General features: G+C 48.0%; 37 protein-coding genes (1 of these 37 running past the window's edge). 27 read left to right on the forward strand and 10 right to left on the reverse strand.

What is annotated here, in order from left to right; all coding sequences use genetic code 11:
* The coding region (locus tag QZZ54_RS12470) for a type IV pili methyl-accepting chemotaxis transducer N-terminal domain-containing protein (RefSeq protein WP_290703017.1) at window positions 1-224 on the reverse strand (224 nt) is incomplete at its 3' end.
* A gap of 254 nt (window positions 225-478) precedes the next feature.
* Here QZZ54_RS12470 and QZZ54_RS12475 point away from each other — a divergent pair.
* From QZZ54_RS12475 to QZZ54_RS12485, 3 genes are all read left to right on the forward strand, one after another.
* Complete coding sequence (locus QZZ54_RS12475) at window positions 479-1,771, forward strand: nitrate/nitrite transporter (RefSeq protein ID WP_290703018.1); 1,293 nt, start codon at window positions 479-481, stop codon at window positions 1,769-1,771.
* A gap of 113 nt (window positions 1,772-1,884) precedes the next feature.
* A complete protein-coding gene (locus QZZ54_RS12480; RefSeq protein ID WP_290703019.1) occupies window positions 1,885-3,489 on the forward strand; it encodes an MFS transporter in 1,605 nt (534 codons plus the stop codon).
* A 519-nt stretch (window positions 3,490-4,008) separates the two neighbouring features.
* Complete coding sequence (locus tag QZZ54_RS12485; protein WP_290703020.1) at window positions 4,009-4,731, forward strand: GntR family transcriptional regulator; 723 nt, start codon at window positions 4,009-4,011, stop codon at window positions 4,729-4,731.
* A 21-nt stretch (window positions 4,732-4,752) separates the two neighbouring features.
* Here the strand turns inward: QZZ54_RS12485 and guaD are convergent, their stop codons facing one another.
* Genes guaD through xdhA form a run of 4 tightly spaced genes read right to left on the reverse strand, consistent with a single transcriptional unit; the run spans window position 4,753 to window position 10,812 of the window.
* Window positions 4,753-6,093 (reverse strand): guanine deaminase, encoded by a 1,341-nt coding sequence (gene guaD, locus QZZ54_RS12490; RefSeq protein WP_290703021.1) that lies wholly within the window; start codon window positions 6,091-6,093, stop codon window positions 4,753-4,755.
* 53 nt (window positions 6,094-6,146) lie between these two features.
* Window positions 6,147-6,977 carry a xanthine dehydrogenase accessory protein XdhC gene (gene xdhC, locus QZZ54_RS12495; RefSeq protein WP_290703022.1) on the reverse strand — a complete coding sequence of 277 codons (831 nt, stop codon included), beginning with the start codon at window positions 6,975-6,977 and terminating at the stop codon, window positions 6,147-6,149.
* A gap of 36 nt (window positions 6,978-7,013) precedes the next feature.
* Window positions 7,014-9,380, reverse strand: coding sequence for a xanthine dehydrogenase molybdopterin binding subunit (gene xdhB / locus QZZ54_RS12500; RefSeq protein ID WP_290703023.1), 2,367 nt, complete (start codon window positions 9,378-9,380; stop codon window positions 7,014-7,016).
* Window positions 9,373-10,812 carry a xanthine dehydrogenase small subunit gene (xdhA, locus tag QZZ54_RS12505; RefSeq protein WP_290703024.1) on the reverse strand — a complete coding sequence of 480 codons (1,440 nt, stop codon included), beginning with the start codon at window positions 10,810-10,812 and terminating at the stop codon, window positions 9,373-9,375. The genes xdhB and xdhA overlap by 8 nt, the downstream gene beginning before the upstream one ends.
* A gap of 632 nt (window positions 10,813-11,444) precedes the next feature.
* Here xdhA and QZZ54_RS12510 point away from each other — a divergent pair.
* The 7 genes from QZZ54_RS12510 (at window position 11,445) to QZZ54_RS12540 (ending at window position 23,950) form a co-directional block, all read left to right on the forward strand.
* Window positions 11,445-12,791 carry an 8-oxoguanine deaminase gene (locus QZZ54_RS12510; RefSeq protein ID WP_290703025.1) on the forward strand — a complete coding sequence of 449 codons (1,347 nt, stop codon included), beginning with the start codon at window positions 11,445-11,447 and terminating at the stop codon, window positions 12,789-12,791.
* Window positions 12,792-12,856: 65 nt separating this feature from the next.
* Window positions 12,857-13,432, forward strand: a complete 576-nt coding sequence (locus QZZ54_RS12515; protein ID WP_290703026.1) for a phosphoribosyltransferase family protein — start codon at window positions 12,857-12,859, stop codon at window positions 13,430-13,432.
* A gap of 44 nt (window positions 13,433-13,476) precedes the next feature.
* A complete protein-coding gene (locus QZZ54_RS12520; RefSeq protein ID WP_290703027.1) occupies window positions 13,477-14,052 on the forward strand; it encodes a phosphoribosyltransferase family protein in 576 nt (191 codons plus the stop codon).
* Between the two features lie 187 nt (window positions 14,053-14,239).
* Window positions 14,240-15,505 carry a DEAD/DEAH box helicase gene (locus tag QZZ54_RS12525; protein ID WP_290703028.1) on the forward strand — a complete coding sequence of 422 codons (1,266 nt, stop codon included), beginning with the start codon at window positions 14,240-14,242 and terminating at the stop codon, window positions 15,503-15,505.
* 169 nt (window positions 15,506-15,674) lie between these two features.
* A complete protein-coding gene (locus QZZ54_RS12530; RefSeq protein WP_290703029.1) occupies window positions 15,675-21,095 on the forward strand; it encodes an MG2 domain-containing protein in 5,421 nt (1,806 codons plus the stop codon).
* The gene (pbpC, locus tag QZZ54_RS12535) at window positions 21,079-23,415 is read left to right on the forward strand and encodes a penicillin-binding protein 1C (RefSeq protein ID WP_290703030.1); all 2,337 of its coding nucleotides are present in this window, start codon (window positions 21,079-21,081) and stop codon (window positions 23,413-23,415) included. Before QZZ54_RS12530 ends, pbpC begins: the two co-directional genes overlap by 17 nt.
* Window positions 23,416-23,713: 298 nt before the next feature.
* On the forward strand, window positions 23,714-23,950 hold the full coding sequence (locus tag QZZ54_RS12540) for a hypothetical protein (RefSeq protein ID WP_290703031.1): 237 nt from the start codon (window positions 23,714-23,716) through the stop codon (window positions 23,948-23,950).
* Between the two features lie 37 nt (window positions 23,951-23,987).
* Here QZZ54_RS12540 and QZZ54_RS12545 read toward each other — a convergent pair whose 3' ends face one another.
* Complete coding sequence (locus QZZ54_RS12545) at window positions 23,988-25,937, reverse strand: diguanylate cyclase (RefSeq protein WP_290703032.1); 1,950 nt, start codon at window positions 25,935-25,937, stop codon at window positions 23,988-23,990.
* Between the two features lie 347 nt (window positions 25,938-26,284).
* On the opposite strand from QZZ54_RS12545, the gene QZZ54_RS12550 reads away from it, so the two are divergent.
* From QZZ54_RS12550 to QZZ54_RS12565, 4 genes are all read left to right on the forward strand, one after another.
* Window positions 26,285-26,497, forward strand: coding sequence for a cold shock domain-containing protein (locus QZZ54_RS12550; protein WP_290703033.1), 213 nt, complete (start codon window positions 26,285-26,287; stop codon window positions 26,495-26,497).
* Between the two features lie 179 nt (window positions 26,498-26,676).
* Window positions 26,677-27,354 carry a M15 family metallopeptidase gene (locus QZZ54_RS12555; protein WP_290703034.1) on the forward strand — a complete coding sequence of 226 codons (678 nt, stop codon included), beginning with the start codon at window positions 26,677-26,679 and terminating at the stop codon, window positions 27,352-27,354.
* 460 nt (window positions 27,355-27,814) lie between these two features.
* Entirely contained in the window at window positions 27,815-29,095 is a 1,281-nt protein-coding gene (locus QZZ54_RS12560; RefSeq protein ID WP_290703035.1) for a hypothetical protein, read from the forward strand.
* A gap of 69 nt (window positions 29,096-29,164) precedes the next feature.
* Window positions 29,165-30,574 carry an aldehyde dehydrogenase family protein gene (locus tag QZZ54_RS12565; RefSeq protein ID WP_290703036.1) on the forward strand — a complete coding sequence of 470 codons (1,410 nt, stop codon included), beginning with the start codon at window positions 29,165-29,167 and terminating at the stop codon, window positions 30,572-30,574.
* 189 nt (window positions 30,575-30,763) lie between these two features.
* On the opposite strand, the gene QZZ54_RS12570 is transcribed toward QZZ54_RS12565, so the two are convergent.
* Both QZZ54_RS12570 and QZZ54_RS12575 read right to left on the reverse strand, forming a co-directional pair.
* On the reverse strand, window positions 30,764-37,150 hold the full coding sequence (locus tag QZZ54_RS12570) for an AAA family ATPase (protein ID WP_290703037.1): 6,387 nt from the start codon (window positions 37,148-37,150) through the stop codon (window positions 30,764-30,766).
* A gap of 3 nt (window positions 37,151-37,153) precedes the next feature.
* On the reverse strand, window positions 37,154-37,876 hold the full coding sequence (locus QZZ54_RS12575; RefSeq protein ID WP_290703038.1) for a response regulator: 723 nt from the start codon (window positions 37,874-37,876) through the stop codon (window positions 37,154-37,156).
* Between the two features lie 341 nt (window positions 37,877-38,217).
* On the opposite strand from QZZ54_RS12575, the gene peaA (QZZ54_RS12580) reads away from it, so the two are divergent.
* From peaA (QZZ54_RS12580) to QZZ54_RS12610, 7 genes are all read left to right on the forward strand, one after another.
* The gene (gene peaA, locus QZZ54_RS12580) at window positions 38,218-39,813 is read left to right on the forward strand and encodes a quinohemoprotein amine dehydrogenase subunit alpha (protein WP_290703039.1); all 1,596 of its coding nucleotides are present in this window, start codon (window positions 38,218-38,220) and stop codon (window positions 39,811-39,813) included.
* Between the two features lie 60 nt (window positions 39,814-39,873).
* The gene (gene peaB, locus QZZ54_RS12585; protein WP_290703040.1) at window positions 39,874-41,307 is read left to right on the forward strand and encodes a quinohemoprotein amine dehydrogenase maturation protein; all 1,434 of its coding nucleotides are present in this window, start codon (window positions 39,874-39,876) and stop codon (window positions 41,305-41,307) included.
* A complete protein-coding gene (qhpC, locus tag QZZ54_RS12590; protein ID WP_290703041.1) occupies window positions 41,308-41,634 on the forward strand; it encodes a quinohemoprotein amine dehydrogenase subunit gamma in 327 nt (108 codons plus the stop codon).
* An 11-nt stretch (window positions 41,635-41,645) separates the two neighbouring features.
* On the forward strand, window positions 41,646-42,782 hold the full coding sequence (gene peaD, locus QZZ54_RS12595; protein ID WP_290703042.1) for a quinohemoprotein amine dehydrogenase subunit beta: 1,137 nt from the start codon (window positions 41,646-41,648) through the stop codon (window positions 42,780-42,782).
* 101 nt (window positions 42,783-42,883) lie between these two features.
* Window positions 42,884-44,614 (forward strand): ABC transporter ATP-binding protein, encoded by a 1,731-nt coding sequence (locus QZZ54_RS12600; RefSeq protein WP_290703043.1) that lies wholly within the window; start codon window positions 42,884-42,886, stop codon window positions 44,612-44,614.
* A 1-nt stretch (window position 44,615) separates the two neighbouring features.
* Window positions 44,616-45,347, forward strand: coding sequence for a peptidase S8/S53 subtilisin kexin sedolisin (locus QZZ54_RS12605; RefSeq protein WP_290703044.1), 732 nt, complete (start codon window positions 44,616-44,618; stop codon window positions 45,345-45,347).
* A gap of 2 nt (window positions 45,348-45,349) precedes the next feature.
* Window positions 45,350-46,741 carry a tryptophan 7-halogenase gene (locus QZZ54_RS12610; protein ID WP_290703045.1) on the forward strand — a complete coding sequence of 464 codons (1,392 nt, stop codon included), beginning with the start codon at window positions 45,350-45,352 and terminating at the stop codon, window positions 46,739-46,741.
* 54 nt (window positions 46,742-46,795) lie between these two features.
* Here the strand turns inward: QZZ54_RS12610 and QZZ54_RS12615 are convergent, their stop codons facing one another.
* A complete protein-coding gene (locus QZZ54_RS12615; RefSeq protein WP_290703046.1) occupies window positions 46,796-48,295 on the reverse strand; it encodes an aldehyde dehydrogenase family protein in 1,500 nt (499 codons plus the stop codon).
* A 493-nt stretch (window positions 48,296-48,788) separates the two neighbouring features.
* Here QZZ54_RS12615 and peaA (QZZ54_RS12620) point away from each other — a divergent pair, with 493 nt between their 5' ends.
* The 6 genes from peaA (QZZ54_RS12620) to QZZ54_RS12645 all read left to right on the forward strand — a co-directional run bounded on the left by peaA (QZZ54_RS12620) (window position 48,789) and on the right by QZZ54_RS12645 (window position 57,253).
* The gene (gene peaA / locus QZZ54_RS12620; protein WP_290703047.1) at window positions 48,789-50,387 is read left to right on the forward strand and encodes a quinohemoprotein amine dehydrogenase subunit alpha; all 1,599 of its coding nucleotides are present in this window, start codon (window positions 48,789-48,791) and stop codon (window positions 50,385-50,387) included.
* Window positions 50,388-50,466: 79 nt separating this feature from the next.
* Window positions 50,467-51,900, forward strand: coding sequence for a quinohemoprotein amine dehydrogenase maturation protein (gene peaB / locus QZZ54_RS12625; RefSeq protein ID WP_290703048.1), 1,434 nt, complete (start codon window positions 50,467-50,469; stop codon window positions 51,898-51,900).
* A 1-nt stretch (window position 51,901) separates the two neighbouring features.
* Entirely contained in the window at window positions 51,902-52,228 is a 327-nt protein-coding gene (gene qhpC, locus QZZ54_RS12630) for a quinohemoprotein amine dehydrogenase subunit gamma (RefSeq protein ID WP_019620180.1), read from the forward strand.
* An 18-nt stretch (window positions 52,229-52,246) separates the two neighbouring features.
* Entirely contained in the window at window positions 52,247-53,389 is a 1,143-nt protein-coding gene (peaD, locus tag QZZ54_RS12635) for a quinohemoprotein amine dehydrogenase subunit beta (RefSeq protein WP_290703049.1), read from the forward strand.
* 130 nt (window positions 53,390-53,519) lie between these two features.
* Window positions 53,520-54,848 carry an alginate export family protein gene (locus QZZ54_RS12640; RefSeq protein WP_290703050.1) on the forward strand — a complete coding sequence of 443 codons (1,329 nt, stop codon included), beginning with the start codon at window positions 53,520-53,522 and terminating at the stop codon, window positions 54,846-54,848.
* A gap of 443 nt (window positions 54,849-55,291) precedes the next feature.
* On the forward strand, window positions 55,292-57,253 hold the full coding sequence (locus tag QZZ54_RS12645; protein WP_290703051.1) for a sigma-54-dependent Fis family transcriptional regulator: 1,962 nt from the start codon (window positions 55,292-55,294) through the stop codon (window positions 57,251-57,253).
* Between the two features lie 26 nt (window positions 57,254-57,279).
* On the opposite strand, the gene QZZ54_RS12650 is transcribed toward QZZ54_RS12645, so the two are convergent.
* Window positions 57,280-57,671: the 3' portion of an MOSC domain-containing protein gene (locus QZZ54_RS12650; RefSeq protein ID WP_290703052.1), read on the reverse strand. The gene runs 241 nt beyond the window's last position; 392 of the gene's 633 nt are visible here — the last part of the coding sequence; its start codon lies off the right edge, out of view; it ends in the stop codon at window positions 57,280-57,282.

The raw sequence follows: 57,671 nt of genomic DNA on the forward strand, positions 1-57,671 counted from the left end.
CTGGCTAAGGCTTTATCCGATGGGATACTCTCGTACTGTTGGGTTTCGGCAACGATTCGATAAGACATCATCCGCAGAGAGCCTGCCAAATTTATACCCGCGGCGTCCCCTTGAGTACTTTCTGCCACTATCACCGAGCTGATCATGCTGATGAGTGCCATCAGGCTGATCGCGAACATCGCCGTACCCAAACGGGTGATGATAGACTTTTTTAGAAAATTCATTTGGGCTCCTGTCCTCAGAAAACGTCTGTACTCACAAAGAACCTGTGTGTTATCTGGTGTTTCTTCAGGATCGAATCAAGGTATCAAAAATACAAGGTAAAACATAAAGTTACAACTATTGCTGGTGGTACCACTAAAGAGGTATTGAGAGAAAAATGCACTAATTTCAGTGAGTTGTGTATTGATTTGGGTCAATACCCGTATGCGGTAGAGGGTTTAGCTTAGCAGCAAGTCCATAAACCGGATATTGACCAATGCCTCCCCAGGATACACAAAAACAGATTTCTGCCTTGATCATGAGCACCCTGCTTTTTGCGGCCTGTTTTGCAACCTGGACGCTTATTTCGGTTATTGGTCTGCAGATTAAACAGGATTTACAGCTGAGCGAAACTCAGTTTGGCTTGCTGGTGGCAACGCCGATTTTAAGTGGTGCCTTAGCTTGCTTACCGATGGGAATTCTAGCGGAGCGCTTCGGCGGTCGGAGGCTAATGTTGGGGGTGGTGCTGCTAGTGAGCATACCTCTGTATGGTTTCGCTTATGCCCAATATTACTGGCAATACCTGGCCCTCGGCTTATGTATCGGTTTTGTTGGTAGCACTTTTGTTATTGGTATCCATTATGTTTCATCCTGGGCTTCACGGGATAATCAAGGGCTGGCAATGGGGGTCTTTGGTGCTGGCAATCTAGGCGCAGCCCTGACCAACCTGGTGGCACCGCTGATTATTATAGCTTATGGCTGGCGTATGGCGCCGATTGCCTATGCTTTTGTGCTGGTACTGCTAGCGCTATTTTTCTGGTTGTTGACTCAGGATGACCCGGTGCATCAGCGCCGTAGTCAAGAGCGAAAGGCACTGTCTCTGGGCGAAATACTGACTCCGCTGCGGGAGCTGCGGGTGTGGCGTTTTGGTATGTATTATTTCTTTATGTTTGGTGGCTATGTCGCCCTGACTCTTTGGCTTCCAGATTACTATGTACATCACTATGGGTTTGATCTGAAAACCGCTTCATTCATTACTCTTTTATTCACTGTGCCGGGGGCATTAGCCCGGATACTCGGCGGCTGGTGTGCTGATCACATGGGTGCACGGCAAGTGAACTGGAGTGTTTTCTGGGTCTGCTTGTTTTGCCTTTTCTTTCTTTCCTATCCCCCGACCACGATGACTATTCATGGCTATGACGGAGACTTCACCTTTGCACTGGAGATGCCTGTTTGGTTGTTTACTGGGTTGATCATGGTGGTGGGTGTCGCTATGGGGTTTGGCAGCTCCAGTGTGTATCGCGTCGTTTACGATTATTACCCGGACCGTATGGGAACGGTAGGAGGCGCGGTAGGAATGCTGGGTGCGATCGGAGGATTTGTTCTACCGATTATGTTTGGTCTGGTGACAGACCTGTTTGGGATTCGTAGCGCCTGTTTCATGTTGCTTTACGGGTTGTTAGCGCTGTGTATGACCGTCATGTATTACGGCATCAACCGGCAAGAGAACCAAAATCGTTTACAAGAAGCTATCCGAAATAACTTCTTACAAGAAAAGCTTGATTCCTGATTGTTTGGCGTAGCACTGACTCACAGAGTCAGGGCTACGCCAACGCAGGTAGGGTTTGAAATCGTAGGCAGCAGGAGACGAACTCCTGACTGCTTTATTCTGGAGAGTCAGTTATGTCTGATATAAAAAAATGGGATGTCGAGAACGATAAGTTCTGGGAAGAAGAAGGGAGGAGGGTCGCCAATCGTAACCTATGGATTTCTATCCCAAGTTTACTGTCGGGATTCGCTGTCTGGTTGTACTGGGGTATTATTACGGTACAGATGCTTAATCTGGGGTTTGATTTTGATAAAGCGGAACTATTTACGCTTGCCGGTATTGCAGGTCTGACCGGAGCAACGCTGCGTATACCTAGTAGCTTCTTCATCCGTATAGCGGGTGGTCGGAACACTATATTTTTTACTACTGCATTACTAATGCTGCCGGCAGCTGGTGCAGGTTTCGCGTTGCAGGATAAGGATACACCACTATATGTATTCCAAATTCTAGCGTTTTTGTCTGGTATTGGTGGCGGTAACTTCGCCTCTTCAATGTCTAATATCTCTTTCTTCTTCCCTAAAAAGAAGCAAGGTCTGGCGCTGGGTCTGAACGCAGGTCTGGGTAACGCTGGTGTTACCACTATGCAGATCCTGATTCCGTTGGTGATGACATTTGGTATCTTCGGTGGTGAGCCGATGATTCTGGAAAACACCTCCGGTACGCTGATTGGTAAGATTCCTGCTGGATCTGAAACCTATATCCACAATGCTGGCTTTGTATGGTTAGTGCTGCTGATTCCTCTGGCTATTGCTGGTTGGTTCGGTATGAACAACATCCGTACCGATGCTGTTTCTCCCGATATCGGTTCTCCGCTTGGCTCTATGAGTAAGATTGCTGGTCTGTTACTGATCGGTTTCTTCACCGCCGCTTGTGGCCTGTACATCATCCTGCCAGCACCTATCGGTATTGGCGCACCTGGATGGGCTAAGTGGCCTGTCATCGCGGGTATTCTATTCTCAACCATCATGCTGATGAAGATGATTCCGGGTGATATTAAACCGAATCTTCAGCGTCAGTTTAAGATCTTTGATAACAAGCACACCTGGGTGATGAGTGTTATCTATACCATGACCTTTGGTAGTTTTATCGGTTACTCTGCAGGTTTTGCCTTGGCAATCAAAGTAGTATTTGGTTACCAGCACCTGATGGTTGACGGAGCAATGACACACAATGTTGTTAATGCTAATGGTCCGTCTGCTCTGATGTATGCCTGGATGGGACCTTTCATTGGTGCCCTGATTCGTCCAATCGGCGGTTGGATGGCCGATAAGATGGGTGGTGCTAAGGTTACTCAGTACTGCGGTATTGTTATGATCGGTAGTGCACTGGGTGTGGCATACTTCCTGAAAGCGGCTTACCAGTCTGATACTCCGGAAGTGTTCTTCGTACCATTCCTGTTGTTGTTCTTACTGCTCTTCGCTGCAACTGGTATCGGTAACGGTTCGACTTTCCGTACTATCGCCATGATCTTCCCGAAAGAACTTGCTGGCCCTGCATTGGGTTGGACTTCTGCGGTAGCCGCTTACGGTGCGTTCCTTATCCCTAAGATTTTCGGTGAGCAGATTAAACTGGCTACTCCTGAAAATGCGCTATACGGTTTTGCAGCGTTCTACCTTATCTGTTTGATTCTGAACTGGTGGTACTACCTGGGACCAAAAGCTGAATTTAAGAACCCGTAACTGGGGGAATATAACGGGGCCTTCGGGCCCCGTTTTTTTGCCCATGAGAAACCTTTACTATGTCTATCTGAAATAAGAGATCTCAATTCTTTTAGTCCGTAACACCCTGGATGCTCTCTGTGTCCTCTGTGATATAACCTCTCTTCCTCCACAGTGTTATCGTCTGATAATTAGACTTAGTGTGCTTCAAATCTTGGAAGCGTGATTAGGGTTGTTACAGGCTAGTACTAACCTTCCAGAATAAATTGTATACAAATTATTCATCAGGTTTGAGTAGCTGCCTTTCAATATCTTTAACCCTGTTTGTCACGGAATCTCTATCTTTCCAATACTTGAACGGCTTCGCCAGCATGTGAAAGTGGTGATGAAAGAGTGTGGTTAAGACGATTAAGCCTCCATCCTGTGTACAGAATTTAAGCTTTTCTGTATCATTCTTATACCTTTCAGCCATCATTTAAGTCGTAAACTTTACGCTTGTTGAGTCTTTTTCTGGCTGCGTTCTGGAGACAAAAAAGCTTTATGAGTCAGTTATCTGAAATGAAGAAAGTTGATATTAAGAAAGGCGGTAAAAAAACGCAGGATGATATTGTTTACGCGCATATCTTCGATGCGATCCTGGAGCAGCGTCTCGCACCGGGCACCAAGCTGAACGAGGAGTCCCTCGGTGAGATCTTCGGTGTAAGCCGGACGATTATCCGCAGGGCGCTATCGCGTCTTAGTTATGAACAGGTAGTGGTGATACGCCCTAATCGAGGGGCGGTGGTAGCCAGCCCATCGATTGAGGATACCCGAGGTATTCTCTTTGCCCGCAGAGTCGTGGAGAAAGCCGTTACAGAGTTGGTTTGTGATCATGCAGACAACGCCCAAATTGAGCAGTTGAAGAAGTGTGTTCGTGCTGAACAGACTTGCTTTGACAGTGGCGACCGGGCTGCCGGTATTCGCCTTTCCGGAGAGTTTCATCTGCTGTTGGCGGAAATGGCGAACAATCCACCGCTGCTCAGTTTCCAGCGGAGTCTGGTCTCCCTCAGTTCTCTGGCCATTGCCCAGTATGAGAGTAATGCTAAGTCACACTGTTCCTACGATGAACATTTCGAACTGATTGATGCGATTGCCAAAGGTGATAAGAATCTGGCGGTTCAGTTAATGATGCATCATCTGGATCATATTCAGGACAAGCTGAATCTTGATGGTGATGCTGCAACCAGTGATCTGAAAGCTATTTTCGCCAATGTTTGTAAGTAGTTATCTTTTAGATAGCGCCTATTAAACGCTCTGAGGGGCGTTTTTTTGTGGTGTGTCTCGGCTGTGTACCGGCTGTCCCATCGCAAAGGTATGCTTAACTGCTCGATCATCTCCGAGTGTCATCATCACAAACAGCCGTTCTTCCAGCGAAGAGGCCTGAGCCATTCTGTATTTCAGCAGGGGTGTCGCGTGGTAATCCAGAACTACAAAATCTGCATCAGTGCCCGGCTCAAGATTGCCGATATGTTGGTCCAGGGCCAGGGCTTGGGCTCCGCCCAGAGTGGCCAGGTAGAACGATTTAAACGGATGCAGTTTTTTACCTTGTAACTGCATCACTTTATAAGCTTCGTTGAGAGTCTGTAACATAGAAAAACTGGTACCAGCCCCGACATCGGTGCCCATGCCTACCTTTATTTTATACTGTTCTGCCTGGGGCAGGTTGAACAGACCGCTACCAAGAAATAGATTAGAGGTGGGACAGAAAGCGATAGCGGAATCGGTATCGGCCAGACGCTGGCACTCGTCTTCGCACAAGTGAACTCCGTGGGCAAACACGGAACGCTTACCTAATAGTTTATGGTGATCATATACATCGAGGTAGCCTGTCTGTTCCGGGAATAGCTCTTTAACCCAGGCGATCTCATTTTTGTTTTCTGATAAGTGGGTATGCATATACAGATCGTCATACTCAGTTAATAGCTTTCCTGCGATGGCTAGCTGTTCCGGGGTGCTGGTTGGTGCAAAACGCGGGGTGACGGCGTAGTGCAGGCGGCCCTTACCGTGCCAGCGTTCGATCAACTCTTTACTGTCTCTGTAGCTGCTATCAGGAGTGTCGATCAGACTCGGGGGTGCATTGCGGTCCATCATCACCTTACCGGCGATCATTCGCAGATTTTTCTGTTCGGCACAGCTAAAAAAAGCATCGACCGATTCCGGATGAACAGTGCCAAACACTAATGCTGTGGTGGTGCCGTTTCGCAGTAGCTCGGTGAGAAATATTTCAGAGACCTCTCGGGCATGTTGTTTATCGACAAATTTCTCTTCGGCGGGGAAGGTGTAGTTTTCCAGCCAGTCCAGTAGTTGTTCGCCATAGGACGCGATCATTCCGATCTGGGGATAGTGAATATGGGTATCGATAAAGCCAGGAATGATCAGCGCATTTTCATACTGTTGAACCGGTACTTCTGCAGGGAGGGTGTGTAACAGTTCACTGGCGTTGCCGAGGGCTCTGATTTTACCCTCTTCGACGATCACCAGACCGTCTTCAAAATAGCGGTAACTGTTTTCAATTCCCAGCTCAGCTGGGTCGCCCAGGCTGTCGAGGATAGCTGCACGGTATGCAGTTACAGAAATTGCTGTCATTCAGGTATCTCGGTGTTATTTATTAGTGTCTTTCTACGAGGGCTGCCCGGCATCTATATGGCCAGCCGTTCAACAATTGAGGCGTCTACAGGTGTTGATTGTTGATCGCTGCCAAAAGCGTCGTTGTAGTGGGCGATAATCTCGCCAGCAATAGATACGGCGATTTCGGCCGGGAGTTTTCCTTGTATTTCACCAATCCCTATGGGACATATCATCCGTGCAATCTGAGATTCAGTGAAGCCCTTTGCCTGTAATCGATGGCTGAATTTATTGCGCTTTGTTTTTGAACCGATCAGGCCAAAGTATTCAAAATCATTACGCTTCAGGATCGCTTCGGCAAGTGCCTGGTCTAGTTGATGGTTATGGGTCATGACAATGAAGTAACTGTTAGCGGGCAGGCTGTCTATCTCATCAACCGGATACTCGCTAACGATTTTTTCGACACCCTCTGGGATATTCGCCGGAAACTCACCTTCACGACTATCGATCCAGCGAATCTGGCAGGGCAGGCTTGCCAGTACGGGTATCAGGGCGCGGGCAACATGGCCTGCACCGAACAACGCGATCTGTACAGTACCGGTATTCAACGGCTCAAATAGCAGGGTTGTGGCGCCGCCGCAACATTGTCCCAGACTCGCACCCAGAGAAAAACGTTCCAGTCGTGGCTTGCTCTGTTTCTGTTCAAGCATCTGCCGGGCAATCTTAATCGCCTTGTATTCAAGGTGGCCGCCACCGATGGTATCAAACTGATGATCCTGGCTGACAACCATTTTGGTACCGGCGTTGCGAGGGGTTGAGCCGCGTTCATTCACCTGGGTGATCATTACCCCGGGGGTCGCGTCGGCATCGAGCTGATTCAATGCTCTTATCCACTCATGGCTCATCGGTACGCTCCGTTATCGTTATTCAAGATTCTGCTATTACAGCTTAGCTTTATACTGCTGAGTTTCCTGTACGGCCCAGAGCACACGTTCCGGTGTGGCCGGAGCGTCAATGGCCGGGCTGATCCGGTAATCGGCCAGGCTGGCGATGGCATCTTTTATGGCACAGAATACCGATATTCCTAACATAAAAGGGGGCTCGCCCACCGCTTTAGAGTTGTAGACGGTGTCTTCTTTGTTTTTGCGGTTTTCAACCAAGCGAACGCGGAAATCGATCGGCATGTCGGTAATAGCCGGGATCTTATAGCCAGCAGGACCGGTGGTCATCAGGCGTCCCTGATCGTTCCATACCAGCTCTTCAGCGGTCAGCCATCCGGTGCCCTGCACAAATGCCCCTTCAACCTGACCAATATCGATTGCCGGGTTCAGTGATGCGCCGACATCATGGAGGATATCAACCCGCAAAATCTTATATTCACCCGTCAGGGTGTCGATCACTACTTCGCTACAGGCAGCACCATAGGCAAAATAGAAAAAAGGACGGCCGCGGGCCTTGTCTCTATCGTAGAAGATCTTAGGTGTGCGGTAGAATCCAGTGCTTGATAGTGAAATCTGATTGAAATAGGCCAGCTGTATAAGCTCAGCGAAAGGCATCAGCTGATCACGAATCGCCACATAGTTATTACGAAATTCGATATCTTGCACTGATACTTCGAAGTGATGCGAGGCAAACTCAACCAGTCGCTGCTTGATAGTGCGCGCTGCATTTTGAGCGGCCTTACCGTTCAGGTCAGCCCCGGATGAAGCGGCGGTGGGCGAGGTGTTTGGCACCTTTTCGGTGTTAGTTGCGGCGATCTGGATGGTGTCGAAATCTACCTGAAACTCTTCAGCTACAATCTGGGCGACCTTGGTATTCAGTCCCTGTCCCATTTCGGTGCCGCCATGGTTCAGATGGATGCTGCCGTCAGTGTAGATGTGGATCAGCGCGCCGGCCTGATTAAGAAAGCTCGCAGTAAAGGATATCCCGAATTTTACCGGCGTCAGCGCCAGGCCTTTTTTCAAGATCGGGTTGCTGGCATTGTACTCTCTGATCTGTAGACGACGTTTTTGATAGTCACTGCTATGTTCTAGCTCGGCGAGCATCTCAGGCAGCACGTTGTCTTCCACTTTCTGATAGTAGTGTGTGGTGTCTCTGCCTTTATCACCGTAAAGATTATGTTTACGTACTTCCAGGGGGTCTTTACCTAAGCGCCGGGCGATATCATCGAGAATGATCTCTGGCATGATAACGCCCTGGGGGCCGCCAAAACCACGAAACGCAGTATTGGATGCCTGATTTGTTTTACAGCGATATCCGGTGATAGTTGCATCACCAAGGTAGTAGCTGTTATCGCTGTGGAACATCGCTCTGTCAACGATAGAGTCCGATAGATCCGGTGAACTGCCACAGTTAGCCGCCAGTTTCATCTCATAGCCAGTGATACGTCCATCGTTGTCAAAACCGACTTCGTACTGATTGAAGAACGGATGCCGCTTTCCGGTCATCATCATATCTTCCATGCGTGGCAGGCGAATTTTGGTTGGACGGCCTGTTAGTTTTGCAACTACTGCTGCGATGCAGGCCGGGCCTGCTGCCTGAGTCTCTTTGCCGCCGAACCCCCCACCCATGCGACGCATATCAATCTGAACTTTATTGAAAGAGATACCCAGTACAGCAGCTACCAGCTTTTGTACTTCGGTTGGATGCTGAGTGGATGAGTAGACAAGCACGCCGCCATCTTCGGTGGGGACGACCGAAGCCACCTGGGTTTCCAGATAGAAGTGTTCCTGACCACCGATATGGACGCTGCCAGATATCTTGTGTTTGGCTGTTGATAGCGCCGCCCCTGAGTCACCCCGTTTATGGGTATGAGGTTCGCTAACAAAATGATTGTTTTTCAGGGCCTGTTCGACACAGAGAACCGGTTCTAGTTCTGCGTATTCTACGATGGCTGCCATCGCCGCTTTACGAGCGGTTTCATGATCGCCTGCTGCAACAGCGAGTATCGGCTGGCCGTAATACTCAACTAAGTCTTCAACCAGTAGCGGGTCGCCGGGTTTGAGGGGGCCGATATCGACAATACCGGGGATATCTTTGGCGGTTATCGCAATGGTGACGCCGGGGAATGCGTAGCAGGGTGATGTGTCAATGCGGATAATCCGGGCATGAGCCTTTTCAGACATGCGGGCGTAGACGTGCAGTTGATTGGGAAACTCCAGGCGGTCATCGATATAGATCGCTTCGCCACTGACATGCTTAGCTGCACTTTCATGTTTAACGCTGCGGCCAACGCCTGTTTTTAGATCCTGTTGCGCCAGTGCCACGCTCTCGGCGTGGTTTTTTCCATTGTTCACGGGATTAAACATAGGCGGTCACCCGTGTTTCTACTTCTGGGGATTCAATTTCGACAAAGTAACGGGTCAGTAAGTTGGCTGCTACCAACATACGATATTCCTGTGAGGCCCGAAAATCAGAGATGGGACTGAAATCCTGTTGGAGTGCTTTTTTTGCTTTTTCAATTGTCGCCATGTTCCATGCAGCACCGGTTAGTACTTGTTCACAGAGGCTAGCACGTTTAGGAATGGCTGCCATACCGCCGAAAGCGATGCGGGCGGATTCAATTTTCCCATTAGTAATTTTCAGGTTAAAGCACCCCAAAACGGCTGAAATATCATCGTCGATACGCTTGGATATTTTATAACTGCGGAACTTGCCGTTGGTTGTTGAACGCGGGATTATTATCTTTTCAATGAATTCGCCTGGCTGCTGATCGGTGACCTTATAATCAACAAAATAGTCCTGCAGATCGATCGTGCGGCTCTGTTCACCTTTGCGGAGTACTATCTTCGCATCCAGTGCGATAAGCGCTGGCGGTGAATCGCCAATAGGTGATGCGTTGCCAATGTTTCCCCCGAGGGTTCCCTGATTCCGAATTTGCCGTGAGGCGAAACGGTGCAGTAGGGCGCCAAAATCAGGGTAATCACTATTCAGCGACTGGTAGCAATCGGTGAGTGATGCACCAGCCCCTAGCTCTATCTGATCATCATTCACGTTGATCTGTTGAAGTTCGGCGATATCACCGATATAGATAAGGGTTTCTATTTCTCGATGAAACTGGGTGACTTCGAGTGCCAGATCAGTGCCGCCGGCAACCATGCGTGCATCAGGATATTGCTCAAGCAGACTGGATAGTTCTGTTACATCAGTTGGGTTGAACGATTTTTTACTGCCATCGTTCAGTTCTGCTTGTTGCTGTGGTTGTATCTTGCGCAGTCTGGCAACCGTTTCATTCAATTCTGCCTCAAATATATCGGGGGTGTGATCGCCATACATCTTTTTTGCCGCGTCGATAATGGGGCGGTAACCGGTACAGCGACACAGGTTTCCACCCAGTGCTTCATTGATCTCATCTTCGCTTGGGTTACCGGTATTCTTACCCAGCGCAAACATCGACATAACAAAACCCGGAGTACAAAAGCCGCATTGGCTGCCGTGGCTGTCGACCATTGCCTGTTGGGCAGGGTGGAGTTGGTCTCCCTGTTTCAGGTCTTCTACAGTGATCAATTGTTTGCCATTCAGGGCTGAAATAAAGGTCAGGCAGGCGTTGATGCTTTTATAACGGATATGATTACCCTGGAGTTCGCCTAAAACAACGGTACAGGCACCGCAATCGCCTGACGCACAGCCCTCCTTGGTACCGGTTTTACCAAGTTTGGAGCGCAGATAATTCAACACTGTCATGTTGGGGTCTAAGTGTTGCTCACCCCGTAGTTCTTTGTTGACTAAGAACCTGATCAAGGCGGCCTCCTTTTTGACTAGGGTTGAGGTGTCGTTTTATGGGTATTCAATGATTAAAGTGAAACCTGACTTTTAAGTCAACATCGGGCTAAGCTCAATATTCTTATAGTTGGTTTGTCAGATAGGTTTATTGTCTTTCGATTAGGCTTTTACTTAGATAGTTATCCTTATTATTTTCTAATGTTAAGTAATATAGTCTAGATAAGATGAGTTAAGGGATTTCAAAAATATTTTATTAAATTGTATACACTTATTTATATCTATTTTGCTTTGCTATTTTTCAGGGCGATATGCTTGGAATGTAAGATTGATGCACTAAATAAAGGAATTTCAGCTTTCCTGTCTGCTCAATGTTAGTCGCTTATGGTCAGGTAAATAAAATTGTAATAGAAAAAATGTCTAAATATTGTATTTAATTATTATGAATATTGTAGACAATTAGTGTTTTGTGAAATAATTGACCGATTGGTTAGGTTTTCAATAAAACTGTAAAATCCCATGTGAGATATAGCCTGATCAGGGTTTACCGCTTCCTGTCGTTACCAGTGTAAAAGATCAGTAGAAACGTCAGTAGAGAAGTACGGCACTGTTTAAGGCCGTGATAGATAATAATGTTTGGTGGATGAGAATAAGTGAATAGTACCCGACGTATCTGGATTAAGGCGCCATTGGCCACTCTCGATAGTGACTGCGCTGGTGGCGTAGTGATTGAAAATCAGCTGATTACTGAGGTGCTTGCCAGTGGTGCACAGCCTGCAGAACCTGTTGACGAGGTGTTTGATGCCAGCCAGCATGTGATGTTGCCTGGACTGGTAAACAGCCATCATCACTTTTATCAGACTCTTACCCGTGCTTTTCCACAGGCATTGAATAAGCCACTGTTTCCCTGGCTTAAGAGCCTCTACCCAGTATGGGCGAAATTGGGTGAGGAGATGATTGAAGTCTCTACTCAGGTAGCCTTGGCTGAGCTGTTACTCTCCGGATGCACAACCGCCAGTGATCATCACTACTTGTTTCCCCGGGGGCTGGAAAATGCGATCGATATTCAGATGGCTCAGGCTGAACTTCTGGGAGTTCGGGTGCATCTGACCCGGGGCTCCATGAGTCTGGGTGAAGAGGATGGGGGGTTGCCGCCTCAGTCTACCGTACAGGATGAAGATACTATTCTGGATGATAGTGAAAGGCTGATTCAGCGCTATCATGACCCTGATGCCGGTGCTATGTCCCGGATCGCGCTGGCACCCTGTTCGCCTTTCTCTGTGAGTGAAAGCCTGATGACCGCCAGTGCAACCCTGGCGGAAAAATATGATGTGCGGCTGCATACGCACCTTGCAGAGACCCATGACGAAACAGATTTTTGTATCCAGATGTTTGGCCTGCGGCCACTGGATTATCTTGAGAAAGTAGGCTGGTTGAGTGATCGGGTGTGGCTGGCCCATGGTATTCATTTCGATGAAGATGAAATTCGTCGTTTAGGTGAGGCGGGTACCGGGATTAGTCATTGCCCGACATCAAATATGTTACTGGCTTCTGGGCTATGTCCGACTCTGGATCTTGAGCGGGCGGGTAGCCCGGTGGGCTTGGGGGTCGATGGTTCAGCTTCTAACGATGGCTCCAACATGATTCAGGAGGTGCGTCAGGCGTTCCTGTTAGGGCGGCTGCGTTATGCGGCATCGGAAATTACCCATCAAAAAGTTCTGTCCTGGGCGACCGAAGGTTCAGCCCGTTGTTTGGGGCGTGATGACCTCGGCGCTCTAAAAGTGGGCATGCAGGCAGATATTGCGCTGTTCAAACTGGACGAACTGCGTTTTGCTGGTGCTGGAGACCCGTTAGCAGCGCTGGTGCTATGCGGTGCACATCAGGCGGATCGAGTGATGGTGGCGGGTCGCTGGAGAGTTATCGATGGCCGTATTGAAGGGTTTGATCTTAATGCATTGATCGAACGGCAGAAAAAACTGGCCCGGCGACTTGCTCTTTAAGTTGGAACGGCTAGTCTGAAAGCCTCTTTTGTAACCGCAACAGATTGACTGACAGAGTGAACTAAATGGTTAACAAAACCTATCTTGATGCCCAAACATTGCTGGAAGACTCCTTTCGATTGGGAGCACAGATAATCAATGATGGTTTCAAACCCACTTATATTATTGCTATCTGGCGGGGTGGTACACCTATCGGCGTCGCCGTACAGGAGTTTCTCGCATACTACGGTATACAGAGTGATCATATCGCTATACGAACCTCGTCATACGCCGATGAGATCGACCAGCGGGCGAAGAAGGTCAAGGTTCATGGGATGGATTATCTGATCAAAAATATTCAGGCCACCGACAGTCTGCTTATCGTTGATGATGTCTATGATACAGGGCTGACAATTCAGGCAGTGATCGCAGAACTCAGGTCGAAATGTCGCTTGAATACACCGGAAGATATTCGTATTGCTGTGCCTTATTTTAAGCCCACCCGAAATAAAACCGGGGTCGATCCTGAGTATTACCTTCATGAGACCGAAGCCTGGTTGAAATACCCGCATTCACTGGAAGGGCTGACTGCTGAAGAGCTTAAAGAGCATCGCCCGGAACTGTTCGATATTATCGGCCATCTGATTCCGAAAGCGGATTGATCGGTAAATTACCCTGACTATTCCCGTCTGAGAAGGTGAGTATTGTGGAAAAACATTTTATTACTGAACAGGAATTGATTTGCGATTCTTTTCGTCTGGGTGCGCAGATTTTTGAAAGTGGTTACCGTCCCGATTTTATTGTCGGGATCTGGCGTGGCGGTAGTACCGTTGGTATCTACGTGCAGGAGTGCCTGCAGTACCTGGGAATAAAGACCGATCATATCTCGATCAGGACATCCTATCGGGGGCTACCAGGTTATCAGGAGATGATTGATGGTGAAGCAAGTATCAAAGCCCATGGGCTGCGCTACCTGCTCGAAAACCTGAACCGTAACGATAAGTTATTGATTGTTGATGATGTATTTGGTTCAGGCAAAAGTATCGATGCCGTGATTCAACAGCTGTCCCAGCGCGCTAAGCGCAATATGCCGGAAGATGTAAAAGTGGCAGTTCCCTGGTTTAAGCCGGAAAATAATCTCACCGAGAGAGAACCGGACTTTTATACGCATACCACCGATAAGTGGCTGGTGCTGCCTTACGAAATGGTTGGCCTGAGTGAATCAGAGATCTTCGCTAATAAGCCTGGTTTACAAGGGATTATGGAGACAGTTAGCCGCTAATTTTCTTCAAATTGAGAATGAACTGTAATCATCCTCACTAAACAGCCAAAAATCCTTTATCATATGCGCCCGAGAATTTGGGGAAGCTGTGAAAATAAAGTCTCTAGTGACTTAGAATGCCTGCAGATAATAGATTGGGCTTATTCACACCTTCCTTGGCTATAGCAAGGCATACAGAGGATTTACCATGAAGTTTTCAGCATTAGATCTGGCTCCTGAGATTCAGCAGGCTCTGGATGCCTGTGGCTATAGCCAGATGACGCCGGTTCAGGAGCAGGCCATTGTTCCGGCCCGACGGGGTAGAAATATATTAGCGAATGCCCAGACCGGTACCGGTAAAACGGCGGCATTCAGCATACCTATTTTGCAGCAGATCTCTGATCGGCCTAAGCCAACTGAGTCCGGTTGTCCTCGGGCACTGATTCTGACACCTACTCGTGAATTGGCCGAGCAGCTGGCTGAAACCATTAAGCGTTATGCTCAGTTCATGCCATTAACCGTTACTGCGTTATATGGCGGCGTAAACATGGATGGTCAGCGTAAGAAGCTGAAAGCCGGAGTCGATATTGTTATCTCTACACCGGGACGTTTGCTTGAACATGTAGTGCAATGCAATGTCAGTCTCGCCAAAGTTGAGTTTGTGGTATTGGATGAAGCTGACCGGATGCTGGATATGGGCTTTATCGCCGATGTGAGTACTCTGCTACAACAGACTGCCGAAAAACATCAGACTTTGATGTTCTCCGCAACCGTTACCCCGACGGTTAACGTTTTTGCTAAGAAACTGATGGCTCGCCATGATGTTATCCGTGTAGCAAAACAGAATGCCACCGCTGATACTGTGGAACATGTAGTTTACCCGGTAGAAGAAAAGCGTAAGGCTGATCTGTTTGCGGAACTGATTAATAAACATCAGTGGTTTCAGGTGTTGGTGTTTACCAGTACTAAGGCGCAAGCAGATTCCCTAATGGTTGATCTAAAGATCGATAATATTTCAGCTGCGATCTGTCACGGTGACAAAACTCAGGGTGCACGTCGTCGTGCTATTGCTGACTTTAAAGCGGGAAAAATTCAGGTGCTGGTGGCTACTGAAGTCGCGGCTCGTGGATTGGATATTCAGGGTCTGGAGCTGGTGGTGAACTTCAATCTTCCCTACCTGGCAGAGGATTATGTACACCGTATTGGTCGTACCGGCCGCGCCGGAGCAAAAGGTAAAGCGATCTCTTTTGTTAGTCGTGAAGAGGAGCGGGCACTGGATGATATTGAGCGTCTGGTCGGTACGCGTATTGAACGTATCTATATGCCAGGCTTCGAGGTAGGCAGCCGGGATAACCTGCGTAAACAGCTGAGTAAAAAGAGCCATAAACCCCGGACTAATAAAACCGGTCGTACTAAGATTGTTCGTACTAAAGGCGGTACGGTGAAACCGGCAGCTAAGAACAAGAAGAAGTAAAAATAAACGGTGGCTATAACGTCGTAAAAACCCCGCTTCTAGATTTCTGGCGGGGTGTTCGATCCAACCTGAATGGTATATAACATTGCACTGAACTGTTTGTAGAGTTCCTTATCAAAGGCTAAAGATAAATAGCTTTTGGTGGCTCACTCTCTAAAGGGATTTGTATATGTTACGCGCCGCTTCTTCACTTCTGTCATCTTTACGTGCCTCCTTTTCAGGGGCTTTGTCTCTACGTGCATTGATTCTGTTGTTAGTCGTGCTTATTGTGGGTTGTAGTGATGACACTGCAACCTCTACGGAGACTTATAAAGATAAGCCTGTAACGACTGACGTCGTTGCTCTCCCCGAACCTGCTGCAGCTGTTTCCTCTGATTCATCTCCCGCTGTTACCGGCGTTGATCCTATAGAGCCCCCTAATTCCGTCAGTACAGAGTTTAATCTGAAATGGCTGGACTATCACAATCGTCTTCCGGTTGTTCGGGATAGCGCTGCTGGCACTGTTGAGATTCACGGGCAGGTAACGGCTGCAGGCGATCTCTCGTTGAGTGAGTTAGAACAACAGATACGTGTTTCTGACGGTACTGCAAAAGTTTCCATTTCGAAGCCTGAGGGCGAGCCGTTACAGCTTGTCATCAGCAATATTACCCGTGCAAATAGCTGTGGCCAGGAGGTCAGCGTTAGCTGGGGTGAAGGCAATGCTAAGACGCAGTCCTTCACGATTCCCAGTATTTCGGGTGAAGGTGGTACTCCATTAGAATTGATTTCCAGTGCAATTGTTGGTGATTCCGACGAGGTGCTGGAGCTTATTTTTAATCGGCCACTAAAAAAAGACCAAGCCCTTAAGCACTTAATCTCCAGTCAATATCGCTTTACCCGATATAAGATTGATGGCAGTAAATTACGCCTTGGGCTGAATAATTCAAATGCTGAAGGTCTGCGGCTTACAATTCATAAGGAGCTGCAAGATCAATGTGGAACAAGATTAGCAGCCAGTCTGGCTAAATCGTTTAGCATCGCACCGAAAAAGCCTGGAGTCAGGTTTACCGGTAGCGGAGTTATTTTACCGGATGCCATGCGCATTGAATTACCGTTTCAGGCTGTTAGTGCTAAAGCGGTCACCGTGACTGCGTTCGAAGTCTTTGACAATAATGTTCATCAATTCCTGCAGGAAAATAGACTGGAAGAGGCTAACTCTCTCGATAAAGTGGGACGTTTTATCTGGCAGAAATCAGTACCACTAGAGGAGGGCAGTCTGCGTAGCTGGCAGGATTATCGCCTGGATATAACCGAGTTAATGACTCAGAAAAGTGGTAGTTTGATTCGACTTTATATCTCTCTTGATCGTGGGGATTCCCTTATCCCCTGTACGGTAGCCGAGAACAAACAGCCAGTGCCGCCAAGTCGCTTGCCAGAAAATTCAGATGAGCTTAAATATTTCGATGGTTACAGCTCATGGAATAACTTTGAACCAGGCACCCAGAACGGAGGTAATCTCAGTGCTTGTGGTGATCAATATTACGAACGCTCAGCGGATACAAAAGCAGCTAAAAATCTACTGCGCTCCAACATCGGCATCATTGTTAAGCAGGTCCCCGATGCAAAAAATTCCCATGTAGTTATCACTGACCTGAAAACGTCAGAGCCTATTTCAGGCGCGGTGGTTGAAATATTTAATTTTCAGGGGCAGTCGGTCGGTAAAGCTGAAACAGACAGCGATGGGTTTGCCTCGGTTGAGTTGAGTGGCAAAGCGTTTTATCTGCAAGCTGCTGCGGCTGATCAGATTGGATATATTAAACTGAATGATGCCAGTGCGCTGACAACCAGTCAGTTTGATATTGGCGGGACACATCTTCAGAGCAATATTGATGGCTTTATCTTCGGTGAGCGAGATGTCTGGCGCCCCGGTGATGATATCTTTTTGACCTTCATTTTGAAGGATAAGCAGAATGAGTTGCCCCGGGAGCATCCGGTTGTGGCTGATCTGTTTAATCCCTCCGGGCAGTTGGTGGAATCGGTTTACAGTAATCAACCGGTTGGACAGCTATACAACTTTACATTGTCTACGCCTCAGAGTGCTCCAACGGGTAACTGGGAGGCAGTACTTCGTGTGGGTGGGCAAGACTTCCATCACCCATTAAGAATAGAAACCGTGGTGCCAAACCGTCTTAAGGTTGAATTAGATCTGGCCGAGGGGAAATCGCTACAAAACGGAGTGGAACAATCAGTTGGGCTTGTTTCGAAATGGTTGCATGGCGCTCCTGCCAGCAGTTTAAAAGCGGACGTGTCGGTTGCACTGGTGCCGGTGAAAACAAAGTTTGCAGGGAAGTTCCCCGAGTATGTTTTTGATGACCCGGCCCGCGATTATCGGTCAAATAAGATTAATCTTTTTGAAGGTGTTTTGAGTAAGGAAGGAGCAACCAGTTTCAATCTGTTGATTGAGAGCAAAACACCGCCACCGGGGATGCTTAAAGCGCTGTTTACGAACCGGGTGTTTGAAGAGAGCGGTCAATTTAGTAGCAATCGTTTCTCTCGCCCGTTTGATTACTACGATCGTTATCTTGGTTTACAGCTACCCAAAGGGGACGCCGCGAGGGGAATGCTGCTGACCGATGAAGATCATAAAACCCGTTTAGTCGTACTCGACAAAACCGGGCAGCCAGTCAGCAATACCAATATTGATGTGAGTGTATATAAGCTCGAATGGAAGTGGTGGTATGAGAAGAGCAATGAATCACTAGCTCATTATGCTGATGGTCGGCATAGCAAAGTTGTGGCGTCCGGTAGTGCGGTCACCGATGATAATGGTTTGGCCGAGTGGCCACTGCGGGTTAATTATCCTGAATGGGGTCGTTATCTAGTGCGTGCGTGTATAGCCGGTGAAGATTCGCACTGCACCGGTAAAATTGTCTATATCGACTGGCCGGGCTGGGCTGGGCGACAACAGGAATCGCAGGGTGATAACGTTGATCGATTGACGCTATTTAGTGATAAAGAAACCTATCAGGTGGGTGAAACGGCAACGATTACTTTGCCGGAATTGCATAATGGGCGAGCGTTGGTAACGGTGGAATCGGCGAATAATCTGCTGCAGCAGTTCTGGGTGAAAAGTGATGGGCCTAATCAGCAACTGCAACAACAGGTAGCGTTAGAAATCGGTAAGGAGATGGCGCCTAACGTCTATGTCAGTGTTACTTATCTACAACCCCATGCTGATCGTGATAATGACCGGCCCATGCGATTGATGGGCATTATTCCACTGCAGGTTGAAGATGCCCAGAACCATCTGCATCCGAAGATCACAACCGAGGATCAGGTTAGCTCTCGAGCTAGCTTTGATATTCAGGTAGCTGAATCCGATGGCCGTCCGATGGCTTATACACTAGCGCTGGTGGATGAAGGATTACTGGGGTTGACTAACTATAAAGCACCGGACCCATTCAACTATTTTTACCGTCGTCAGGCGTTACAAGTGAAAACCTGGGATATCTACAAAGATGTAGTGGGAGCCTACAGCGGCGAGCTGCATGGGCTTTTATCCGTCGGTGGTAGTGATGCGCAGAAAGATGATGATAAGAGTAAGAAAAATCGTCGATTCCCTCCCTTGGTGAAATTCCTGGGCAGCTTTAAGTTAGCCGCAGGGGAGCAGCGTACCCACGCTGTCACGCTACCGATGTATCTGGGAGCGGTACGAGTAATGGTGATCGCGGAAGACGGTAGCGCATACGGTAAAGCGGAGCACGAAATCGTGGTGCGTGATGATATCTCAATGTTCCCAACGTTGCCGCGGGTGTTGAGAACGCAGGAACAGGCACAGGTGCCGGTTGAGCTGTTTAACAATACTGCTGAGCTATCTACCGTGCAGGTTACGATGACGGCGGATGATAACCCTGTCCAGATTGCTGAACCGTCTCAGAGTGTTACGTTGGAACCCTATTCATCGGCGATGGTGACCTTTGCTATTCAAACCGGCGATCTAGTTGGCAAAACAGCTTTCACCTTTGAGACTAAATCGGTAACGGGCAATAGCAGCCAGACCTTGTATCTGGATATTAATGCGCCGAATATTCAGTCGACACGTACCTCGTCCTATCTTGTTAATGCTGAATCAGAGTTGGATATTAATCTGGAGCCCTTCGGTATTGCAGGCAGTAACGGTGCGTCAGTTGCTTTGAGTTTATTTAAACCGATCAATCTTCGCTCCCGGTTGGATTATCTAATTAAGTATCCCCATGGCTGTATTGAGCAAACCACCTCTTCTGTATTTCCTCAGCTATACCTGAATCAGTTGAGTCATCTGGAGACACAAGAGCAGTCTAAGGTTCAGCAAAATATTATCGCTGCGATTAACCGTTTACAGTCATTCCAGACGCTGGAAGGGGGCTTTTCGTATTGGCCCGGACAGAGCCAGAGTCATGACTGGGGCACGAGCTATGCCGGACACTTCCTCCTACTGGCGAAACAGGCGGGTTATGAAGTGCCGGAGCATCTGATGCACCAGTGGTTGGCATACCAGCACCAGGCATCTGAGTTTGCGGTCGACAGCACTAATAATGAGAAAATTAAAGCGCAGGCCTATCGGTTACTGACGTTGAGTCTGTATGGGAAACCGAACTGGTCTGCGATGTATCGTCTTAAAACGCTGCAGATTGAGGACAGTGCCAGTCTGGCTATGCTGTCCCTGGCCTATCTGTATGCCGGGCAGGATGATGTCGCCATGACACTGATTGGCGATGGTTTATCTGACAAGAGTACCTATGACGTCAATTCGCCTAGCTTTGGATCTGCACTTCGAGATAAAGCTCTCTTCCTAATACTCTATGCCAACATCGCAGAGCCGATGGAGGCTGCCACGTTAGCGGATGAGATCGCCGATCAGTTAGCGGATGATCGTTGGCACAGTACTCAGACAACTGCCTATGCGCTGGTCGCGCTAGCCAATTATCAGCAGATCTATAAACAGAGCAAGACAGACAACCATGATGACTCGGTTGAAGTCGTGTTGCAGCAGGCAGGAAACAAAGAGAAGCTGCAGGTTAGCCGGCAAGTGAAGGAATCTATGCTACAAAGCGGTTCTGACACGGCTAAACAGGCAACCATTCGTAACAACGGGGAATCCCCTGTTTGGCTAACCCTGACTCAAACGGGTATTGCGAAGCCTGGCTCTGAACAGACCTATGCCGAAGGGTTGCAACTTAACGTACGCTATCTTAATAACGAGGGTGACGAGGTGGATATCGCAAGGTTGCCACAAGGTAGTAATTTCACCGCACAGTTACAACTCAGTAATAAGACCCAAGGTGAGATCAGCAATGTTGCACTAAACTTCAGGGCGCCTAGCGGCTGGCAGATCGATAATGAACGAGAAGCCTGTACGGAAGCGGCTTGTCAGTTTGACTACATTGACATCCGCGATGCTCGGGCTAGCGCCTATATGGGATTGAAAGCGGGCGAGCAGAAAACGTTGTCCCTGCAGCTGAATGCTTCCTTTGTGGGGCGGTACTATCTTCCTGCTATCTCGGCCAGTGCTATGTACAACGATAACCTTAAAGCGCAGTTAAAAGGGTTGAGTGTTGAGGTTATTCAGTAAGCGTCGGGCAATCATTGGTGGTTTACTGGTTGTTTTAGCCGGTATTTCCCTTTGGTGGCCGCTGCCTGAGCCATTGTTCACTAAGCCCCTGTCCCGCTTATTGTTGGATGGGGAAGGACAGCTACTGAGTGCTCGAATAGCTCAGGATCAGCAGTGGCGGTTTCAGTCTGTTACGCTTTTATCAGATGCGTATAAAACCGCGCTGATCCAGTATGAAGATAAACGTTTTATGAACCATCCCGGCGTTGATCCAGTCGCGATTGGCCGGGCACTCTATCTTAATTTGAATGCGGGCCGGATCGTCAGTGGCGGCAGCACAATTACCATGCAGTTGGCACGGATGGCGTATGGTAATCAATCGCGGACACTGTGGCAGAAACTGAAAGAACTGCATTTGGCGCTGCGGTTGGAGGCGCAGATGTCTAAAGCTGAGATTCTGTCTCTCTATGCAGCTAATGCACCGATGGGCGGGAACACGGTAGGGATAGATGCAGCCACTTGGCGATATTTTGGTCGCCGTTTAACTGAACTTAGTTGGGCTGAATCGGCACTTTTAGCAGTTTTACCAAACAATCCAGCGGCGATGCATCTCTCTAAAAGTCGTGAAAAACTGCAACAAAAGCGTGATTTTTTACTCCATAAACTCTGGCAGAAAGGTTTTTTAAGCGAGCAGAACTATCGGTTATCTCTATTGGAAGATATTCCAGTACGGCCAAAAAAATGGCCTAGATATGGGCAGCATCTTCTGGATCAACTTAGCCAGAAATCCCCTGTTCAGGCAGTTTTTTATACCCAGATCGACCACCGCTTAACACAGAGAATTGAATTCATCGTCAAGCAACATAGCAAACGCTTGGGGGCTGTTGGAATTAATAACCTGGCGTTGGTTGTGGTGGATAATGCCAGTATGCAGGTGCAAGCCTATTTCGGTAATGTCTCCTTTAATAATCGGCAGGAAAATGCACCACACGTTGATATTGCTAGTCGACCGCGCTCCTCTGGTAGCACGCTGAAACCCTTTCTTTACGCGGCGATGCTCGATAATGGTGATATTACGCCACAGACGCTTATCCCAGATGTCCCGACAGCCTACGGGAGTTATCAGCCAACGAATTATGACGAAAGTTTCCGGGGGGCCGTTAGCGCCCGAACCGCGCTGACAGCATCCCTCAATATTCCTGCGGTACGTATGCTTGATGATTATAGTTATCAGTCGTTCTACGACAAACTAAAGGCGCTGGGTTTTCAGAACCTTTTTCGTCAGCCGGATGAATATGGTCTATCACTGATTTTAGGTGGGGCAGAAGTGAGTCTGACTGATCTGACAGCAGCCTATGCGAACTTAAGTAGACGGTCACAGAGTGCAGAAACGCTTAGTGTGATGCCGCTTCAGTATGGTGTGGAAGAGGGGAATGCTTCGGCCTCTGCAATAGAGGAGTATCCCTTTAGCCAGGGGGCGGCATGGCTCACACTGGATACGCTGTCTGATGTGACCCGTCCGGGTCTGCATAAGATCCATAGATTGTTTGCAAACTCTTCTAAAATTGCTTGGAAAACTGGCACTAGCTATGGGTTACGTGATGGTTGGGCTGTGGGCACCACTGAGGGTACGACAGTGGGTGTTTGGACTGGTAATGCTAATGGTGAAGGCCGGCAGCTACTCACCGGTACAGGGGCTGCTGCGCCGGTTCTGTTTGATATACTCAATGTCATTGCCGGTCTTAGTTGGCCTGAAGAGCCAGCGGCGGCTTTGAAGCAAATTGATATCTGTCAGGATAATGGTTATCTGCCTAAATTTGGCTGTGTGAGAGAGAGTGTGTTGATACCTCGGGCAGCGCAATTCGAGAAGATTAGCCCGCATCATTTTCAGGTGGCTATTGATCGAAAAACAGGGTTGCGTAGCAGTGTGGGTTGCAATCAGTTGGGTAGTATTATCAGCAAAACCTTTTTTCAGCTGCCTCCTTCCCAAGCTGCTTTCTATAAAATCTCCCACGCATCCTATAATCCCGTGCCTGACTTTGATAAATCATGTACACCTGACCGACGCCTGTTGAACGGGCGTTTTGAAATTACTTATCCTCGCGTTGGTCAGATTATCAGCGTGCCGAAATATATGAATGGCCAACAGGGCGAAGTGATTTTCCGCGCCACCGCAAAAAAGGATGGGGCCCAGCTGTTTTGGCATCTGGATCAACATTATCTAGGTACGACCCGGACGTTCCATGAATTAAGCGTGCCCATTCCTCAGGGGAGTCACCTGTTACGGGTAATTGACCAGCAAGGGGGGTGGCAAGAGGTCAGGTTTTCCGTGGTTCCTTAGTAAAGGGGCTTGCTAGTTACTAGAAAAACCATATTAAGGCTTATTAACATATTGTGGCTTTGTAGAAATACATGCAGGCACAAGAAGGTTGCGTTGAAAATGGGGCTCGCCAATCACTATTTGTGTTCTTTTCTTAACGTACCGTTAATATCTTAATAAAAGTTGAAGACTTTAGTCGTATGGTATACAACTAAGGTATAAAGATTTGCTGGCGCTCTGCTGGCTTTTCTTGTCTTTGCCAAGCTGTAATAAAAAAAATAAAAATAAAGTAACCGGAGTGTTACAGGAGCACGCGAGCATGATTTCTGTATTGAATGATCAGAATGACTTCTATGATTTTTTGAAAGGTTCTGGAGTCCCATTGAAGCATAGCTGGACGCCACGGCAGTGTAGTCAGGCAACTGTTGCCTGGCTGGTAGATCAAAATGATGTTGTCCGTACACAGTTTGCCGTCACGGTGACTGAGCTTCAGGATAATACAAAGGCAATGCAGCCAGAGATCAGAGAAGCATTATCGATTCTGGCGGAAGAGTAAGCGTCGTACCATAGCGTTTTAGGTTTTCTTTAAACTATTAGAGTTGTGCTTCATCGGTATCATCGAATTGAAAAAAGCAGATGCAGCTTTTGCCTTTCTTCTTGGCTTTATACATAGCGTGGTCAGCCCGACTTAATAAGCTTGAAGCATCCCGGCCATGGTCGGGATAGAGCGCTATTCCAATACTCGAGTCAATATTAAGTTCAGTCCCATCTTCTATGGTAAAACTCTGGTTAATGGATTCTTTAATTTTCTGTGCCAGTTCGAGAGCGGACTCCTTCCGAGTGATTTCGGCTAACAAGATAACAAACTCATCTCCCCCTAGTCTGCTGATAGTATCTTCTTCGCGTAGCAATTTACGAAGCCGTTGGGCTGTTTCAATTAACAGCAGGTCTCCTGCTTTATGGCCATACTGGTCGTTGATCTCTTTAAAATAATCAAGGTCGATAAACAGTACTGCAAGCATAGAGTTTCGACGGGCTGAATTTTGTAGGGACAGTTCGAATCGAGCATCAAGCAACAAGCGATTGGGGAGGCCGGTAAGTGGATCATGGTGTGCCATATGCTCAAGCATCTCTTCCTTAGCTTTCAAGGTTGATATGTCAGAGATGGCACCAACGAAGTTAATTATTTTCCCACTAGGGGCTTTTACAGAACTGATTGAGCTCCAAAGGGGGATTATTTCATCGTCCTTTCTTTTGTTCCAGATAACGCCTTTCCAGCAGCCTTCCTTGATGATCTGTCGCCACATCGATGCATAAAAGCTTTGGTCTTGCTGACCTGACTTTAGAAATCGGGGGTTTCTGCCTAATACTTCAGCTTGCTGATAACCTGTTATCTCTAGAAAGGCACTGTTGACCGAAACTATCTCCGCTTTTGCGTTGGTAACAATAATGCCCTCTTCGATATTTTCATAGACTGTTTTTTCGAGCTGTTTCTGCTCTTGTGCTTCCCGTTGCTGAGTAATGTCCGTTAATAAAATCACTGCGCCAATACATCGGTTTTGCTCTACTACAGGTGACAACCTAAGTTCAGCGAAGAACTCCCTTCCATGTTGATTACGTAAAGGGATTTCACACTGACGTTCTGCCTGTTTCTTTTGAAAATCTTTCAGAATATCCAGGGGAAGAGGGTAATCTAAATCACCTTTTGTGAGGTTTGATCGTTGGAGAATCTCAGTCAGCGATTTTTCCAGTAGCAACTTTTCATCAGCGTAGCCTAATAGCTTCAGACAAGTTGAGTTAGCAAAGGTACAGCGGCCAGAAAAATCAATTCCGAATACTCCTTCAGCTGTGGAATTAAGCAGCAAGCGCATCCGGTATTCACTTTTGTGAATCCGGTTAAGAAGGGGAGTCGTGATCAGGTGGAAGCCGATCGCTCCGATGAAAATTAAAATGACACCGAGAGTGATGCTGATCACCGATGTTCTGATAAAGGGTTTACGAAATTCTGAAAGGTCGACTTTTGCGACTATGCCATAGTTGAGGGACCTAACGGGTTGGTAGGCAGCGAGTATTTCCACGCCCCGGTAGTCTACGGTTACCATGGTACCGGATTCTCCAGCAAGAGCGCGTTGCATTGGAATCGCAAAATCGTTAGTCAGATCTAACGTTGTTGGATCTGTGCTTTTGTCTGGATTTGTATGTTGATGCCCGAGAAGAAACAGAAGTTTATCTTCAGCTTTCTTAGCTAAGGCAAATTCCCCGGTTTGTCCGAACCCTCGGTGATCATTATAGGTCTGCCGAATAAGGGCGAGGGCTATAGCTTCCGTTTCAACTGTATAGGGTAAGGTTTTATTCTTCAGGGTATTAGACGCTGTTGATTCGATTAATCGGGTCTGACTTCTTACTGTTTCTGTCAGTTGATCGGACGCTTGCTGAAAAGCTGTTTCATAGAGCTGCTGAATAGTCGTAATGATAACGGTTAACATCACGGCAACCAGAATGGCGGTCAGCATATGGGTGCTTTTGTAGAGCGAAAATTTCATCTTCAATACCGTTATCTGGTCTTATATCAGTTTAGTTGAGAAAACAGAGAGGGGTTTTATCGCGAGCCTGGTGATACAGGAGAGATGCGGTTTCATTGCTGAAACGTTCTGAGTTGAAATAGGCTCAACAGGGTTGCTATGAGTGTTAATAAATTCATTAATAGCCGCATAATTGCTTATGTTTTGACCTGTGTTGCATTTTATTGGGCTGTGGTGTGAATATAGGAATTTTTCTTATATACCCCTCTGCTTCGATTTCTGAAAATAGTCATAGAGAGTAGTTTTGATCGAAAAGGATTTTGAAATGCTCTGACGACTGACTGTTAATGATCTTTAAGGAGCTGAGCATGCACACGGGTACAGTTAAGTGGTTTAACAATGCGAAAGGGTTTGGCTTTATAGTGTCTCCAGATTTCAGTGAAGACCTGTTTGTTCACTATTCAGCTATTGTTAGCGAAGGATATAAAAGTCTCAAAACGGGTCAGGAAGTACAGTTTGAAGCGGCACCAAAAGAGGTAGGCGTTCACGCTGTTAATATTCAGCTGCTTGCAGCCAGTTAACCGTTTGTTACTTTTAATACGAAGCCCGGGGGGGACTTCGTGTTTTCATTGCTGGTCCATAACTCAGCTATTTTGATTATCAGTTCCACTTCATTTGCATATTCAAATTGTTTTCTCCTGCACATTACTCTATTTCAGCCGTTATACTTCATTATAAGAACCGACTGATCGAGAGCCTGATGCACCGACTGACACCATCCTCTTCAGAAGTACTCGCTATTCCCGTGCGTGAATGCGGTGAACCGCTTGTTAACATCCAGTTTTTGGGTGGGCTGGAATATGGCCCTCCACCGGAATGTCCTGAAACCGAGGGTGATTACACTTTTATTCGGCAGGGGGTTTATGAGCGGTTACTGCATGCTCAGTCACTGTTGCCGAAGGGTATAACTCTGCGGCTCTATGAGGGTTATCGTAGTCTGAAAGTGCAGGGTATGTTATTTGCTGATGAGCTTGCCAGAGTACGTGAACGCCAGCCAGCGTTACCTGAATCAGAGTTGTTTGAGGAAACTACCCGAATGGTATCAGCGCCAGCTTATCCCGATGGAACGCTGAATATTCCTCCGCATAATACTGGCGCGGCCGTTGATCTGTTTCTGGTTGATGAGTGTGGCCAAATGTTGGATTTCGGGATGGATATTTATCAATGGACTGAAACAGATCCTGATCTTTGTCTTACCCATGCATCCGGGATTAGCGAGACCGTGATAGCAAATCGCCAGTTGCTGGTTGATGTGATGACCAGCGCAGGTTTCGTAAATTACTTGCAAGAGTGGTGGCACTTTTCTTACGGTGATCGATTCTGGGCTTATTTGAGCGGTCATGAGTATGCGATCTATGGTGGGGTAAATCACCAGTAAACAGCTTATCCCGGGTAACTGTTTACCAGAATGTTGCTGAGTCATTGCAGAGCGCAGGGTGTTATCGACTGAGCTCATCAGGAATTAACGCTGTAAAATCACCCAAGTCGACTTAGAATAATTTTTTCTACTCTTTGACTCGCTCTACTTAGTCAAGGAGGGCGGTCTTTCTCAAGAAAGCATTCTGTACTGCTACAGCCACAGGTTCGTTTGGCTGATAAAGCACATCAATAGTTAGCTATTACATCTCATTACATTTCCAAACAACTTACTACATTTCCCCGGAATCAGGTTTACACCCTGAAGGTAGTCTATTTCCTGTACTTAGTTTATCTGTATGACCGTCCAGAACTATTCCCCTTATGTTTTGGCTGGTTGATTGGCAGTCACTATAAGACCTTGAGCAGGTTTCAGGGCCTAAAGATTATAAAAATATCGCGCGCTCGCGGAGGAAATATCGATGAAGAAATCAAATGGCCGGAATTTGTCTGGTTATCTGCTGACAGCAGCTGTTGCAGCAGCAACCGCAGCAATGGCTATGCCAGTACAGGCTTACAATCTTTACAGTGAAAACGGTTCTGAACTGAACCTGGATATCGAAGCTGTTGTAGGCACGTTCAGCAGCGATGAAAACTATTTCGGTAAAACGGGTAACGGTTCCAGCTGGCAAGAAGGCTATCTCAAAGCCGGCTTCAGCGGCAGTCATGCCCTAAGTGAAGTAAATTCTTTATACGGTGGACTTAACTTCGTTTCTTCAGGCACCTGGGGTGACGGTGATGCCGGCGGAAATACTGACGGTAGCGAACGTCGTACTGCAGTAGAGGACGCCTTCATTGGTTTCCGCACGGATATGCTAGACCTGTCTTTTGGTCGCCAGAATTTCTCCATTGGTGACGGATTTCTTATCAATGGTGATGCATTAAACCTGGGTGAGGGTGTGTTCCCTGACTCTAACCGCGGCGGCGCATATTGGTTAGCAGCCCGTAAAGCATTTAACCAAACCGCGATTGCACGTATTGGTGGCGAAGATGGCCTGCGCGGCGACCTTTTCTATCTTGAATCAGACAATACGGCGCAGTCTGAAGTAGAGCTTGGCGGTGCAAACATTGAGTATGTTACTGAAACGGGTACTTTCGGTGCGACATACATTAAAGGTCTTGATGCTGTCGACAATGCCAAGCGTGATGGGCAGAAGACTGTCAGCGTTCGTTTTCAGGGTAATGCCGGTGTCGAAAACCTGTTCCTGTCAGCCGAGTATGCTGACCAGTCACAGGGCGACAACTCTGATGACGCAAATGCATGGTATGCAGAAGCCGGCTGGACCTTTTCTGACGTAGCCTGGGCGCCACAGCTGACCTACCGTTACACGAAGTATGAAGAGAACTTTGACTCGTTGTTCTTTGGCTTTAACCGTGGCTACGGCACCTGGTTCCAGGGTGAAGTTGCAGCCAACTATGCAGGGCCATTTGGCTCATCGGCAACGATTCAGCACCTTGCCCTGAAAGCATCCCCAACAGAAATGCTATCTGTCGGCGCGCTGTATTTTGATTTCAGCGATTCAACCACTTTTGGTTCTAATTCTGAAGGACAGGAAATAGACCTTTATGCCGAGTGGGTTGTTAATGAACATCTGATCATTAGCCCTCTGGTTGGTGTCTACTCTCCAGACAAGGGTAATAAAACTCAGAATACTACTTCTGATAACTTTTACGCTCAGGTTATCGCGATCGTACCGTTCTGATTACTGAGTTCAACTATAACAAGCCGGGGTTCTAGGAATCCCGGTGTTTGGTAATAAAGGAATATGAGAATGAAAGAGTATTCACTGATTATTAAAGGTCAGAAAGTCGCCGGTAACGGTGGCAATTTTGACGTTTTGAACCCAGCGACTGAAGAAGTTGTTGCTCTCTGTCCTCAAGCCAGTTTAGAGCAGCTTGATGAGGCAGTAGTCGCGGCACAGGCCTGCTTTGAAACCTGGCAGTATTCTAGTCATGATGAACGAAAAAAATTGCTACATGATATTGCTGACCGTATTGAAGTTAATGCTGCAGAATTGGCTCAGATTGTTGTTGAGGAACAAGGTAAACCGATGTTTCTTGCGCAAGCTGAAGTGGGAGGGGCTGTTGCCTGGACCCGTGCTACAGCAGATCTTGAGCTGCCAATCGATATTCTTGAAGATAGCGAGAGTAAGCGGGTTGAAATTCATCGCAAGCCGCTCGGCGTTGTCGGTTCTATAACGCCGTGGAACTGGCCGCTGATGATCGCTGTCTGGCATATTATGCCTGCGATCCGTTCAGGTAATACTGTTGTATCTAAACCCTCTGGCCTGACCCCCTTAAATACGCTGCGTTTGGTCGAAATTATCAATGAAGTTGCGCCGCCGGGACTGGTGAATGTTGTTACCGGAGAAGGTGATATTGGTAACGGCATGACTCAACATAAGGGTATTCGTAAGATTGTATTTACGGGCTCCACACCAACGGGTCAAACCATCATGCGAGGGGCAGCTGATAACCTCAAACGCTTGACGCTCGAGCTGGGCGGCAACGATGCAGGTATTGTACTACCGGATGCTGACCCTGCTGCGATAGCTGAAGCTATCTTCCAGACCTCATTCCTTAATATGGGGCAGACCTGTGCTGCATTGAAGCGTCTTTATGTTCATGACTCTATTTATGAAGAGCTGTGTGAAAAACTGGCAGAAGTAGCAGCTAAACAAGTAGTAGGGAATGGTCTGACAGAGGGAGTTACCTTTGGCCCGATTCAGAATAGAAAACAATTGAATCTGGTTAATGGGTTAGTCGAAGATGCCCGTGCTAATGGTGCACGTGTTCTTTGTGGCGGCTCGCCGATGGAAGGTGTCGGATATTTCTATCCACCAACCATTGTTGCTGATATTACCGATGGCTGCCGTCTTGTTGATGAAGAACAGTTTGGCCCTGTACTACCTGTTATTCGTTACAGCGATGTTGAGGATGCCATTAAAAGGGCTAATGCGGCCGATGTTGGATTGGGGGGCTCAGTTTGGTCTTCTGATAGTGCTAAAGCCACCGAGATAGCTACTCGCCTGGAATGTGGAACCGCCTGGGTGAATGGCCATGCCGAGCTGCTGCCATATGCGCCATTTGGTGGCTGTAAGATGTCTGGGTTCGGTGTTGAGTTTGGCCAGGAAGGCTTATTGGAATATACCTCGGCTCAGGTTATTAATATCAATAAGTAAGGCTCTTTTACTTAAGAGTCTTCAGACTATTGAAACGGAGCAATGCGTACTACTTGGTCAGTTAGTTCGACGAACTTCTTATTGGTTCTTTCTCACCTGCCGGGAGGTACCCGTGCGCTTGCTTCCTGGCTATAAACGGAAGTTTTGCCCCTCGCTCGAGGGGCTTTTTTATCTAAGCGATGCACTCTCTTAGCTGTCTGAATTGTCCTGTTGGGTATGCTGGCGTAGTTCTTTCAGACTGATACCCAGAAGGTTTTTCAGTTCTTCGTTTGTACTCACAGTTACCGCTTCGTTTTCCTCTTCCAATGCTTTAGATTTTAGAGACAGGGCCAGAAGGCCAAAATTCGCAGATGCCCCTGCCAATTGGTGAGCAATGTTTCGACATTCTCTGTCATTACGCTGCAGACGTGCCTCTTCTATCTTATCTGTCAGCTGTTCACATTGTTGCTGTAGTTGATCGATCAACTTGGTAAATTTCGCCCGGCCCAGCATGGAGCAATGCTGGTCAACCAGATGCTGATCCAGCAGTGGGGCGTCATTACGGGTGGAGGAAATAGCCTTTTTATCGGACTTTTCTTCAACAGGAATTGTTATCACAGGATTAGAGGTTCCCAGAATAGTGTTGTGTTTGCCAATTAACTGCTGCAGTTCTTTATACTGAAGCGGTTTACCAACCACCGCATCAATGCCAGCGGCATGATAGTTATTGATCTCCGCTTCGGTAATGCTAGCGGTGAGTGCTATCACTCTTATATTGGCTTTTTTAGGGCTTAGGTGTGCCCGTATTCGGCGTGTGGTTTCCATGCCATCCATATCGGGAAGATGAATATCCATGAGTACCAGATCATAGTTATTCTGATTGTGCTTTTGCAGGGCGGTATAACCGTTTTCTGCAATGTCGACCTGGTGGCCATCACTTTCCAGTAGCCCCTGAGCAACCAGTTGATTGATGACCGTATCCTCGACCAAGAGAATATGCAGGGGGTGCCCGGGTTTTGGTGCTGACACCGCGGGAGTATCGCTTTGGTCTGCAGAAGTTAATACATAGGGGATACTGAACCAGAACTGGCTGCCGTGCCCCTCGGTGCTGCTGAAGCCGATCTGTCCCTGCTGAAGTTCAACAATTTTTTTGCTAATAGCAAGACCCAGGCCAGTACCGCCGTAGCGACGCGTAATAGAAGAGTCCGCCTGAGAGAAATGTTGAAAAATACGGTGGTGTGATTCTTCAGGAATACCTATACCACTATCATCAACAATAAAACTGATGGTTGCCGATTCAGCGGTTAGGGTGCATTTGACTGATATTTTAACGAAACCTTGCTGGGTGAATTTAATCGCATTGGCACAAAGGTTCATCAAAACTTGTCCCAGGCTTCGCCGGTCACCGAAGATCGTGTCGGGTAGAGGGTCAAGGATGTTCAGTTCAAATGACAGGTGTTTTTCCAGCATCATTGGTCGTAGCATCAGTTCGAGTTCATCGAGTACCTGACTGACAGAGAAGGGAGCCTGGTCCAGTTCGACCTGGCCGGCCTCTGCTTTGGTAAAGTCCAGTACATCATTGAGGATCGACAATAGAGTCTGCCCGGATTGATAGATTGCCTTTACTTGTTGCTGTTGGTCAGGGAGAAGGTGGCCTTTCTCAAGCAACTGAGCCATACCGAGAATGCCATTCATAGGCGTTCTTATCTCGTGACTGATTGTTGCCAGGAACTCAGACTTCGCCTGACTGGCGGCTTCCGATTTTTGAAGGTTTAGCTGGGCTTGCTCTTTTGCTTTACGCTCGGTGATATTGGTAAGAGAGCCTTCGTAGTAGACCGGCTTACCTTGGTCATCTAGCTCTCTTCGTGCCGAAATGGAGACATTGACCGGCGAGCCATCCCGCCGTTGCCACTCGGTTTCGAACCCCGTCACCCGGTTATCATCAGATAAAAGATTCAGGAACTGATGCAGGTCCTGGCTGTTGATAAAGCACTGACTACCAATATCTGTAATGGTATTGAGAAATTCCTCCGGGTTTCGGTAACCGAGTAATTCAGCTAAGGCGGGATTGGCTGAGATGAAGTGACCTTGTGCACTCGCTCTGAAAATAGCTTCTACGGTATTTTCAAATAGTGAGCGGAATTCCTGCTCTGAATGTTCCAGACTTGAGTAAAGTTTTGCATTCTCGATGGAGATTGCCGCCTGTGCCGAGAGAATTTGCAGGGTTTCCATTCGGGAAGGGTCAAATACATTTCGACTTTGGTTATTTTCCAGATAGAGAAGGGCGGTTAGTTCACCGTGATACAAAATCGGCATGCAAAGTAACGAACGGGGTTTATGCTTGCGGATATAACTATCCTGCATAAACATTTCGTGACGATGGGCATCACTGAGTACCACAATCTCTTTGGTGCGGGCGGCGTAGTGAACAATGCTAACCGGCAATGTTGTGCTGTCGTCCAGAGCCAGACTGTTAAAAAACTGGGGTGCTCTTTCAAGCACGGTTTCCGCTTCAATATAGAGGTTGCCTTTTTCTTTAAGAATAAGGATTGCCCGCTGGGCGCCGGCACTTTCCAGCGCTAGTGCCATTAGTCTGCCCAGCAGTTTTTCAAGTACGATTTCATCGGAAATAGCTTGGGACGAACGGATAACTGAGATGGTGTCCAGTTGTTGATTGGAGAAATGCTCAGCTTGATCGACGCTAACAAGCGTGTTGTTGTTTTTCTCGCTGAGATTGCGACCGCCGAATAGCTCAGGGTATTGCGTCTGTAGTTGGTGTAGTTTTGGTTTGAGCTGTAAGTGGAGGTAGCCGTTCCAGGCCTCATTAAGATAGGTGCGGGCAATATTCTGTTTATCCCATTCCAGGTAGCAACGACCTGCCATCTCTCTGGCAAGGGCGGCCTGAAGGTAAAAGTGGTTCTTCTGGGCGGCATCGATCGCATTATCGTAAAAATCCATCGCCTTACTGAAATGGCGATTAACGCGGTACAGCTCGGCCTGTAGAAGGTATGCAAAATGTTGATGGTTTTCTGGACAATGGCGTGCCCAACGTTTGAATCGTCGCAGAATTTGACGTGCTTTTTTCAGCTTTTGGCTTTGCTGCAAAATACTGGTTTCAGGGATAAGCGCTATCTGGGAAAGCGCTATTATGGATTCAAAGCAAGGGGCGGTAAAGGTTCCTCCGATGTGGGGTAGGTAGGGGCTACCTGTTTCACAATGGTGATGTGTCTGTTGATAATCCCCCATAATAAAACAGAGTGTTGCACTGTGATAGTGATAGAGACAGATCGCTGTACGATGATCTTCCTGGTGGATTTCATCTAGTAATTGCTGGTTGAAGAAGTCTCCAAATAAGCGGGTTGGATCATCACTATTCCCCAACAGGTTATCAATCGCCTGTAGGGCCAGCAGCGAATATTGTGTGGATTGTTTTTGCCCATACTGTCGCAGGCAGGCTGTGTGATTTTCTATGGTGGGCTTTAGTTCTGCGAAATTATTAGTCTGGTTAAACGAAAACTGAATCCAGGCTGCCAGACAGTAACTGCCCCATTCGATATCTCCGCAGTCCAAAGCTTGTTGATGTCCGTCGAGCAAAGATTCAAGCGATAGGTTTAGGGGTTCTTTCCAGTGCCGTACATAGGTGTCAAACAGAGAACTAGTTCGGTGATGAATCAGTCTATTCGGCTGACGCTGATCAAGCTCCATGGCGATTTTGCCTAACGCATAACCCTGATTTATTGCTGAGTATGTACCACACAAAATACCGCCATATCCAGCGAAGGCCATCGAGGAGTGTGCTGTCAAACCTCGGGTCAGTGTGAGTTCTACTTCTTTAGCCATAACCAAGGGGCGCAGGGCAGAACTGGAAAATTTTACCACCCCGAACATGCTGGCCAGAATCGATAGTGCCGCCAGATCGTAGGGGTCTTGCATCGGTTTGGCTTCCAGAATCTGCTCCCGGTTGCGACGATGCAACAGCCATTGGGTGCGAAGCACTCCTTGCCAGATCTGTCTTTTACTGGGTTTGACGGGCAGCTCAACGCCCAGCATTCGTAACACTTGCAGAGCAACTTGCATCGCTTGCTCGAACTGATTTCTGGCGACATGAGACTGAATTCTTATCTCATAGACTTTCACCTGATCCAGAATGTTATTGCTATTCTCAATGACTTGATCGATCAGATAGTTCATCTGTTCGAACTGGGAGCTAATGTAAGCGGCTTCTGTGCCACTGGTATAAAGCGTTAATGTGAGATCGTAATGTTGTTGCCAACGGTCGTCTGAGAGTAATTCAATACCCGTCTGAAAATACTCCTGGGCAGCATCAAAGGCGGCCGAATCCAGTGCCTGTATACCTGATTGACAGTTAAGCGAAGCTAGCTCTATCAGTTCATCTTCTGATTCGATCAGGTTTCGGGCACTGTTCAGGTGATTAGTGACCTCAAATACCGGAATCTTGTGCTTATTTGAAACGCGCTGCTGCAGAAGTCGGCCGATCTTCAGGTGTAATTCTTGTCGCAGGTTTTCCGGAATCAGAGAGTAGGCGGCTTGTTGAATACGGTCATGTATAAAGCGAAACCGGTGGCGATCAAATGTTAAGCCAGAACTGCTGGCGTAGTTGATATCCAAAGGGATTAATAAGCCTTCACGAACGGCATCCATCAGGTTCTCTGTAGTGTCGCTTTCACTTTGTTCTAATACAATCGACAGGGTATTAAGATCAAAAGGGCTACCGATACAGGCGGCCATTTGCAGGGTTTTCTGACTTTCGTTTGAGAGTTTTTGAATCTTACTGACCATCAGGTCGATAACGTTATCGCTCATCTCCCGTGATTGAATCTTAGTTTCGTCCCATTGCCAGCGGTTTTGATGGAAACTGATTAGTCCTTCGTCATGCAGTGAGTAGAGTAGCTGGATTAAAAAGAAGGGGTTTCCCTGAGTTTTCTCCATGCATATCTGAGCCAGCTCTGTGCAATGCTGAGGCTCGGTGCGTAAGGTATCTGCGATCAATCGGGTCGTTTGAGTGTTGTTCAGCGGTTCAAGGAGTATCTCGCTAATGCGACAGTTTCCCTGTTTTAATCGGTTTATTGTCAGTGCCAGGGGGTGTGAGTGGCCGACAGCCTGATCACGGTAACTACTGACAATCAGTAGATTAGACATATCTCCATCTTCACACAGAGAGGATATCAGGTTGAAAGATGCCAGGTCTCCCCAGTGAAGATCGTCGAGAAACAGAAGCAGTGGGGTTTCGGGTGTTGCAAATGCGCTTATGAGTGCTTTTACCAGCAGAGAGAATCGATTCTGTTCTTCAAAGATAGACAGCCGCTGAGAGGTTAATGGTTTTCCAATGATCAGTTCAAGTTCCGGTACCAGACTTATAAGGGTGTGAGCGCTTTGCCCCAGTGCTTTACAAATAAGATCACGATAGACAGAGATATCTTGGTCGCTCTCTGTCAATAGCTGTCTGATGAGCCCCTGCAATGCGAGAAATATTCCTGAGTAGGGCCGGTTGCGGCGAAACTGATCGAACTTACCACTGATAAAACGTCCGTTTTGCTCATGGATATAGTGGCGTAGTTCGTGAACAAGACTTGATTTACCAATTCCCGCATAGCCGGTAATCAGTATTAGTTCCTGACTTTGCGCCGCTCTATGATCGAAGCTATTGCGTAACTTCTGAATAATTGCCGCGCGTCCATAAAGACGTTGGGGTACGGAAAAGTGTTCAGAGATGTCTTTGCGGGCCAGGTTAAAGAGTGGAATGTCCTGTTGCTGATTCCAGCAATTAAGGCAGTTTTTAAGATCTTCTGAGATACCGAAGCTTGACTGATATCGTTCTGATGCATCCTTGGCCATCAGTTTCAGAATGATTCTGCTTAGCATCTCAGGTAATGCTGGATTAATATCATTCGGCGCTTTGGGCTGTTTTGCTATATGGCAGTGAATGAGTTGTAGTCGATCTTCTCCCCGAAAAGGAGGGCGTCCGCAAAACATCTCATACAGCACGACGCCCAGGCTGTAAAAATCACTGCGATAATCGATATGTCGATTGATACGCCCGGTTTGTTCCGGTGCCATATATTGCAGATCATCGATGGATAGTTGCTGTGAATTCCAACTGGCCTGTTCCCGGGTAAGCCTCGTAGAAATAGCAAAGTCGATCAGCTGAACGTCTTCGGTTTCGGGTAACCAAAGGATATTGTCCGGGGATAACTTTTTATGAATAACCCGTTCACTATGCAACCGGCCCAATAGATCGCAGAGACAGATCACCATGGGTAATACCTGCTCCCAGGGGTAGCGCTTTTTCTGCATCATCTGCCTAAGGGAAAGGCCGCCCCGGTCAGGGAATATGAGAGTTGTCTGATTATCAACACTGTTTAGGGGTAGTGGAGCAACAACTCCCTCAATATCCAGTGAGCTAAGTAACTCATATTCATGTTCAAAACGGCCGATATCTTCAGGGGTTGTTGTATTTCTGTTGAGTTGCTTAATGATGACCGGTTGAAGGTCATTGTCCCGAAGAGCGCGACTGACAGTACAGTGTTTGCCACGGTGAATAATTGTCTGGATCTGAAAGCCCGGGAAATGCTTCATCAATTATCCGATCACGCCGGCAAACATGTAGCCGGCTCCATGGGCGGTGAGTATGAAATGGGGATCGTTAGGGTTGTCATAAAGTTTACGTCGTAGCCTGCCTATCAGGACATCGACAGACCGATCATTTGGCGTCCATTCACGATCATGAATCGCATCCATTAATTGATCCCGGCTGAGTACCTGTCCACGACTGGTAATTAATGCATGGAGGAGCTTGTATTCTCCTTCGGGTAAGCGCTCAGATCCATCTTCAGGGCTTTCCAGTAATCGTCGACTACAGTCCAGCGTCCAGCCCTCAAATCGGATTAATCGGTTAATTGGGCTTTCCGATGATGGGGATTCATCTGTGACCCGCCATAACAAATTTTTAGCTCTTACCAACAATTCGCGGGGGTTAAATGGCTTAGTTACATAATCATCAGCGCCGAGCTCCAGACCCACGATACGATCAATTTCATCCCCTTTACTGGTGACTAAGATAATCCCCACTTTTGAATGGGTTCTGAGTTCGCGGGTTAGGGTAAGCCCATCTTTTCCAGGCAAATTGATATCCAGCAGCACCAGGTTGATATTTTCATCTATAACCCTTTGAACCAGGCTTTCGCCATGATCGGTTTCACTTACCCGATAACCTTCGTTTTCGAAATAACTGACCAGCAAAGAGCGGGATGCAAAATCATCCTCTACGATTAAGATATGTGACTGTTCAGTATGAGAGATCATGGTCTGCAACTATTAATGTGATTTTATAATTCCAATGCCTTGAGTCTAGCAAGCAGTTAGACCCGATGACAGTGATCCTAAATAAAAGCTTACGTGGATAGAAAACTGTAGAAATTCTTTATCAGACAAAGGCTTATAACGATGCTGATGCAGCGTTCGTTACATCCTGTTACATTAACAAACAACTTAGCACAAATTCCCAGAAACTCATTTACACCGGGCCGTTAGGTTAGTGTAAGTCGGAAAACCGGCGAATATAAAAATTAAAGATGAGGGCCTGCATCTGTTCTGGTTTATAGCGACAGATGCTGCAAAGAAAATTCTTACAGGAGTGATTGGCCTTGAAAATTAAGAAATCCAAGCATGCACTGCTTAGTGTTAGTGCACTGGCTCTGATGGGGACTATGCTGACCCCTGCGGCGTCTTGGGCGACGGATGGTGAGACGCTGATTCAGGAAAAATGCCTGCTTTGTCACACCAATACCGGTAACCCTGAAGCGCCATATTCCAGAATAAGCCAACAGCGCAAGACCCCTGAAGGCTGGCATATGACGCTTAATCGTATGCAACGTATGAATGGTCTGGTGATCTCTTCTGACGAGGTTCAGGCTGTTATTAAGTATCTTTCTGATACACAGGGACTGGCTCCCTCTGAAACCGCACCGTTTCGTTATGTACTTGAGCAAAAGCCAAATGTAGTTGAAGAGGTTGACCCGGCGTATGTTGAGATGTGCGCGCGCTGCCACTCTAATGCTCGTTTTGGCTTGCAGCGCCGGACACTGGGTGAATGGCAGCTACATGTAAATACGCATATGGCGATTAATCCGACGACTGAGCTGCATGCGCTGGCACGGGACCGGGATTGGTATGACATAGCCTATAACGATGTTGTGCCGAAATTGGCGGTTGATTATGCGTTCAATGATCCCGCCTGGAATCAGTGGCAAGCAAAGGTTAAGCCTTCGCTGAATGGCAGCTGGAGCGTTGCGGGCTTTATGCCGGGCAAAGGTGATTACAGTGCTGTTCTTCAGACTAAAGAGACGTCTAAAGATAACTTTAGTGTTTCTATGAAGGGTCATTATGCCGATGGTACGCCATTGCAGGGCGAGGGTAGTGCAAAAGTATTTGCCGGCTACGAATGGCGTGCAAGCCTGACAATTGATGGTATCAAGATGCGCCAGGTGATGGCGGCCGCTGAAGATGGTTCTTCTTTGTCAGGTCGGATGTATCAGAGTGCTCATGATGAGATTGGTGGTGAGCTGACCGCCGTCCATGGTAGTGCTGTCGTTGCGTTGTCACCGTCAGCCATAAAGCAAGGGCAGCAAAAGGAGATCACCATTATCGGTGCTGATCTTAAAGGCAGTGTGAGCCTAGGCAACGGTGTTCAGGTAGTTAAAGTCCTCTCCCGTGATGCTGATAGGGTCGTGGTCCTGGCAAAAGCGACAGGTTCAGCCTCTGTAGGTATGCGTAATGTTTCGGTCGGTAAGGCTAAGGCCAAAGCACAACTGGCTGTTTACGATGAAGTTGCTGCCGTTCAGGTATTGCCGAATGAATCTATTGCCCGAATTGGAGGTAATGGAGGGAATATTGCGAAGATGCAATCGACCTATCGTGCATTGGCATTCAGTGCTGGTAAAGATGGACAGCCAGGTACCGCTGATGATTTGCGCTTGGGCTATATGCAGGCCCTCTGGTCTCTGCAAGCTTTTGATGAAGCGGCAGAACATGAGAAAGACCTGAAATACGCAGGCTCAATTGATGGCAATGGTGTGTTTACACCGGGCGATGCCGGTCTCAATCCTGAACGTAAGTTTTCCACCAACAATGTGGGTAATCTGAAAGTGATTGCTCAGGTTCTGGATGGTGATAAAGCGGTTGAGGGTGATGCGCATCTGCTGGTGACTGTGCCTGTGTTTGTCAAACGCGCAATCCAGTAAGTGAAGCTGATAACAACTGCCAATTGTCGTTGTTGCTGATATAAAGAAAAGAGGTTGATTATGGGATCTTTAACTCTGGTAAAACCCAATCTGCATCTCGTAGATGTGGCGGAACGACGGATGTTGTTCCATGTGCCAACCAGCAGTTTGTTTGAGCTGGATGATTTGGGTCGAGAGCTTATCGAACTGTTCTCTTCGGAAGCAGAGGTGTCTGCACCACAGATCCGTGAACGGTTTGATGGCCGGTTCAATGCCGGTGATGTAGTGGATACTCTGGAAGAGTTAAAGACGCTGAAGATCATTGCCGAAGCGGGTACCTGGGCTCAGATTAATAATGAGCCTCAACCGGTGAAACAGTTTCCGTTGACCACCATCGTATTGAATACCAATACGGGTTGTAACCTCAGCTGTACTTACTGCTACAAAGAAGATCTGACCACCCCATCTAAGGGTGACAAGATGAACTTTGATACAGCGGTTAAGTCGGTGGAGATGATGCTAAAAGAGTCTCCGGACCAGCGTCAGTACAATGTGGTGTTCTTTGGTGGTGAGCCGCTGACGAATATGTCGTTAATTCGTAATGTTGTGGCTTATTGTGAAGAGCGTTTTGCAGCGCTGGAAGCAGATGTGAGCTTCACGATGACCACCAACGCTACCATGCTTACCGAAGAGCTGGTGGACTGGTTCAATGAGCACCGTTTTGGCCTGACTATCTCGATGGATGGGCCTAAGGCGATGCACGATAAGAACCGGATTACCGTGGGTGGCCAGGGAACTTACGATGTGGTTAAGAAAAAGGCGCAGATGTTGCTGTCTCGCTATACCGCTCGTCCTATTGGCTGTCGGGTTACTCTGACCCGAGGCATCACTGATGTGGAATCTATCTTCGATCACCTCTATCACGATCTGGGTTTCTCCGAAGTCGGATTTGGTCCGGTAACCTCTGGCGATATCACTTCCTTCAATCTCACCGCTGACGAAATGGTCGAGGTATTTGCAGGGATGAAGCGTTTGGGTCGCAAGTATCTGGATGCTGCGCTGGAAGGCAAAAACCTGGGTTACGGCAATATGCATATGCTGATGACCGATATTCATGAGGGCAACAAGAAACAGCTGCCCTGTGGAGCGGGAGTCGGTTTACTGGCGGTGGATACCCAGGGCGGGATCAACCTGTGCCATCGGTTTACTGGTTCTGATCAGCCACTATTTGGTGATGTCAGCGAGGGGTTGGATAAGCCGGCTCTGGCTGAATTTATTGAAACCCGTCTGGATCGAGCCGATACCGGCTGCGAAACCTGCCGTATCCGTAATATCTGTTCCGGCGGTTGTTATCACGAAAGTTACGCAAAATACGGTGATGCGACCGTACCTTCATACCACTACTGCGACCTGTTACGTGACTGGGTCGATTTCGGTGTAGAAGCGTATACCCGCATCATGATAGAGAATCCGGGCTTTTTTGAAGCTCATGTCTCTCCTAGAAGGAGTGCTTAAATGAAACATCTAAAGTCGTTTAATAAAAAAGCGAAAATGCTCGATCAGACTACTTCTCCGGATGAAGTAGAAGAGGTTGTAGCGATGCAGTCTGTTGTCGGCTGTACCTCTACTAATGATCCGGGCTGGGAAGTTGATCCTTTTGGTGGCCTGGGTTCGCTGTGTCAGCCAATGGAATCAGATCTTTATGGTTGTGCCGATGCCTGCTGGTGGCCCGCTCAGGTGCCTGACACCATGAGTAGCCAACCTAACTGGTCTATGGATGTATCCAAGGCTAATGAGGACTGGCGTAAGCTGGAAGGAATCTTTCCGGAAGAGCAGAAGTAACGGAGTAATTGATGAATATTTCGAACATTTTTAAAACAGCCACTTTATTGTGTGCTGCAGGGGCTGTGACTCTGATGTCTGGCTGTGCTGCGAATCAGGCTGTGTCGGTCAATGGTATGGCTGCGGATGGGCATGAATACCTGTTGACTGTAACCCGCCCAAATCAGTTGCATGTGATTGACACTGAAACCAAGCAGGTTGTGCGCAGTTGTGATGTGCCTGGAACATTTGGCACCGGCGCGGTTCAGCCCTCTCCGGATGGACGTATCGCCTATGTACTAACCAACGGTGCCGAAGATGTCTATGGCTTTGATATCACTAATTGCGATATTACGTTCTCTGCTAAGCAGTCCCAGAACGGTGTAAAGGTGAAAACCTTTATCTCACTGGCGATCAGTAATGATGGTAAAGAACTGTATACGGTGCAAAACCCTACCCGTAAGCTGAACGATCGTTATGAAGTACTTGCGCCACGCCTGGCCGTCTTTAATACAGCGGATGGTCTGGATGCAAAATCGGTACGGAATTTTCCGGTGGATCGTCGCATTACCAAAATCATGACCATGAAAAATGGCGAAGTGATTCTGGGTGGGGCTGACATTAAAGCGATCAATCCCGTGAACGGTGAAGTGCGAATGTTGAGTGCGCTGCAGAACTGGGCTCGCGGTGCAGACTGGATTCCGCCAGACGCGTTTGCCATGTTTACTCAGGGTGAACACGTTGGTGAATACATCATGCCGTACTTCACAATTAAGTGGAATGGCGATCCGGGTGATATGGAACAGGCTGAGTTTTGGTGGGGCATGAGCCGTATCGATATTGCAACGGGTGAGGTTGATGAACGTGAAACAGTGCCTTTTGAGTTTATTGTATTCAACTGGATTACTGATCCGAATGACAGCAATATTCTCTATGGCGCTTTCAATCAACTGTCTAAGCATGACCTATCGCAGAATAAGACTGTTGATGTAATAGATCTGGATCATACCTTCTATAGCATCAATATGGACCGTAGCCGGACCATCTATATTGGTGGTACTTCAAGTGATATATCCATTCATAATCCGGATACGCTGGAGAAGATCGGATCGATCCAATTGACAGGTGATATGTCTACTTCAGATTTACGTATTGCACGACTACTTTAAGGCATGTAGTTTAGGGTTAACCCTTATGTTTGGTGTTAATGGTTAACCACTAAGGGCTGTCGATGACAGCCCTTTTTACGTTTGGAAATAAAGAGAAGCTAATGTTCAGATGGTTAAGTGCTGCAATTGATGGGCAGGATAGGGGGCGTTTAGAAGACGCGTTTCGCTGGCTCTATACCTTTGTCCGGCCACAGTCGAAGGCGATAATGGGCCTGATGTTGCTGTCTGTATTTGCATCTGCTCTGGTGTTGTTACAACCCTGGCTGACCAAGTTGTTGATCGATGATGGCCTGTTAGCAAAAGATTACGGCATGCTAGTGACTATGTCGGTAGCGATGATTCTGGTTGGGATTATCAGTACCGGACTATCCGGTATTACTCGTTACCTGCACACTCAGTTGTCAGGCAAGATCCTCTTCTCTTTGCGTGAACACCTCTATGAACATCTGCAAACCTTGTCGCCACAGTTTTTTGGTGGCCGTCGGATCGGCGATATTCTTTCCCGTCTGGATGGTGATGTATCCCAGATTCAGCGTTTTGCTGTCGATAGCATGTTCTCCGCTCTCAGCAGTGTGCTGGGATTGGTGGGAGCGCTGGTTTTACTAGTGACCCTGTCCTGGAAACTATCGCTGCTGGTACTGGTACTGATTCCGTTAGAAATACTTTGGTTACGCTGGATGCGTCGTAAAGTCGAGCGTCAGGCCCGGATTATTCGTGAGCGTTCAGCCGATCTTAGCTCGTTTTTGGTAGAAACCTTGCCAGCGATGAAGTTTATCCAATCGGTGTCCCAGGAAAAACGGGAATCCCGTAAGCTGAATCGTCTGAGCGATAGTTATCTAACTGACTTATTAAAGCTACAGGTCACCGAATTTTTTACCCAGGCTATTCCCGGAACCCTGACCTCTCTGACCCGTGCAACTGCTTTTTTGATCGGCGGTTACTGGGTGATAGAGGGGCAATGGCAACTGGGTTCTCTGATTGCTTTCTCTAGCTATCTGGGGATGGCTACCGGTCCGGTACAAAGCCTTCTTGGCTTGTATGTAGCGATTCAGCGAATGTCAGTGAGTCTGGATAGGGTCATGGATTTGCGCCGTGCAGAGCCGGATATAACCGCCCCGGAACATCCGGCTACGCTAGCCGATGATATGCGTGGGGAGATCTGCTTTGATCGGGTTAGTTTTAGTTATCAGGGTCGAAATGAGCCTATTCTTAATCATGCTAGTACGGTGTTTCCCGCGGGGGCAAGTATTGCGCTGATCGGGCCTTCCGGCGTGGGTAAGTCCACCCTGATTGACCTACTGATGCGTTATTATGATCCCGAACAGGGGCGTGTTTTGATAGATGGCGTAAATCTTAAACAACTGGCACCGATGGAACTGCGCAAGCGGGTTGCTTTGGTAAGCCAGGAAATTACTCTATTTCGTGGCACTTTGATGGAGAATATTCGTTATGCCGCACCCGAAGCCAGTGATGCACAGGTGCAGGCTGCTACAGATCAGGCACAGTTAACTGAGTTGATCGAATCCCTGCCAATGGGGCTGGAAACACCATTAGGCGAGCGTGGCAGCCAACTGTCGGGTGGCCAGAAGCAGCGGGTGGCGATTGCCCGGGCGATTCTGCAAAAGCCGGCAATCCTTATATTGGATGAGGCAACCTCTGCGGTGGATGAATCTACTGAAGCTGAAGTGATCGCTAATGTGAATCGTATCTTTGCCGGCAAGACTCGCATCCTGATTAGTCACAGGGCTTCAACACTAAGCGGTGTAGATCTGCGAATAGAGTTAAACAATGGTCTGTTAGTTGCCGAGAATACCTTGCCTGAGGCTGAGTAATATGGGATTGAAGACAACCGGTAGAGTTGCTATTGGTATTGTAGACAGCGGTTATGGTTTTGAGCCATCACCGCCCGTTGGAGTCGATCGAGTTATTGCCTCACAGGCATTCCGATTTGATCAGGGTGTTATTTTAGCACCAGTAATTAATGATCAGCTTGGACACGGTTCTGCTCTGTTAGAGGTAATCGCAGAGCAGGCACCTCTGGCTGAGTTTGCTATCGCTCAGATTTTTACCGAACGACTGACTACCACACCGGTGCAGGTGGCTGCGGCAATAGATTGGTTAGTGGAACAACAGGTCGATCTGATTAATTTGAGTCTGGGGCTGCGGAATGATCGTGACATTCTGGGAGTCGCCTGCGAGAACGCGATTAAAGCCGGGGTTATTATCTGTGCCTCTTCTCCCGCTAAAGGCGATCCAGTTTACCCCTCGGCGTATCCCGGTGTCTTTCGTATGACCGGTGATGCCCGATGTACAGGGCCAGCGCAGCTTTCCTGTCTGAAAACTCAATATGCAGATTTTGGTGGCTATGTTAAAGCCCGTAATGGTGTCATTGGCGCGAGTGCCGGGTGTGCCCAGTTAACGGGGCATATTGGTCGCTATCTAAGCGCAGGGGGTGCCACTGATCTGAACTCTGTGTCCCATTGGCTGGAAACTCAGGCGGACTACTTTGGTGTTGAAGTCCGCTTTCCACCCGGTTCAAAAGAACAGAGAAGTGGAGGGCAGTAAGAGTGAAAGATAAGACCTCTATTAATAAGGATCTTAGTAACAAAGCCTGTATTAACAAGGCTGATATTGTTGTCTTAGGCGGAGGGCCTGCCGGTGGTGCAGCTGCTCTAGGGCTGAAAGCTCTTGGCTATGAAGTGACAGTAATAGCGGAACCAAGACCCTTCAAAGCGGTTGAAGGGATCTCTGAGCGGGTGTTAGAAGGGCTGCGCAATGCCGGGTTTAAACTGGCGCTGGCGAATCTGCCTGATCCCTCTCCACGGGTGGCCAGCTGGAACGGTGCAACTAACAGCGCGAATACCGAGATGCTGATTAACCGCAGTGAACTGGACAAGGGAATCTGCAAGGATCTACAGGCGGCAGGTGTTACCGTCATTAATGGCAGAGTGGCTAAAGTGAGTGAGGAAGTTAGAGGTTTTTCTATCCTGCTTAAAGAGTCTGATGCTGATTCGTTAAAGGCTGATTTTCTGGTTGAAGCCCGTGGGCGAAGTGCACCGGGAGGCGGACTTGAACGTTTGCGCGGGAGTGAAACCGTTTCCCTGCTGCAGTATTGGAAGGGAAAGCCCTGTAAACCGCAGTCTGCCGCTGAAAGTTTTGAGGATGGCTGGGCCTGGATGGCAGCCTGGTCGGATGGCACGCGCTATCTGCAGCTGACATTTGATGTGGCTTCCGCCAATCTGCCGGATAAAGCCGGATTGATTGATCACTGTAATGGAATATTAGAAACGCTGTCCAGCGCTCAGCCCTTTTTGGAGAATGCTCAGCCGACCGGTATTATCCATGCCCGTACCAGTACGCCGATATTGTGCCGCGAAGCGGTCGGTGACAACTGGATCAGAGTAGGGGATGCCGCGATGGCGGTAGATCCGCTTTCTGGTAATGGTATTTTTCAGGCGCTATCCAGTGCACTGCAAGCGCCTGCAGTGATCAATACACTGCTGCAGCGTTCAGAAAGTGCTGGGTTAGCGAAACAGTTTTATCAACAACGGGTTGATCACCTGTTTCACCGTTTTGCTCGTATTGGACGTGATTTTTACGCTTCTGAAGAGCGTTGGTGGGATAACCCCTTTTGGGCTACCCGCAGAAACTGGCCTGACAGTGAACCACTGCATCAGGAAACTGACCCTGATTCTCTGAAAGTGGTGAAGATGCCGGTGGTTAACAACGGCCTGATAGAGGAACATGAGGTGGTGATTACCAATGATCAGCCTCTGGGTATCTGGCACCTGAATGGCATTCCGATGGCTCCGGTGGTGCGCGTACTACAGCAGAAAGAGCTAGAAACAAGTCCGCAATCCTGCCTGCAAACTCAATTAGGAATGAGCCCTGAAAATGCCGTAGGGCTGACTCGCTGGTTATATCAAAATGGTTGGTTAAGAGCGGAAAATAAAAACTAAAAAAGGAGGCCTAGGCCTCCTTTTTTCTGGGTTTTTTTTACTGGTTGTTCAAGGTTAAATACTCATCAGTACCGATTTAACCTCGGTGTAATGTTCAATGACATCGCTACCCATCTCCCGGCCCAGACCGGATTGCTTATAGCCACCAAAAGGCAATGCCGGATCAAGTGCGGTATGGCAGTTCACCCAGATTGAACCTGACTTAATCCGGGGAATCATCCGATGTACTTGAGATAGGTTATTCGACCAGATACTTGCGCCTAGTCCGTATTGGCTATCGTTGGCGATTCGTACGGCCTCTTCAATATCATCGAATGGCATTGCTACCAGAACCGGGCCAAAGATCTCCTCCTGGACCACACTAGAATTCTGATTAACATCAACCATAACGGTGGGCTTAACATAGAAACCAGGGCCTGCTATAGCACTGCCACCTGCGGTTATAGTCGCGCCGCTGCTGCGACCTTGTTCGATGTAATTACACACGCGGTTCTGTTGTTTCGCCGAGATTAAAGGGCCCATTTGTGAGTTAGGATCAAGGCCGTGACCCAGTGTCATACCATCGGCAATAGCAGAGATATCCGCGACAACATTATCGAAATGCTTCTTCTGCACATAGAGACGGGAGCCGGCACAGCATACCTGTCCCTGATTGAAGAAGATTGCATTCGCAGCACCTGCCGCCGCGGTCTGCATATCCGCATCTTCGAGTACGATGGTGGGGGACTTACCTCCCAGCTCAAGGGTGACCCGGGTCATGGTATCCATCGCGGCTTTACCGATCAGTTTGCCTACTTCGGTAGAGCCGGTAAAGGTCAGCTTATCGACATCCGGATGGTGCGCCAGGGCTGAGCCTGCTTCGATACCCGTACCGGTTACAACATTTAGAACGCCCGGTGGATAACCTGCTTCCAGTGCCAGCTTACCCAACATTAGTGCGGTGAGGGGTGTTTCATCAGCCGGTTTGAGTACCACAGTACAACCCGATGCCAGTGCTGGACCCAGCTTCCAACAAGCCAGTAGCAGAGGGAAGTTCCAGGCGACAATCGCACCCACTACTCCGACCGCTTCCCGGCGGGTATAGCCGTGGAACTGTGCATCCGGCATAAAGGGAACTGATACATCAACGCTCCTGCCTTCGATCTTAGTCGCAAAACCAGCCATATAGCGCAGGAAATCAATGGCCAGACGAATATCGACGTGCTCAGCGATAACCACGCTCTTGCCGTTATCCAGTGATTCAATTTCTGCCAGAAGGCCTGCATTTTTTTCAATCAGATCGGCGAAGTTCCACAATAGCTTTTGGCGATCTACCGGTTTGATACGGCTCCAGTCAGAATCTTCAAAAGTTCTACGGGCTACCGCTACTGCTTTATCGATATCCGCTTTATTGCCACTGGGAACCGTGGTGATCTGTTCACCATCCGCTGGGTTGATAACAGCAAGGGTTCGGCCATCTTCGGCGTTCAGCCATTGGTCTCCAATCAGACATTTATGTGGATGCTGAATAAAGTCCAGTGCAGCAGCCGATGGTGAGAATTGTGAATCACTCATATGTATAAACCTACTTATAGTTGTAATTATAGAGACTGAGATACCTGGATACTGCTCAGGCAACCCGACACTTAGTAGTTATATATGGCAAGTGCTGTGCCAGAGTGTGTAAATGATCTTAATTCATTGATTTATAATGATTATGTTGATTTGTTTGGGTAGGGGGTGGAGTCTCCTCAGTGTTTTACTATGAGACAGGGTGTTAAAAAATAAGTCAGTTTGTGCAGGCTTTACAACTAAGTGAGAGGGAGTGGCTGGGCTGATTCAGTTTCACTTTTACCGGACTGTTGCATTTCTGAACAGCGGTGTTGCGTAATAAAACAGTGCAAGCTGTTATTTATCTAAAGGATTACCCCTATTTTTTTCTACGTCTTTGAAAAATAAGAAATTATCTATATTGGCATAAGCCGTGCTTTGTATTTCTACAGGTTAGAACTTTGGGCTGCGCTCAGCTGCTCAACGATATAAACAACAACTAAGGAGTCTGGCCTTGATGAAGAAATTTAAACTACCCCGATTGACGGGTGGGCTTCTGCTGGCGGGGATGATCTTGCCAACAGGAGCCGTACAGGCGAGTGATGCTGAAACCATTATTCAGAATAAATGTGTGGCATGCCATACCGAAGAGAAGGCCGAACCACTGCAGATGAGTCGTATGAGTCATCAGCGGAAAACCCCTGAAGGTTGGTTGATGACAATCGCCAGAATGCAGGTGATGCATGGTCTTGAAGTAACGGATGACGAACGACGTACGCTGGTGAAATATTTTGCAGATAAGCAAGGTCTGGCGCCGGAAGAAACTGAAGGCTCCCGCTACGCGATGGAACGACGCTTGAATACCATGGAAAGCTTTGAATCTACCAGTTTTGAAGAGATGTGTTCCCGTTGCCACTCCGGTGCGCGGGTGAAACTGCAGCGCCGTCCGGCGTCAGAATGGGAACATCTGGTTCATTTCCATCTGGGACAGTGGCCAACGCTGGAGTATCAGGCGATGTCACGGGACCGTGACTGGATGGATCTGGCATTCAAACAGATGGTGCCTGAACTCGCCGCAGATTTCCCACTTCAGTCTGCTAGCTGGGACAAGTGGCAAAGCGTTAAGAGTGTCCCTGTCAGCGGTAGTTGGAGCTTCAGTGCCCAGATAGCCGGGAAAGGTGATGTTCGAGGTGTAATGTCTGTCTCCGGTGGTAAGGATGACCAGTACAAAGTTAGCATCGAGGGTGAGTACGCTGATGGCTCTGCACTGAAAGGTAGTGGCACAGCTATCGTTTATACCGGTTATGAGTGGCGAGCCAATCTGGCTGTTGATGGCGTAAAAATGCGTCAGGTATTTGCGCTGTCTGCTGATGGATCTGAGCTCACTGGCCGTATGTTTGAAGCGGTGCACGATGAAGCGGGGATGGATTTCTCAGCGATTCGTACCGGCAGTAAGGCAAAACTTCTTTCTATCCAACCTGGGTATATCCGCGCAGGTAGCACTGAAGTGCTGACCATCGTAGGCGCAGGCCTGGGTACAAAAATCTCACTGGGCGACGGCATTAAAGTTGTTAGCGAAATGTACCGGGACGATAACAAAGTTGTTGTTCAGGTAACGGCGAACGCTACAGCTAAGCCAGGTTCTCGCGATGTTAAAGCGGGCAAGGCCGAGGGTGCTGTGCTTAACGTTTATGACCAGATCGATAGCGTGAAAGTTGTACCTGACTTTGCGGTAGCGCGAGTCGGTGGCAACGGAGGTTCCACACCTAAATATAACGCTCATTTCCAAGCGGAAGCGTGGATGAATGGCGCGGATGGTGAGCCTGGAACAGAGGATGATATGCGCATCGGTTTTGTTCCTGCTAAATGGCATGTCGAGCCATTCGATGCTCAGGCCGAAGCGGATCGTGATACTCATTTTGCCGGACGTATGGATGAAAAATCTGGTCTGTTTACCACGGCAGGTTCAGGGCCGAACCCAGAGCGTCGCATGTCGACCAATAATGCCGGTAATCTGAAAGTGATTGCTGAGGTTATGGAAGGCGCTAATGCTCTGAGTGCTGAAGGTCAGATGATCGTTACTATACAGCGCTGGAATAATCCTCCACTTCCATAAGGAGTTCCTGACTACTCAAGAGGGATGTTGTGAACCTGTGCAGCATCACGAAAATAATAATAGTGAGGAGGGTCGTTCTATGGGCGCCCAATTGAATCTGGTAGAGCAGAATCTACATCTGGTTGCTGTTAGTTCACGGCAGATGTTGTTCCATATACCTTCCAGCAGTCTGTTTGAGCTGGATGGCTTGACCAAGCAGTTAATTGACCAGCTGCGTAATAGACCTCAGCAAACAGCAGAGCAGTTGATTGGTGAGTTATCAGAGCAGTTTCCGATGGATCAGGTGGCTGAAACGCTGAAAGAACTGATTGCATTGGAACTGGTGAGTGATGGTTCGCCATTGACGCCTGAGATTGCGTTGAAAAAGATCACCGAGTTTCCGCTCAATACTTTGGTGTTGAATGTGAACACCGGTTGTAATCTCAGCTGCAGCTACTGCTATAAGGAGGATCTGGATAAGCCTTCTGAAGGCAAGAAGATGCAGTTCGACACCGCTAAGCAGTCGATCGAAATGCTGATTGCGGAATCACCCAACGAAGCACGCTATAACATTGTCTTCTTTGGGGGTGAGCCGTTGTCAAATTTCGGACTGATTAAGGATGTCGTCGCCTACTCGGAACAGCGCTTTGCTGAACTGGGTAAACCGGTGGATTTCACGATGACCACCAATGCAACCTTGCTGACGGAAGATATTGCTGACTGGCTTAATGAACACCGTTTTGGACTTTCAGTCAGTATGGATGGGCCAAAAGCGATCCACGATAAAAACCGGATCACCGTGGGTGGGCAGGGGACTTATGATGTGGTGAGTCGTAAAGCAAAAATGCTTTTATCCCGCTTTCGTGCCCGTCCGATCGGTGCCCGCGTTACCCTGACTAAAGGAGTGACCGATGTGCGCCAGATCTGGGACCATCTATTTAATGAACTGGGCTTTTCTGAAGTCGGTTTTGCGCCGGTGACCTCCGGTGATATCAGCTATTACAACCTCAGTGATGAGGAGTTGATTGATGTTTTCCACAACATGAAAGTGCTGGGTAAAGAGTATCTAGAAGCCGCACTGGAGCACCGTAATATCGGCTTTTCCAATATGCATCAGCTGATTACCGATCTCCATGAAGGCAATAAGAAAGCGTTGCCCTGTGGTGCGGGTGTGGCATTACTGGCGGTTGATCACGAAGGTGGATTAAACCTCTGTCATCGGTTTACTGGTTCTGAACTGGGTACCTTTGGCGATGTACAGACCGGTATCGATAAAGAGCGTCTGGGCGGTTTCCTCGAACAGCGCCTGGATCGTACCGATACCGGCTGCTCAAGTTGTCGCATCCGTAATCTCTGTTCCGGTGGCTGCTATCACGAAAGCTATGCCCGTTTTGAAGACCCTACTCAACCTGTTTATCACTACTGCGATCTGATGCGCGACTGGGTAGATTTCGGTATCGAAGTCTACAGCCGCATCATGGCCGAAAATCCGGCCTTTATCGACAGTTACATATCTCCCCGGAGGGCTCACTGATATGAAGCATCTCAAGCCTGTTAATAATAAAGCACACACTCTGACTAAGGCCGTTGCCGAAGATCAGGTAGAAGAAGTCGTAGCGATGCAGTCTATCGCTGGTTGTACTGCCACCACCGACCCAGGTTGGGAAATTGATGCCTTTGGTGGCGTCACCTCCCTCTGTCAGCCGATGGAATCTGATCTCTATGGTTGTGCTGATCCATGTTGGTGGCCTGCACAGGTACCGGACATGATGAACACCTATCCAGACTGGAATGAAAAAGCAGCTAATTCTGCTGATAACTGGCGCAACCTGGGAACCGTGTTCCCTGCTGATAAAGACTAACTAAACAGGATGCTAACGATGAGAAAAAGAAAAATGCTTCCTCGCAGCATGACTGTGATGCTGACGACGCTGACGTTAGGTTTAGCAACACTCACTACTGGTGTTGCTACTGCCGCAAAAGGGCCTGCGCTTAAGTCAGGCAACGAATACATGGTGGTGGCGAACTATCCAAACCAGATGCATGTGTTGGATCTGGCGAGCGAGACTGTCTATAAAACCTGTGATATGCCGGGACGTTTTGGTCCCGGTGCACTACAGGTCGCTCCGGATAAAAAAACCGCTTATATCCTGAATAACGGTTATGAAGATATCTACGGTGTGGATATGGACACCTGCGATGTAACATTCCATGCAAAGATGGCGCAAAGCAAAAAAGAGCGGACCAAAACAATCTATGCCTTTGCGCTGAGTTATGACGGTAAAGAGCTGTACACGGTACAGAATCCGACACTAATGGAGCGCGACCACTATGTTGTGCAGCCGCCCCGTCTGGCGGTGTACAACACCGATGCAGGTTTAGATGCGAAACCTGCTCGTATGTTCCCTTCGCCGCGACTTGTGACGGCTATGCAGGTAGGTAAAGATGGCGGTTTGTATATGGCCGGTGCAGACATCTACAAAATGGATGTCAAAACTGGTAAATACGAGGTGGCCGTTCCAAGTCGTAACTGGCAGCGGGAGCGTTATGTCCAGCCAGATGTGCTTAACGTCTGGGCGGTGCAAACGCCAACTAAAGACTTCACCATCCTTTACACCACGGCACGCTTTCAGGAAGGCTCTGAAGACTTGAATACCGCTGACTGGCTCTATGGATACTTCAATATCAACCTGGAAACCGGCGAAACAGAAACCAAAGATTTCGGTCCGATCACCGAGCTGTATTTCACCGGCACCCGTTCGCCTAAGGATTCCAATATTATGTATGGTGTCCTTAACCGGCTGGCCAAGTATGACATCGAAAAACAGACGTTGTTAAAAGCGGCGGAACTGGACCACTCCTACTATTGTGTCACCGTTAACCAGACCGGCAGTAAAGTCTATCTGGCGGGTACCCATAACCATGTTGCAGTATTCGATGGAGATACTCTAGAACGTCTGAATACTATCGAGCTTCCCGGTGGTGATATGTCCACTACGACTGCCCAGGTATTTGTTCGCTAAACAACCCTCTCTAATTGGCACACTTTCCTTCAGGCAGCTTCAGATGAAGCTGTCCGGGGGACGTTTGCCTGAAGAACTACTTTATAAGGTTTTAACCCTATTTTTCTATCGAGTTTTATGGAGTTTGAGCATGAAAAAAAATAACACGATGTTCTTTAAATTAACCGTACTGGCGAGTGCGCTTTTAACTGCTGCCGCCGTTCAGGCCGCACCGGTCTATGATCAGGACGGAAAGTCCCTAGAGTTTAATGTTGAGGGTATGGCGGGAGTTTTCTCAACCGATGAAAACTATACCGGTATTGATGGCGGTAATAATTGGCAGGAAGGCTATATCAAGGGTGACCTGGTTGGGCGAAATACAATCGCAAACGGTGCCGTTTACGGTGGCCTGGGAGTGATCGCTTTAGGGACCGGTGGTGATGGCGATGCCGGTGGATATACCTCTGGTGATGAGAGCGAATTGAAGCTTGAGAACGCATTTGTCGGTTGGCAGAGTAGTAATGGCCTGTTTGATCTGTCGATCGGTCGTCAGCAGTTCACCTTAGGCGATGGTTTTATCATTGCTGGTGATGCGATAAGTTTGGGTGATATGGGAATTCCGGGTGTCGATGTCGACCGGGGTGGGGCGTACTACCTGGCAGGACAGAAAAGCTTCGATAAAACGGCTGTTCTTAAAGTAGACCCAGAGGGTGCTCTGCGGGGTGATCTGTTTTGGTTGCAGTCTGATAATCCATATCATCAGGATACAGAGATTGGCGGTGTTAACTTTGAGTTAGTAGATGATGCAAAAGGCACCCTGGGACTGAGCTATATGTCTGTGCTGGATGTGGATCAGGGCGCTGGCTTTGGTATCTGGGATCAGCGCAAGGGTATGGATATTGTTAGCCTGCGCGGCCAGGGCAGTATGGGTGTTGAAAACTTATTCCTGTCGTTTGAATACGTGAATGAAACTGGTGGCGATACTGCCGTCAAGAATGATGGCAATGCCTGGTATGCGGAAGCGGGCTGGACTTTTACCGATCTGCCTTGGTCACCCACGGTTAACTACCGTCACGCGAAGTTCTCAGGAGATGACAGTTCAACCACCGACAACGAAGCCTTTGACCCTCTGTTTTTCGGTTTTACTCGGGGCTTTGGTACCTGGTTCCAGGGTGAAGTGGCGTCAAACTATGCTGGTCCTGCCAACAGCGGCAACACTGTTGATCGTTTAGAACTGATGGTGCAGCCCCGGGATGACTTGACCGTTGGTTTGCAATATTGGGATTTTGGAACGGAAGATGATGCTGCAGATCTAGCTGGAACTGAGGTAGACCTGTACGCACTTTGGTCAATCAACGATAACTTCGTTTTCAGCCCGATGGTGGGTTATTACAAACCTGATGGTAACGATGTTGTTGCAAATCAGGGTAATGATGATGCCAATTTATACTTGCAAGCCGTATTGATGTATTTCTACTAGATACTAATTGTTTAACCATTTTTGTAAGGAAGGCCCTGCTCCTTCAGCTGCGATATAAGGTGGTTTTCACGGCCAACTTGGGAAGGATTGAATGAGTCCAATGTGTTCTAAAGGTAGCCTTTTGGGCGGGATTGAAGAAACGGAATCTCTGGATTAATTATGGTCGACGTACAACCCGTATGTTTACCATTGTTACCTTGATCTCTAGTTTCTTTGACCCCCAAAATTCAGAGGGTCTATTGAGGCGCAAGGGCTTGTTCTTTCCTTCTTTTATATCGTTTTCCACGGCCTGGTTTCCGGTGCCGTGGCTTTTTTTTCTTAAATCAGCTTTCTTAAGTAAAAAGGGTGAAATCTATTGGGTTGCTATAATCATACTGATACGGTAAAAAAATAGATTGCCTGTGTTTAAAGCATTCAGTTAAAAGTAGTGAGTGATCAGCATAATGAAGAAGTCGACAGATTCTACTCACTTCGCTGACCCTATTAACTCGGTCAAGGATGCCCGTAATCGTCTTATTGAAGAAGGCGAGGTTCCTAGTGGTGTATTGCGTAGTGAAATCGAAGATTCCTGGTTGCGCAGTGTTAATGCCGGACTTAACTGCGAGTCTCCGTTGGATCTGGAAAATCTCTCCCGAGATAGTATTGATGACCTTAGGGACAAAAACCGGGGGCTGATCGAAGCCGCACATCCTGAAATTAAACAGCTTGTAGACTATTTCAGACCGGATGGTGGGTTGGTGCTGTTGACCGATGAGTCAGCGACTATTCTTAAAATAAAGGGTGAGACTCAGAATCTGGATTCTGCTACCCGTTATTCTTTGGAACCGGGGGCAAACTGGGGTGAAGAGTTTCGCGGAACCAATGGCCCGGGCACAGCAGTCGTTAACTGTTCCCCTCAGATGATTCGTGGCAATGAACATTTTCTCGATTCCATTGGATATCTTTCTTGCTGTTCAGCACCCATCACCGATCCTAAAGGGGAGCTTCTAGGAGTTCTGGATCTAACTTCACCGACCGATAATCGCGATCTTCCGCCTAATCTCAGTCTGGTTCAACAGGCCGTTCGTTCGATAGAAAACCGGATGTTCAGTGGGCAGTTCCAGCAACACATTGTTCTCAGTGTGCACAGCCGGCCAGAATATCTTCGTTCTTCATGGCAAGGTTTACTGGCACTGGAATTGGATGGGCATATTCATGCGGCCAATGAGCAGATTTGCCAGCTACTTAACCGTAAGCGATCACAGTTGGTAGGACGTAATCTCGAAGAGTTATTTGGCGTTCGTCCTGAAGCCTTGCTGACCGCTCTCCACCGTAAAGGTCGGGGAGAGCTACGTACCCGTGGTGGCGATTTCTACTGTGAATTACTGCACTTTCCGAATAGTTTTCCAACCTCTTATAAAGCTCCCGCTAAATCCAACCGTAGTAAGCCTGCGCCACCACCTCTGAATGCACCGCCGTTGAGTGAACTTGCCGGGCAGGACCCGCGTCTGCAGAAAGGTGTGAGGATGGGGAGTCGCGCTCTTGCCCATGAATTGCCAGTATTGATTCAGGGGGAAACCGGTACGGGTAAAGAGGTCATGGCCAAATCACTTCATCTGGACAGCCGGCGAAGTAGTGGTCCCTTTATTGCTGTTAACTGTGCCTCGATACCTGAAGGCTTGATCGAGTCGGAATTGTTTGGTTATCGCGAAGGCGCCTTTACGGGCTCCCGTAAAGGCGGAATGATAGGGCGATTGGAGCAGGCTCAGAGTGGTACCCTTTTTCTGGATGAAATTGGTGATATGCCACAGGCGCTTCAAGCTCGACTACTACGTGTTCTACAGGAACGGATAATAGCCCCGCTGGGTGGTGGCGATGAGATTGCTCTGGATATTGCTGTTATCTGTGCCTCCCACCGGGATCTGAAGGCGTTAGTTGCTGAAGGCCTTTTTCGGGAAGATCTTTATTACCGGCTCAATGGTGTTTGTCTGCGAATTCCCTCATTTCGAGATCGTACCGACAAGAAAGACTTTATTCGTTACTTTCTTCATCAGTTGACACCGGATGGACGACAGATCGATATTGCTCCCGATATGATGAAGCAACTACTTGCCTATAACTGGCCGGGTAATATTCGTCAGCTTGAGACTATATTAAGGGTGGCTATCGCCTTTATGGAACCCGATGAAGTGCAGATTGATAATTGTCATATCAGTGATGATTTTCTGGAAGAGCTCAACAGTAAGGGCCGAGCGGTTCAAGGAGGTATTCCTCCTAATCAGGCCTGTGGCACTTTGAAAACCAGTGAGCTGTTAACGATTCAACAGGTATTGGAAGAGAATGAGGGTAATATCTCAGCCACTGCAAACGAGTTAGGTATTAGTCGCGCAACGCTGTATCGAAAGCTAAAGCAGATTGAGGAGTGATCTGCTTCTATAAGCAGGAACACTGACTATTCAAAACGCCATTCATCTGACAGCCCTGGGATTTTAGGTATAGGCTCTCTACTGGCTTTTCTTTCGAGTCGGTCCATAAAAATCTGCCATATCTGCGCAACCGAAACGCTGTTATCCAGCCGGTCTAAAAACTCTATCGAGTCACCCACTTTGAGCTGGCCGGTCTCCAATACCCGGTAATACCACCCGGAGATCGCTTCCGACATTATAAAGGGGGCTATGTGGGCGTTACCGTATTTCTGGTTGATTTTCCAACAGGGGCGGCGCGGTTGTGATACCTGCACTACGGCGCTTCCCAGGCGGAAGGTGTCGCCAATATGTACCTCGGTATCTAATAACCCATGGGTAGATATATTTTCACCGATTGATCCCGGCTCGAAGCTATCGC

The sequence above is a fragment of the Amphritea sp. genome, from assembly GCF_016744155.1.
Lineage (GTDB): Bacteria > Pseudomonadota > Gammaproteobacteria > Pseudomonadales > Balneatricaceae > Amphritea.

Excerpts from the sequence above, each read along its gene's own strand:
- QZZ54_RS12525 (WP_290703028.1), top strand. The coding sequence starts at position 14,240 with ATGAAGTTTTCAGCATTAGATCTGGCTCCTGAGATTCAGCAGGCTCTG.
- peaD (WP_290703042.1), top strand. The coding sequence starts at position 41,646 with ATGAATATTTCGAACATTTTTAAAACAGCCACTTTATTGTGTGCTGCA.
- QZZ54_RS12605 (WP_290703044.1), top strand. The coding sequence starts at position 44,616 with ATGGGATTGAAGACAACCGGTAGAGTTGCTATTGGTATTGTAGACAGC.
- QZZ54_RS12615 (WP_290703046.1), bottom strand. The coding sequence starts at position 48,295 with ATGAGTGATTCACAATTCTCACCATCGGCTGCTGCACTGGACTTTATT.
- QZZ54_RS12575 (WP_290703038.1), bottom strand. The coding sequence starts at position 37,876 with ATGATCTCTCATACTGAACAGTCACATATCTTAATCGTAGAGGATGAT.
- QZZ54_RS12560 (WP_290703035.1), top strand. The coding sequence starts at position 27,815 with ATGAAGAAATCAAATGGCCGGAATTTGTCTGGTTATCTGCTGACAGCA.
- guaD (WP_290703021.1), bottom strand. The coding sequence starts at position 6,093 with ATGACAGCAATTTCTGTAACTGCATACCGTGCAGCTATCCTCGACAGC.
- QZZ54_RS12480 (WP_290703019.1), top strand. The coding sequence starts at position 1,885 with ATGTCTGATATAAAAAAATGGGATGTCGAGAACGATAAGTTCTGGGAA.
- xdhC (WP_290703022.1), bottom strand. The coding sequence starts at position 6,977 with ATGAGCCATGAGTGGATAAGAGCATTGAATCAGCTCGATGCCGACGCG.
- peaB (WP_290703040.1), top strand. The coding sequence starts at position 39,874 with ATGGGATCTTTAACTCTGGTAAAACCCAATCTGCATCTCGTAGATGTG.
- QZZ54_RS12545 (WP_290703032.1), bottom strand. The coding sequence starts at position 25,937 with ATGAAATTTTCGCTCTACAAAAGCACCCATATGCTGACCGCCATTCTG.
- QZZ54_RS12485 (WP_290703020.1), top strand. The coding sequence starts at position 4,009 with ATGAGTCAGTTATCTGAAATGAAGAAAGTTGATATTAAGAAAGGCGGT.
- qhpC (WP_290703041.1), top strand. The coding sequence starts at position 41,308 with ATGAAACATCTAAAGTCGTTTAATAAAAAAGCGAAAATGCTCGATCAG.
- QZZ54_RS12645 (WP_290703051.1), top strand. The coding sequence starts at position 55,292 with ATGAAGAAGTCGACAGATTCTACTCACTTCGCTGACCCTATTAACTCG.
- QZZ54_RS12570 (WP_290703037.1), bottom strand. The coding sequence starts at position 37,150 with ATGAAGCATTTCCCGGGCTTTCAGATCCAGACAATTATTCACCGTGGC.
- QZZ54_RS12555 (WP_290703034.1), top strand. The coding sequence starts at position 26,677 with ATGCACCGACTGACACCATCCTCTTCAGAAGTACTCGCTATTCCCGTG.
- QZZ54_RS12600 (WP_290703043.1), top strand. The coding sequence starts at position 42,884 with ATGTTCAGATGGTTAAGTGCTGCAATTGATGGGCAGGATAGGGGGCGT.
- QZZ54_RS12515 (WP_290703026.1), top strand. The coding sequence starts at position 12,857 with ATGGTTAACAAAACCTATCTTGATGCCCAAACATTGCTGGAAGACTCC.
- QZZ54_RS12540 (WP_290703031.1), top strand. The coding sequence starts at position 23,714 with ATGATTTCTGTATTGAATGATCAGAATGACTTCTATGATTTTTTGAAA.
- peaA (WP_290703047.1), top strand. The coding sequence starts at position 48,789 with ATGAAGAAATTTAAACTACCCCGATTGACGGGTGGGCTTCTGCTGGCG.
- QZZ54_RS12565 (WP_290703036.1), top strand. The coding sequence starts at position 29,165 with ATGAAAGAGTATTCACTGATTATTAAAGGTCAGAAAGTCGCCGGTAAC.
- peaB (WP_290703048.1), top strand. The coding sequence starts at position 50,467 with ATGGGCGCCCAATTGAATCTGGTAGAGCAGAATCTACATCTGGTTGCT.
- peaD (WP_290703049.1), top strand. The coding sequence starts at position 52,247 with ATGAGAAAAAGAAAAATGCTTCCTCGCAGCATGACTGTGATGCTGACG.
- QZZ54_RS12640 (WP_290703050.1), top strand. The coding sequence starts at position 53,520 with ATGAAAAAAAATAACACGATGTTCTTTAAATTAACCGTACTGGCGAGT.
- QZZ54_RS12530 (WP_290703029.1), top strand. The coding sequence starts at position 15,675 with ATGTTACGCGCCGCTTCTTCACTTCTGTCATCTTTACGTGCCTCCTTT.
- QZZ54_RS12475 (WP_290703018.1), top strand. The coding sequence starts at position 479 with ATGCCTCCCCAGGATACACAAAAACAGATTTCTGCCTTGATCATGAGC.
- xdhB (WP_290703023.1), bottom strand. The coding sequence starts at position 9,380 with ATGTTTAATCCCGTGAACAATGGAAAAAACCACGCCGAGAGCGTGGCA.
- QZZ54_RS12550 (WP_290703033.1), top strand. The coding sequence starts at position 26,285 with ATGCACACGGGTACAGTTAAGTGGTTTAACAATGCGAAAGGGTTTGGC.
- qhpC (WP_019620180.1), top strand. The coding sequence starts at position 51,902 with ATGAAGCATCTCAAGCCTGTTAATAATAAAGCACACACTCTGACTAAG.